The sequence below is a fragment of the Herbaspirillum huttiense genome (assembly GCF_047300815.1).
Classification (GTDB): domain Bacteria; phylum Pseudomonadota; class Gammaproteobacteria; order Burkholderiales; family Burkholderiaceae_D; genus Herbaspirillum; species Herbaspirillum huttiense_A.
Genome location: NZ_CP178608.1, coordinates 4,949,649 through 5,004,266, shown reverse-complemented (window position 1 = coordinate 5,004,266; position 54,618 = coordinate 4,949,649). Strand labels below are relative to the sequence as shown.

General features: G+C 60.5%; 55 protein-coding genes and 1 tRNA gene (2 of these 56 running past the window's edge). 28 read left to right on the top strand and 28 right to left on the bottom strand.

Annotated features, from left to right (window positions below):
• The 3 genes in view from ACLRDN_RS22950 to ACLRDN_RS22940 are tightly spaced (each overlapping or abutting the next) and all read right to left on the bottom strand, a layout consistent with a single transcriptional unit that may run on beyond the window.
• Positions 1–1,074, bottom strand: the 5' portion of a protein-coding gene (locus ACLRDN_RS22950) for an efflux transporter outer membrane subunit (RefSeq protein WP_413458145.1). It extends 363 nt beyond the left edge of the window; the window shows 1,074 of its 1,437 coding nt (coding positions 1–1,074); it begins with the start codon at positions 1,072–1,074; its stop codon lies beyond the left edge, outside the window.
• Entirely contained in the window at positions 1,071–2,168 is a 1,098-nt protein-coding gene (locus tag ACLRDN_RS22945) for an HlyD family secretion protein (RefSeq protein WP_413458144.1), read from the bottom strand. The genes ACLRDN_RS22950 and ACLRDN_RS22945 overlap by 4 nt, the downstream gene beginning before the upstream one ends.
• Entirely contained in the window at positions 2,165–3,748 is a 1,584-nt protein-coding gene (locus ACLRDN_RS22940; RefSeq protein ID WP_413458143.1) for an MFS transporter, read from the bottom strand. The genes ACLRDN_RS22945 and ACLRDN_RS22940 overlap by 4 nt, the downstream gene beginning before the upstream one ends.
• 261 nt (positions 3,749–4,009) lie before the next feature.
• Here ACLRDN_RS22940 and ACLRDN_RS22935 point away from each other — a divergent pair, with 261 nt between their 5' ends.
• Positions 4,010–4,498 (top strand): DinB family protein, encoded by a 489-nt coding sequence (locus tag ACLRDN_RS22935; RefSeq protein WP_413458142.1) that lies wholly within the window; start codon positions 4,010–4,012, stop codon positions 4,496–4,498.
• Positions 4,499–4,586: 88 nt separating this feature from the next.
• Here the strand turns inward: ACLRDN_RS22935 and ACLRDN_RS22930 are convergent, their stop codons facing one another.
• The 4 genes from ACLRDN_RS22930 to glmS all read right to left on the bottom strand — a co-directional run bounded on the left by ACLRDN_RS22930 (position 4,587) and on the right by glmS (position 10,413).
• On the bottom strand, positions 4,587–5,624 hold the full coding sequence (locus tag ACLRDN_RS22930) for an alpha/beta hydrolase family esterase (RefSeq protein ID WP_413458141.1): 1,038 nt from the start codon (positions 5,622–5,624) through the stop codon (positions 4,587–4,589).
• A 470-nt stretch (positions 5,625–6,094) separates the two neighbouring features.
• On the bottom strand, positions 6,095–6,817 hold the full coding sequence (locus ACLRDN_RS22925; RefSeq protein WP_413458140.1) for a GIY-YIG nuclease family protein: 723 nt from the start codon (positions 6,815–6,817) through the stop codon (positions 6,095–6,097).
• Between the two features lie 230 nt (positions 6,818–7,047).
• On the bottom strand, positions 7,048–8,286 hold the full coding sequence (locus tag ACLRDN_RS22920) for an HNH endonuclease (RefSeq protein WP_413458139.1): 1,239 nt from the start codon (positions 8,284–8,286) through the stop codon (positions 7,048–7,050).
• Positions 8,287–8,595: 309 nt separating this feature from the next.
• A complete protein-coding gene (gene glmS / locus ACLRDN_RS22915; protein WP_413458138.1) occupies positions 8,596–10,413 on the bottom strand; it encodes a glutamine--fructose-6-phosphate transaminase (isomerizing) in 1,818 nt (605 codons plus the stop codon).
• Between the two features lie 211 nt (positions 10,414–10,624).
• On the opposite strand from glmS, the gene ACLRDN_RS22910 reads away from it, so the two are divergent.
• The gene (locus tag ACLRDN_RS22910) at positions 10,625–11,116 is read left to right on the top strand and encodes an Lrp/AsnC family transcriptional regulator (protein ID WP_413458137.1); all 492 of its coding nucleotides are present in this window, start codon (positions 10,625–10,627) and stop codon (positions 11,114–11,116) included.
• 144 nt (positions 11,117–11,260) lie between these two features.
• On the opposite strand, the gene glmU is transcribed toward ACLRDN_RS22910, so the two are convergent.
• Entirely contained in the window at positions 11,261–12,619 is a 1,359-nt protein-coding gene (gene glmU / locus ACLRDN_RS22905; protein WP_413458136.1) for a bifunctional UDP-N-acetylglucosamine diphosphorylase/glucosamine-1-phosphate N-acetyltransferase GlmU, read from the bottom strand.
• A 103-nt stretch (positions 12,620–12,722) separates the two neighbouring features.
• Positions 12,723–13,457: a glycosyltransferase family 25 protein gene (locus ACLRDN_RS22900; RefSeq protein WP_413458135.1), complete on the bottom strand. Its 735-nt coding sequence runs from the start codon at positions 13,455–13,457 to the stop codon at positions 12,723–12,725.
• A 346-nt stretch (positions 13,458–13,803) separates the two neighbouring features.
• Between ACLRDN_RS22900 and ACLRDN_RS22895 the strand changes: the two genes are divergently transcribed.
• Positions 13,804–14,607 carry a phytanoyl-CoA dioxygenase family protein gene (locus tag ACLRDN_RS22895; RefSeq protein WP_413458134.1) on the top strand — a complete coding sequence of 268 codons (804 nt, stop codon included), beginning with the start codon at positions 13,804–13,806 and terminating at the stop codon, positions 14,605–14,607.
• A 122-nt stretch (positions 14,608–14,729) separates the two neighbouring features.
• On the opposite strand, the gene ACLRDN_RS22890 is transcribed toward ACLRDN_RS22895, so the two are convergent.
• A complete protein-coding gene (locus ACLRDN_RS22890; protein WP_413458133.1) occupies positions 14,730–16,415 on the bottom strand; it encodes a methyltransferase domain-containing protein in 1,686 nt (561 codons plus the stop codon).
• Between the two features lie 390 nt (positions 16,416–16,805).
• Here ACLRDN_RS22890 and ACLRDN_RS22885 point away from each other — a divergent pair, with 390 nt between their 5' ends.
• The 5 genes from ACLRDN_RS22885 (at position 16,806) to ACLRDN_RS22865 (ending at position 20,486) form a co-directional block, all read left to right on the top strand.
• On the top strand, positions 16,806–17,516 hold the full coding sequence (locus ACLRDN_RS22885; protein ID WP_413458132.1) for a WbqC family protein: 711 nt from the start codon (positions 16,806–16,808) through the stop codon (positions 17,514–17,516).
• Entirely contained in the window at positions 17,513–18,154 is a 642-nt protein-coding gene (locus ACLRDN_RS22880) for a class I SAM-dependent methyltransferase (RefSeq protein ID WP_413458131.1), read from the top strand. The genes ACLRDN_RS22885 and ACLRDN_RS22880 overlap by 4 nt, the downstream gene beginning before the upstream one ends.
• Positions 18,154–18,813: an acetyltransferase gene (locus ACLRDN_RS22875; RefSeq protein WP_413458130.1), complete on the top strand. Its 660-nt coding sequence runs from the start codon at positions 18,154–18,156 to the stop codon at positions 18,811–18,813. Before ACLRDN_RS22880 ends, ACLRDN_RS22875 begins: the two co-directional genes overlap by 1 nt.
• 62 nt (positions 18,814–18,875) lie before the next feature.
• Positions 18,876–19,769: a hypothetical protein gene (locus ACLRDN_RS22870; protein ID WP_413458129.1), complete on the top strand. Its 894-nt coding sequence runs from the start codon at positions 18,876–18,878 to the stop codon at positions 19,767–19,769.
• Positions 19,770–19,781: 12 nt separating this feature from the next.
• Positions 19,782–20,486 (top strand): phytanoyl-CoA dioxygenase family protein, encoded by a 705-nt coding sequence (locus ACLRDN_RS22865; RefSeq protein WP_413458128.1) that lies wholly within the window; start codon positions 19,782–19,784, stop codon positions 20,484–20,486.
• Here the strand turns inward: ACLRDN_RS22865 and ACLRDN_RS22860 are convergent.
• The 5 genes from ACLRDN_RS22860 to ttcA form a co-directional block, all read right to left on the bottom strand.
• Entirely contained in the window at positions 20,474–21,610 is a 1,137-nt protein-coding gene (locus ACLRDN_RS22860) for a DegT/DnrJ/EryC1/StrS family aminotransferase (protein ID WP_413458127.1), read from the bottom strand. The genes ACLRDN_RS22865 and ACLRDN_RS22860 overlap by 13 nt on opposite strands.
• A 91-nt stretch (positions 21,611–21,701) precedes the next feature.
• A complete protein-coding gene (locus ACLRDN_RS22855; protein ID WP_413458126.1) occupies positions 21,702–22,544 on the bottom strand; it encodes a hypothetical protein in 843 nt (280 codons plus the stop codon).
• 30 nt (positions 22,545–22,574) lie between these two features.
• Positions 22,575–23,516, bottom strand: a complete 942-nt coding sequence (locus tag ACLRDN_RS22850) for a hypothetical protein (RefSeq protein WP_413458125.1) — start codon at positions 23,514–23,516, stop codon at positions 22,575–22,577.
• An 84-nt stretch (positions 23,517–23,600) separates the two neighbouring features.
• Positions 23,601–24,674 (bottom strand): CDP-glucose 4,6-dehydratase, encoded by a 1,074-nt coding sequence (rfbG, locus tag ACLRDN_RS22845; RefSeq protein WP_413458124.1) that lies wholly within the window; start codon positions 24,672–24,674, stop codon positions 23,601–23,603.
• Positions 24,675–25,115: 441 nt separating this feature from the next.
• Positions 25,116–26,078, bottom strand: a complete 963-nt coding sequence (ttcA, locus tag ACLRDN_RS22840; protein ID WP_413458123.1) for a tRNA 2-thiocytidine(32) synthetase TtcA — start codon at positions 26,076–26,078, stop codon at positions 25,116–25,118.
• Positions 26,079–26,511: 433 nt separating this feature from the next.
• Here ttcA and ACLRDN_RS22835 point away from each other — a divergent pair, with 433 nt between their 5' ends.
• On the top strand, positions 26,512–27,702 hold the full coding sequence (locus ACLRDN_RS22835; RefSeq protein WP_413458122.1) for an aromatic amino acid transaminase: 1,191 nt from the start codon (positions 26,512–26,514) through the stop codon (positions 27,700–27,702).
• Complete coding sequence (locus ACLRDN_RS22830; protein WP_008333023.1) at positions 27,695–28,327, top strand: YitT family protein; 633 nt, start codon at positions 27,695–27,697, stop codon at positions 28,325–28,327. The genes ACLRDN_RS22835 and ACLRDN_RS22830 overlap by 8 nt, the downstream gene beginning before the upstream one ends.
• Positions 28,328–28,408: 81 nt before the next feature.
• Here the strand turns inward: ACLRDN_RS22830 and ACLRDN_RS22825 are convergent, their stop codons facing one another.
• From ACLRDN_RS22825 to ACLRDN_RS22815, 3 genes are all read right to left on the bottom strand, one after another.
• Positions 28,409–28,663, bottom strand: a complete 255-nt coding sequence (locus tag ACLRDN_RS22825; protein WP_413458121.1) for a helix-turn-helix domain-containing protein — start codon at positions 28,661–28,663, stop codon at positions 28,409–28,411.
• A 163-nt stretch (positions 28,664–28,826) separates the two neighbouring features.
• Positions 28,827–29,216 (bottom strand): dihydroneopterin aldolase, encoded by a 390-nt coding sequence (locus ACLRDN_RS22820; RefSeq protein WP_008333021.1) that lies wholly within the window; start codon positions 29,214–29,216, stop codon positions 28,827–28,829.
• Positions 29,217–29,234: 18 nt separating this feature from the next.
• Positions 29,235–30,002, bottom strand: a complete 768-nt coding sequence (locus tag ACLRDN_RS22815; RefSeq protein ID WP_413458120.1) for an SDR family oxidoreductase — start codon at positions 30,000–30,002, stop codon at positions 29,235–29,237.
• Between the two features lie 35 nt (positions 30,003–30,037).
• On the opposite strand from ACLRDN_RS22815, the gene ACLRDN_RS22810 reads away from it, so the two are divergent.
• From ACLRDN_RS22810 to ACLRDN_RS22790, 5 genes are all read left to right on the top strand, one after another.
• Positions 30,038–31,198: a class I SAM-dependent methyltransferase gene (locus ACLRDN_RS22810; RefSeq protein WP_413458119.1), complete on the top strand. Its 1,161-nt coding sequence runs from the start codon at positions 30,038–30,040 to the stop codon at positions 31,196–31,198.
• A gap of 10 nt (positions 31,199–31,208) precedes the next feature.
• Positions 31,209–31,403 carry a DUF2905 domain-containing protein gene (locus ACLRDN_RS22805; protein ID WP_034332265.1) on the top strand — a complete coding sequence of 65 codons (195 nt, stop codon included), beginning with the start codon at positions 31,209–31,211 and terminating at the stop codon, positions 31,401–31,403.
• A gap of 21 nt (positions 31,404–31,424) precedes the next feature.
• Positions 31,425–32,081 carry a response regulator gene (locus tag ACLRDN_RS22800; protein WP_088755163.1) on the top strand — a complete coding sequence of 219 codons (657 nt, stop codon included), beginning with the start codon at positions 31,425–31,427 and terminating at the stop codon, positions 32,079–32,081.
• Positions 32,078–33,412 (top strand): ATP-binding protein, encoded by a 1,335-nt coding sequence (locus ACLRDN_RS22795; protein ID WP_413458118.1) that lies wholly within the window; start codon positions 32,078–32,080, stop codon positions 33,410–33,412. Before ACLRDN_RS22800 ends, ACLRDN_RS22795 begins: the two co-directional genes overlap by 4 nt.
• A gap of 158 nt (positions 33,413–33,570) precedes the next feature.
• Complete coding sequence (locus tag ACLRDN_RS22790; protein WP_413458117.1) at positions 33,571–35,055, top strand: DegQ family serine endoprotease; 1,485 nt, start codon at positions 33,571–33,573, stop codon at positions 35,053–35,055.
• A gap of 180 nt (positions 35,056–35,235) precedes the next feature.
• On the opposite strand, the gene kefC is transcribed toward ACLRDN_RS22790, so the two are convergent.
• A complete protein-coding gene (gene kefC / locus ACLRDN_RS22785; RefSeq protein ID WP_413458116.1) occupies positions 35,236–37,074 on the bottom strand; it encodes a glutathione-regulated potassium-efflux system protein KefC in 1,839 nt (612 codons plus the stop codon).
• A 72-nt stretch (positions 37,075–37,146) separates the two neighbouring features.
• Positions 37,147–37,668 carry an NAD(P)H-dependent oxidoreductase gene (locus tag ACLRDN_RS22780; RefSeq protein WP_413458115.1) on the bottom strand — a complete coding sequence of 174 codons (522 nt, stop codon included), beginning with the start codon at positions 37,666–37,668 and terminating at the stop codon, positions 37,147–37,149.
• Between the two features lie 294 nt (positions 37,669–37,962).
• On the opposite strand from ACLRDN_RS22780, the gene ACLRDN_RS22775 reads away from it, so the two are divergent.
• The 5 genes from ACLRDN_RS22775 (at position 37,963) to ACLRDN_RS22755 (ending at position 41,491) form a co-directional block, all read left to right on the top strand.
• Positions 37,963–39,129 carry a gamma-glutamyl-gamma-aminobutyrate hydrolase family protein gene (locus tag ACLRDN_RS22775; RefSeq protein WP_413458114.1) on the top strand — a complete coding sequence of 389 codons (1,167 nt, stop codon included), beginning with the start codon at positions 37,963–37,965 and terminating at the stop codon, positions 39,127–39,129.
• 227 nt (positions 39,130–39,356) lie between these two features.
• A complete protein-coding gene (locus tag ACLRDN_RS22770) occupies positions 39,357–39,665 on the top strand; it encodes a DUF883 family protein (RefSeq protein ID WP_039783473.1) in 309 nt (102 codons plus the stop codon).
• Positions 39,666–39,676: 11 nt separating this feature from the next.
• Complete coding sequence (locus ACLRDN_RS22765; RefSeq protein ID WP_413458113.1) at positions 39,677–40,087, top strand: phage holin family protein; 411 nt, start codon at positions 39,677–39,679, stop codon at positions 40,085–40,087.
• A gap of 55 nt (positions 40,088–40,142) precedes the next feature.
• A complete protein-coding gene (locus tag ACLRDN_RS22760) occupies positions 40,143–40,583 on the top strand; it encodes a hypothetical protein (RefSeq protein ID WP_413458112.1) in 441 nt (146 codons plus the stop codon).
• Between the two features lie 176 nt (positions 40,584–40,759).
• Entirely contained in the window at positions 40,760–41,491 is a 732-nt protein-coding gene (locus ACLRDN_RS22755; protein ID WP_413458111.1) for an OmpA family protein, read from the top strand.
• 177 nt (positions 41,492–41,668) lie between these two features.
• Here ACLRDN_RS22755 and ACLRDN_RS22750 read toward each other — a convergent pair whose 3' ends face one another.
• A complete protein-coding gene (locus tag ACLRDN_RS22750; protein ID WP_154134475.1) occupies positions 41,669–42,229 on the bottom strand; it encodes a c-type cytochrome in 561 nt (186 codons plus the stop codon).
• Between the two features lie 243 nt (positions 42,230–42,472).
• On the opposite strand from ACLRDN_RS22750, the gene ACLRDN_RS22745 reads away from it, so the two are divergent.
• A tRNA-Arg gene (locus tag ACLRDN_RS22745) sits at positions 42,473–42,548 on the top strand.
• Positions 42,549–42,924: 376 nt separating this feature from the next.
• Here the strand turns inward: ACLRDN_RS22745 and rfbD are convergent.
• The 6 genes from rfbD to ACLRDN_RS22715 all read right to left on the bottom strand — a co-directional run bounded on the left by rfbD (position 42,925) and on the right by ACLRDN_RS22715 (position 48,551).
• Positions 42,925–43,875 (bottom strand): dTDP-4-dehydrorhamnose reductase, encoded by a 951-nt coding sequence (gene rfbD / locus ACLRDN_RS22740; protein WP_413458110.1) that lies wholly within the window; start codon positions 43,873–43,875, stop codon positions 42,925–42,927.
• Positions 43,872–44,450, bottom strand: coding sequence for a dTDP-4-dehydrorhamnose 3,5-epimerase (rfbC, locus tag ACLRDN_RS22735; RefSeq protein WP_413458109.1), 579 nt, complete (start codon positions 44,448–44,450; stop codon positions 43,872–43,874). The genes rfbD and rfbC overlap by 4 nt, the downstream gene beginning before the upstream one ends.
• A 44-nt stretch (positions 44,451–44,494) precedes the next feature.
• A complete protein-coding gene (gene rfbA / locus ACLRDN_RS22730) occupies positions 44,495–45,397 on the bottom strand; it encodes a glucose-1-phosphate thymidylyltransferase RfbA (protein WP_413458108.1) in 903 nt (300 codons plus the stop codon).
• Positions 45,394–46,473, bottom strand: a complete 1,080-nt coding sequence (gene rfbB, locus ACLRDN_RS22725) for a dTDP-glucose 4,6-dehydratase (protein ID WP_413458107.1) — start codon at positions 46,471–46,473, stop codon at positions 45,394–45,396. Before rfbB ends, rfbA begins: the two co-directional genes overlap by 4 nt.
• An 18-nt stretch (positions 46,474–46,491) precedes the next feature.
• Complete coding sequence (galE, locus tag ACLRDN_RS22720; RefSeq protein ID WP_413458106.1) at positions 46,492–47,502, bottom strand: UDP-glucose 4-epimerase GalE; 1,011 nt, start codon at positions 47,500–47,502, stop codon at positions 46,492–46,494.
• Positions 47,503–47,765: 263 nt separating this feature from the next.
• Positions 47,766–48,551 carry an alpha/beta fold hydrolase gene (locus ACLRDN_RS22715; protein ID WP_413458105.1) on the bottom strand — a complete coding sequence of 262 codons (786 nt, stop codon included), beginning with the start codon at positions 48,549–48,551 and terminating at the stop codon, positions 47,766–47,768.
• 213 nt (positions 48,552–48,764) lie between these two features.
• Here ACLRDN_RS22715 and ACLRDN_RS22710 point away from each other — a divergent pair, with 213 nt between their 5' ends.
• A complete protein-coding gene (locus ACLRDN_RS22710) occupies positions 48,765–50,273 on the top strand; it encodes an HD domain-containing phosphohydrolase (RefSeq protein ID WP_413458104.1) in 1,509 nt (502 codons plus the stop codon).
• Between the two features lie 258 nt (positions 50,274–50,531).
• Here the strand turns inward: ACLRDN_RS22710 and ACLRDN_RS22705 are convergent, their stop codons facing one another.
• Positions 50,532–50,879 carry a hypothetical protein gene (locus ACLRDN_RS22705; RefSeq protein ID WP_413458103.1) on the bottom strand — a complete coding sequence of 116 codons (348 nt, stop codon included), beginning with the start codon at positions 50,877–50,879 and terminating at the stop codon, positions 50,532–50,534.
• On the opposite strand from ACLRDN_RS22705, the gene ACLRDN_RS22700 reads away from it, so the two are divergent.
• The 6 genes from ACLRDN_RS22700 to atpA form a co-directional block, all read left to right on the top strand.
• Positions 50,866–51,210, top strand: coding sequence for an ATP synthase subunit I (locus ACLRDN_RS22700; protein ID WP_088755147.1), 345 nt, complete (start codon positions 50,866–50,868; stop codon positions 51,208–51,210). The two genes, ACLRDN_RS22705 and ACLRDN_RS22700, sit on opposite strands and share 14 nt — an antisense overlap.
• Entirely contained in the window at positions 51,207–52,028 is an 822-nt protein-coding gene (atpB, locus tag ACLRDN_RS22695) for a F0F1 ATP synthase subunit A (RefSeq protein WP_121040748.1), read from the top strand. The genes ACLRDN_RS22700 and atpB overlap by 4 nt, the downstream gene beginning before the upstream one ends.
• Before the next feature lie 76 nt (positions 52,029–52,104).
• Positions 52,105–52,350 carry a F0F1 ATP synthase subunit C gene (gene atpE, locus ACLRDN_RS22690; RefSeq protein ID WP_006461334.1) on the top strand — a complete coding sequence of 82 codons (246 nt, stop codon included), beginning with the start codon at positions 52,105–52,107 and terminating at the stop codon, positions 52,348–52,350.
• Between the two features lie 74 nt (positions 52,351–52,424).
• Positions 52,425–52,895, top strand: a complete 471-nt coding sequence (locus ACLRDN_RS22685) for a F0F1 ATP synthase subunit B (protein WP_075255747.1) — start codon at positions 52,425–52,427, stop codon at positions 52,893–52,895.
• A gap of 1 nt (position 52,896) precedes the next feature.
• On the top strand, positions 52,897–53,430 hold the full coding sequence (locus tag ACLRDN_RS22680; RefSeq protein WP_088755145.1) for a F0F1 ATP synthase subunit delta: 534 nt from the start codon (positions 52,897–52,899) through the stop codon (positions 53,428–53,430).
• 45 nt (positions 53,431–53,475) lie between these two features.
• A protein-coding gene (gene atpA / locus ACLRDN_RS22675) for a F0F1 ATP synthase subunit alpha (RefSeq protein ID WP_017449813.1) crosses the window boundary here: on the top strand, positions 53,476–54,618 show its 5' portion. The gene runs 399 nt beyond the window's last position; the window shows 1,143 of its 1,542 coding nt (coding positions 1–1,143); it begins with the start codon at positions 53,476–53,478; its stop codon lies off the right edge, out of view.

The following is a 54,618-nucleotide window of genomic DNA, read 5'->3' as shown; positions in this document are numbered from 1 at the left end:
TGCGGCGGTGGCGTCGGCTTGTGCGCGCAGGCGCCCGCCATCCAGCAGCGGCGCCAGGATGCTGCCACCGGCGGAGAAGATCGACAGCGGGTCCGGCAGCAGGTTGGAGCCCACCACGCCGCCGCTGAGGCCGATGCGCAGCGAAGGCATCAGCGCTGCGCGGTCGGCGTCCAGCGTGCGGTCGGCGGCGACCAGTTGCTGTTCGGCCTCGAAGATGTCTGGCCGCTGGCGCAGCAAGGCGGCCGGTTGATCGGGCCGGAACGCAGGCAGCGCCAGCGCCTGCAGGCCGGCACCGGGTGCCACTAGCAGTGCGGGCTGGCCGGCCAGCAGGGCCAGGGCATGTTCATTGCGGCTGATGCTCATGCGGGTGGAGGCGATGAGCTGCTCGGTGGCCGCATATTCGGACTGCGACTGCTCCACCTCGAGCCGGCTGGCGTAGCCCTGCTGGGCGCGTCGCCGTGCCAGTTGCAGGGACTGGGCGCGCATCTCCAGGGTCTGGTCCAGGACTTCCAGGCGGGCCTGCTGTGCGCGCAAGCCGATGTAGGTGCTGGTGGTGGTGGCGATGAGCGCCAGCCGCAAGGTGCTGCGTGCAGCATCGGTGGCCAGCAGGGAGGCGCGGGCGGCGGCATCCAGGTCGACCAGGCGGCCGAAGAGGTCCAGTTCGTAGGACAGCGACAGTTCGGCTTGCCACGCATCCTGGACGCGTGCACGTCCGAAGGCATCGACATCGCCCTGATGCGCGCCCATGCCCGAGGCCGACAACGAAGGCATGCGCTGTGCCGTAGCCAGGCGGCTGGAAGCACGCGCCTGCTGCACGCGTGCAGCGGCCATGGCGAGATCGCTGTTGCCGGCCAGGACCTGCTCCACCAGCTGGTTCAGGACCGGATCCCCGAAGGCTTCCCACCAGCGCGAGAGACTGATGCCCTGGGCGGTGGCCAGCGGCTCGCGCCATTGTGCCGGCAGCGTCACGGCCGCCTGTTCCGGCTGCCCGGGACGCGGGCCGGCACAAGCCGCCAGCACGACGGCCAGCGTCACCAGCGAAATGATTTGCGCGGAGCGGGCAGGGGTGTTCATCGCTTCTGCTCCGCCATGCGGCCGGGATCGACCGTGGCTTCGACCGACATGCCGGGGCGCAGCAGGGCGGCCGAGGCCGCGTCATCGAAGACGATTTTCACGCCGATGCGCTGGGGAATCTTGACGAAGTTGCCGGTGGTGGTATCGGGTTTGATGGCCGCGAATTCCGAGCCTGCTGCGGGCGCCAGCAGCTGCACGCGACCGGACAGGCGCTGACCCCGCAGCGCATCGATGCGCACTTCGGCATATTGCCCCGGGCGTATCGCGGCGGTCTGGGCTTCCTTGAAGTGCGCCACCACCCAGCGTTCGGCCGGCACCAGTTGCAGCAGCTGTGTGCCGTTGGTGACGTACTGGCCCAGGCGCACGCCGACTTCGCTGAGCTGTCCATCCTCGGCAGCGCGGATCACGGTGTTGTCCAGGTCGATCTGCGCCAGCCGCAGTTGCGCATGCGCCGCCTCCACATTGGCCACGAGCGCATCGCGTCCGACCTCGACGGTACGCAGGTCTTGGCGGGCCATGTCCAGGGCGGCACTGGACTGGCGCACCTGGGCCTCGGCCTGGGCATGGGCGGCCAGGTTCTGGTCGCGTTCACGCAGGGCCACCGAACCATCGGAGACCAGCTCATCGACCCGCGCCAGGTCCATACGGGCGCGCTGCAATTGCGCCTGCGCGTTGGCCAGGGCGGCGTCCTGCGCGGTGATGGCAGCCGCGCGGGCACGTTTTGCCTGGGTGGCGTTTTCCAGCTGGGCGATCTGCGCGGCCACGGCGGCCTTGGCCTGTTCCACCCGTGCGGCATAGATGCGGCTGTCGATGCGCACCAGCACCTGGCCGCGCTGCACCTGCTGGTAATCCTTGACGGCGACCTCCACCACATAGCCGCTGACCTGGGGCGCGATCACGGCGGTGCGGCCGCGCACGTAGGCGTTGTCGGTGTGCTGGAGCGGACCGTCGAAGGGCGGCAGATGCCAGCCGTGCAGGATCAGCAGGACGGCAGCGGCCAGCACCACCAGGGCCAGCACCACGCGCAGGCGCGACACCTTGGGCGGCAGGCCTGCGGGGACGGAGGAAGAATTCGCGGGGAGGGGGGTGTTCATGCAGCGTACTCCAGCCGCTGGCGTGCTGCACGCCGACGGCTCCAGGTTTCACAAGCCAGGTAGGCGGCCACGGCCAGGGCGGCCAGCGCCACCAGGCGAAAGACATCGTTGTAGGCCAGCGTGTTGGCTTCGGTCATGAGCGATTGCATCAGTGCGCTGCTGCCTTGCGCCAGCCGTGCGGCGGTCTGCGGATCGGAAGCCAGCAGGCGTTCGGACATCACCTGCGCATGGACCTTGGCCATGATGGTCTGGACGCTGCCGAGCAGGGCGGAACCGGCCAGCCCGCCGATGTTCTGGCTGACGCTGAAGAGGACGATGAAACTGACCAGGTGATCGCCGCCGCGCGCGCTCATCCGCAAAAATCCGAACACCAGCGTGGGACCGACGAAGAGCGTGGTCCCGAAGGCCACCAGCGACTGGCTGAGCATGAGTTGCGGCGGACGGGTCAGGCTGTTGCTGCCGCTGTCGAGCCAGGCGGCCAGGGCGATGCAGAGCGCTGCCACCGCCACTTGCCAGGGCAGGTTGCGTTCTGAGAGCGTGAGTGCGGCCACGATGATGCCGAGGAACATGGCGGCGGTGACGGCGAGGAAGAGTCCATGCAGTTGATCGTTGTTGAGGCCGCCGGCACTGAGCAGGCCAACGGCGCCATAGGTCTGCTCGGCCAGTGCGATGCGGACCAGGAAGGCCACCATGGCGAAGCGTACGATGTCGCCCGTGAGCATCCAGCGCAGTTGCAAGAGCGGGCGTGCGCGTTGGCGCTCGATCATCCAGGCCGCGCCTGCCAGCACCAGTGCGCTGGCCAGTGCCAGGCCCAGCCAGGGGGTATCGGTCCACCACAGGATGCGGCCCAGGCCGAGTACCGCGGAGAGCAGCAGCCCGGCTGGCACCAGCAGCGAGATCGTTACCAGGTCCAAGCCCTCGAAGGCCTGGCTGCGCTCGCTGGGCGGAAGCGGCACCAGGGTCATGGCACCCAGCAACACCAGGGCGATGCACAGTTCGGTCAGCAGCAGTCCTTGCCATTGCGACTCGGCAAGGAAATCCAGCGACATCAGGCGCGCCAGCGGCGGCCCGAATTGCGGCAGGCTCACGCCGACCACCAAGGCCAGCGGCCGGGCCTTGAGCGAGAAGACCTGCAGCAGGTGGTAGATGGTGGTGGTCGTCAGGGCGGCGGCGGCCAGGCCGCAGGCGGCGCGCACCACGATGGCGGCGGCCAGCCCTGGTACGCACAGGTGCAGCAGGGCGGCCAGGGCGTAGGTGGCCAGCAGGGTGAGGGTGACCTGGGGGAAGCCGAATTGCGCGCGCGCCTTGACGAGGATCAGGTTGGCGCAGGCGTTGAAGCCGACGTAGACCGCCGGCAGCAGGCTGGCTTCGGCGGTGTAGAGACCCTGGCCGCCGGCCAGGCTGGCGATGTTGACGTTGACCATGCCATTGCCGAAGGTGGCCCCGATGCCGGCCAGGACGGCGATGGCGGCATAGGCCGCGCGGCGTGCGGGGGCATGCGTGGCGATGTAAGGCGAGCCCGGGAAGGCGGGCGCTTCCGGGGCGGCGGGCGCGGGGCGGTCTGGTAGTCGGTCAACCATGGCAGGGCGGCGCGGCAGAGAGGGGCTAATGGGAACGACGTGTTGCCGCGACTTCGCGAGCGCCTCAGTGCGTGGGCGTGCGGTCGCGGCTTTTTATGGCTGCCATGGTACTGAGCGGTGCTGCTGTTGAGAAACAAAGAATATTTGGGGGCGCTACAAAATTTATTTGTAGGTGTCCCGCGCAGGGACGGCCGGATTGGGGGCGCTGAGCAGGGTATCCGTCGTTTGAGGTATCGTTCAGGGCTTTGGAGGAGATGCCAAATGGACTTGACTAACATCCTGAAATACAAGCACTGGTCGGACCGCCGCATTCTTGATGCGGTCGCTGAACTCACCCAGGAGGAACAACAGCGCGCGTTCGATTTCGCGCGGCAACAGTTGAACCACATGGTCCGGGTGGAGGAATTGTTCCAGGCACGATTGCGCGGGGTGGCCGATCCGCATGATTCCACCAATACCGAGCACCTGCCGGAACTGGCGGAGCTGGATGCCAGGCTGATGGCAGCGAACCAGTGGTTGCAGACCTATGCCGGCAGCCTCACTGACGGTCACCTGAAGGAAAATATTTCCTTTACGTTCGTGGATGGGAAACGCGGAAGGCTCAGTCGCGAGGAAATCCTCTTCCACCTCATCAATCACGGCACTTACCATCGCGGGGCGATTGGCCATGCGCTTGACCTGGCCGTGGGGACGCGTCCTGCCGATACTTACAACGTGTTCATTCATGCTGCTGAACCGGAGAGACGCTAGCCATCAGCAAGGTGCAGCCGGTTTGTGACGCAGGGCTGATCTGCTTTGCGATCCTCGCTTATTGGTAACGTGGGTGACCAAGGTGTTTTTACTTCGTTGCCGCTTCCAGGCGATGCCGGGCGAAAAAATCCACAACCAGCCGGCTGGCATCCGGCCCCGCTGCATTGTAGGAGAGGGTAGTGTCCCCTCCGCTCCAGGCGTGCCCCAGTCCCTCGATCAACACGGATCGGATGATGAGCTTGCGTCCACGAAGATAGTCGCGGGTTGCAACTATCCTGCGCCGAGGGTGTTTTTTGGAGGTGCGCCCGTAGGGCGTTTCCCGGGGAGGCTGCTCGGTCAAGCTCTGCGTGTGATTGAGTAAAAGAAATTGTTCCACCAGCTGGCGCTGATTGATGGGCCGCACGATCTTGTCGTCCGTCCCGCCGATGAGGATCGCAGGTAATGCGCCGGTTCGGGGAAAGCGTGTGAGCGCCCGTTTGGCGGCGGCTGAAGCGCGCAGCGATCCGTGCTGCATCACCGAGTACGCCCCGGCGGCATTGCTGCAGACACCGGAAACCGGCGCGGCATGCAGCGCGACAGCGGCGATGAGTTCGGGATGCGTCAATGCCAGGAGATGTGCCATCGCCGCACCGGCCGAGATTCCGCAGACGTAGACGCGTTGCGGGTCGATGGGATGTGTTTTCAGGATCTCAAAGATCAGGGAGGCCACCGCTGCGACGTCACCTTCGCCCTTCTGGGCGTCCTGTGCGTACCATCGCCAGCACCGGTGAGGATGGGCGCGCAGGGATTGCTCCGGATACAGGACGGCAAAGCCGTGCTTTGCTGCGTGCGCATTCATCCTGGTTCCTTGTGCAAAGTCGGCAGCGTTCTGTTGGCAGCCGTGGAGCATCACGATCAAGGGCAGCCCTGAAGGAGCGGGCTTGGGCAGGCAGAGGCGATACTGCAGCGAATGGGTGGTGGCGGGGACGTGATGGAATCCGGCAGTGATCGTGACTTCGGATAAGGATGCGCTGGCTGCACGAGTAGCGGTCTTGGGCTTGCGTGTGGATGAGGTTTTGCTGCGGGGGGAAGCGGGCGAAAGAAAATCGAGAAATTGTTTGCGCTGTACTTTCCTGGCTTTTTTCATGGCCGATAGTCACAGGCGGCTCAGTTTTTTCATCGGGGTGACGCCAGGTGGGTGATGGGCTTTGTTCGACCGTGGCAACTGCACGCTGGTTCTTGCGCGAAAGCCGGAAAGGGCGCAGCGCGCAATGTCGAAACAACAGTCAGATGAGATTGCGATTTGCGCCGTTCACGAGCACTACAGGCTGGCTGCCGTTCATGATTGCTCCTTTTACAGAGACCTTCAATCTCCGCCGGGTTGCGATTGCTTGCGCTAGTTAATCTTTGTCAGGCTGTGCTCATTCGGATCAAACTTTTTAAGCCTTGCCCAACTCTATGCAGGTTTAATCAACATGGAGTATGGCTGCTTTGCAAAGCGCCGATGCAGTCAAAATTGGTGGGTCAATAGGCACTATCAAACAGTTTTTCCTCGACGCAATTGCGCTGCGCTATGAGGCTTCCAAGAACCGAAGCGGCCTTAGGCCAGAAGACTCGCTAGCTGGAAATTCTGAATTGAAGTGCTGGGGAATAATCACGCTGGCGAATCAAATCAATGTCGTCGGAGCTTAGTTCGAACCATTCGCCATTTATTCGTTTATCCTTGAACATCAGGTGGTAAGCCGATTCAGCTTCGATATGGTCGTCAAACCAAACACACAGTGGAATACTATAGGCGATGGGTAGCTTTACTCCAAATGCTCGCATCCGATTCGGAACATTTCGTGTGCGTCCGACTTTGAAGCCGTAGGCGGATTCCAAGACATACACGAAGCCACCACGAGGAGTATTTGTAGGGTTTCCCACTACCTCGATTGGATTTAGCCGTTCAGGTGCAATTCGTCCATTCCTTACGGAGGTTCGTACGGCCGTTTTGAACCCCTTGGGAAGCGATTCTCGCGCGACCATATCCGGGAAATGCCGGGCGAACATTTCGTGCAGGCCATATCCTGGGATTTTCTTTGGAGCGAACGCAAAACCTCCCGGCGCCTTCCAGTAATTGCGACCGCTAGGCGTATCTACCCATATTTCAAGAAATGCCGGCTGCCAAGAGACGACCACCGATTTCGCGGAGGTCTCGCGGATGATGCCAAGCTGTCTGATGAGGCCGGTTTGCGTTCCCTCGTCATAGTCCGCTAAAAGCAATCCATGGCCTGCGCGCGGCGGTGCCGTTTGATTCGCCAGATTTTCTGGCAATAGGAAATACTCTGGTGGAGTCATGTCCATTTCGGACAAGGTGTGTGTGACTTTCCAATACTTAGCAGGTGTCTGAATTGTCATTTAAAGGAGTGGCTCAGAGGACGAGCTATACGTAAATAGGTTTGCCTTGGACTTCCAGGAAAAGCTCTCTATTGTGGACTTGCAAACTCTGTATATCAGAATTAAGCCACAGTGGTCGCCCCCGGCCTCATAGTGATGTTTGCGGTTTCGCAAGGATGCAACGCGGCGTATCACTTTGGAAATTCTTGAAATCTCTCCCCAAGTGCATCACGATTTGGCATCTCCGATGGGCTATTCGGATGCACGATTTCTTTACCATCAAGTGCCTTATATTCAGATGCAATCAACGCTGGCGCCAGCCTTACTTTCAGCTGGCTGTCGATGAATAGCAGCTTTAGGTCGAATAATGTATGGATATCAGCGCGAAGCAATAAACCGTTCGTAACGCTGTAGTTGACCTCTGCTGAGTGTGGGCGAATATGAGCTGCCTCGAGAAGTCCCTCAACTCTGCATCGTGTGACTGCACATTGTTTTCGATAAGCAGCGAGAAGTTTGTCCCGGAACTCGGTCTGGCCGCGTCTGCGCTTGATGGTGCCGAGGACATCTTCCTTCCAAGTATCGTCGCCATCCTCGCTTCCGGGGAGGTTATCTAGGGCATCCGTCGGTTTGATGCCGCGAACAAGGGCGTATTTTCCCGTGTCGTCGTTGTATCGATGGACATACCAGGGAATTGGGTCCAACGCGCGGAATTGAACATGAGAGCTCCCTTCACCTTCCAATTCGCGGTCATGCCTGTTGCCCCTTGCAATGATTACAGAAACCGGCATCCGTCTGTAGTACGAGTCTTTCACGGCGACGTCAAATTCGTCTGCGCGAACGGCTTGTATCAACCCACGGATTTTTTGCGAGTCACTGGTCTGCGAGTTTTTGGCATCGGAACGCAAAAAAGCGGCCAACTCGATCATGCTGTCCGATGTGACGATGTCGTTGCCCTCGACATTGAGGTCGTCGTGCCACAGACAAAGCACATATCCCTCGCGCACGGAGCCAAAGGACCAGTTGTAGCAGTAGCGACCGTTCGCTTTTATGGCACCGGCGGCCTCACCGTTTTCCTTCCAGTGCCATTTCTCAGTAGATACGCCAACCTCGTTCAACAAGTCGTAGATAGTTTCTTTTGTGTTAGGAGCTAGGCTTGCCAGGGTGGCATGCGCAGTGGCGTCTTCTTTTCTAAAAGAAACTTCCTGCCGTTCAAAGCTAACGGAAACTTGGCGCCACCCTGCGGCTTGCCAGAGATGGGCCCAATTGTGTGTGCCTACAGTCTCGTTCGACCACCATGCTTGTTGCTTGTAGGCGCTAGCTGGAAGCGTATCTCCAATAATTCCTTCTATCTCAACGAAGGACATCGTTACCGACTGGGCAGAAAGCCTCGCCAGATGGCGCGCTAGCGCACTATATTTTTTATCTGCCATGCATCCCCCACGATTGCATTTGATTGTTTTTGGAGGCCATCAGTCCTTTTGAATACCGGCATCAGTGATTTGACATAGGCGATTCAGCTGCAGACGGCAGAATGATAGCAGCCGACATTGTTATCTAAAATTAAGTCAATTGCACAGTGAGCGTTACGCTCGTACTTTGCATAGGAGCCAGACGTCGAGAACTTCGACGTCACTACATCGTGTCCGCACTGGAAAATCAGGTGCGAAAAAAAGGCTTTCCTTTAAAAAACGAAAGCCTTTCATTTCTGGCCAACATGAGTTAGCGCTTACCTTATTCCCTCACTCCACCGTCACCGACTTAGCCAAATTCCGCGGCTTATCCACATCCGTCCCCCGCGCCAGTGCCGTGTGATACGACAGCAACTGCAACGGCACCACATGCAGGATCGGCGACAGCACGCCATAGTGTTCCGGCATGCGAATCACATGCAGCCCTTCGGTCGAAGTGATACGCGAATCGCCATCCGCAAACACATAAAGCTGCCCTCCACGCGCACGCACTTCCTGCATGTTGGACTTCAGTTTTTCCACCAGCGCATCATTGGGCGCAATGGTCACCACCGGCATCTGGTCCGTCACCAGCGCCAGCGGACCATGCTTAAGTTCACCGGCGGCATAAGCCTCAGCGTGGATGTAGGTGATCTCCTTGAGCTTGAGCGCACCTTCCAAAGCAATCGGATAATGCAGCCCACGCCCCAGGAAGAGCGCATTCTCACGACGCGCAAAGGCCTCAGCCCAGGCCACGATGGAGGGCTCCAGCGCCAGCACGCTCTGCAGCGCAGCCGGCAGGTGGCGCATCGCCTTCAAGTGTTCGGCTTCCTGTTCTTCGGTCAGCAGCCCGCGCGTCTGCGCCAGCGCCAGCGTCAGCAGGAACAGCGCCGCCAGCTGCGTCGTGAAGGCCTTGGTCGAGGCCACGCCCACTTCTATACCGGCACGCGTGATGTAGGACAGTTCGCATTCGCGCACCATCGCACTGGTGGCCACGTTGCAGATGGTCAGCGTGTGCTGCATGCCCAAACCACGCGCATGCTTCAACGCAGCCAGCGTGTCAGCCGTCTCGCCACTCTGCGAAATGGTCACCACCAACGACTTCGGATTGGGCACGCTGTCGCGATAACGGTATTCGCTGGCGATCTCGACATTGACCGGGATCTTCGCAATCGACTCCAGCCAGTACTTCGCGGTCAAGCCCGCGTAGTAGCTGGTGCCGCAGGCCAGGATCAGGATCGAATCCACTTCCTTGAAGACCTTGTAGGCCTTGTCGCCAAACAGCTCCGGCATGATCCCGACCACACCCTCCAGCGTGTCGGCAATGGCGCGCGGCTGCTCGAAAATTTCCTTTTGCATGTAATGCTGGTACGGGCCCAGTTCCACCGCGCTGGTGTAAGCCTGCACGGTGCGCACTTCGCGCTCGGCCGGGCGGCCAGCCGCGTCGACGATCCACACCTTCTGCAATTGCAGGTCCACCACGTCGCCTTCTTCCAGATAGATGATCTGGTCGGTGGTACCGGCCAGCGCCATCGCATCAGAGGCCACGAAGTTCTGTCCTTCGCCCACGCCCACGATCAGCGGCGAACCCTGGCGCGCTGCCACCACGCGATGCGGTTCGTCGGCGCAGAAGACGGCGATGGCGTAGGCGCCGGTCAGGCGGCGCACGGCCTGCTGCACGGTGTGGAAGAGATCGCCGTCATACATGTGGTCGACCAGGTGGGCGATCACTTCGGTATCGGTCTGGCTCTCGAAGACGTAACCGGCTGCCTGCAATTCGGCGCGCAGTTCGTCATGGTTCTCGATGATGCCGTTGTGGACCAGCGCGATGCGCTCACGCGAGAAGTGCGGGTGCGCATTGTGGGTGGCCGGGGCGCCGTGGGTGGCCCAGCGGGTGTGCGCGATGCCGGTGAAGCCCGACAAACCGCTCTGCGCCACCTGCTGCAGCAGCTCGGCTACGCGCGAGGTGCTGCGCGAACGCTGCAGCTTGCCATCCACATGCAGCGCCACGCCGCAGGAGTCATAGCCACGGTATTCGAGGCGCTTCAGGCCTTCGAGCAGGATGGGAGTGACGTTTTGTTGCGCTACCGCGCCGACGATGCCGCACATGGAATACCTCGCTGGAAAAGATGTGCATGCATCTTAGGCGAGGCGTTATGAAATTAGATTTCTAAAATGTCAGCTATATGAACTAATATTGCTTCATTGGTGAGTGGTGAAATAATATTAAATTATTGGATTAGATTTGGATTTATATGTCATTCAATCTCGCTCACCCTCACGCAATCTCCGGCAATTTCACAAGCTGACGCAGGCACCCATGAAAACCCCCCTCGACCTGGACGACCTCGACCGCCGCATCCTGCAGGCCCTGCAGGCCGATGCCAGCCAGACCAACCAGGAGCTGGCCGCGCAGGTGCATGCCTCGCCGCCGACCTGCCTGCGCCGGGTCAAGCGGCTGGTCGATGCTGGCGTGATCGCACGCCAGGTGGCCTTGCTGGATCCGGCCCAACTGGCCTCCACGCTCACGGCACTGGTCGAGATCACGCTGGACCGCCAGGGCGAGGAAGAGCAGCAAGCCTTCGAGGCCCTGGTGGCGGGGGAGGCGGCGGTGCAGCAGTGCTATCGGGTCTCGCCGGGGCCGGATTTCGTGCTGGTGGTGCTGGTGCGCGACATGCCCGCCTATCACGCCCTGGCGCACCGGCTCTTCGCCTCCCAGCGCAATGTGCGCAATGTGCGCAGCTATTTCTCCATCCACCGCAGCAAGTTCGAGACGGCCATCCCGCTCGGCGCGGCGGCCGAGGCCCCATGAAAAACGGCCGAAACCTTCAGGTTTCGGCCGTGTCGGCTTGTGGATAAGTCAGGAAGTCGTGTTTCAGGGGGCTTTTTCTTTCATATCGCCCTGAAACCACCCCCTCCCGGTTGATTTACCCACAGGCCCAACCATCCGCAGCGCTCACTTCTTGATCTTGACCGGCCGCTGCCATCCCGACAGCGACAGCTGCTTGGCGCGCGACAAGGTCAGCTGGTCGGCCGGGGCATCCTTGGTCAGGGTAGTGCCGGCACCGATGGTGGCACCCTTGCCCACGCGCACCGGGGCGACTAGTTGCGTGTCGCTGCCGATGAAGGCGCCGTCCTCGATGATGGTGCGGAATTTGTTGGCGCCATCGTAGTTGCAGGTGATCACGCCGGCGCCGACGTTGACGCCGCTGCCCACATCCGCATCGCCCACATAGGCCAGGTGATTGGCCTTGCTGCCCACGCCCACGATGCTGTTCTTGACCTCGACGAAGTTGCCGATGTGCACATCCCGCGCCAGTTCGGTACCCGGACGCAGGCGCGCATAAGGCCCGATCTGGGCGCCGTCGCCCACCACCGCATCCTCGATGTGGGTGAAGGGCTTGATGGCCACGCCCGCCCCGATGCGCGCATTGCGGATCACGCAATGGGCGCCGATGCTGCTGCCTTCGCCAATGCTGACCTGGCCTTCGAAGACGCAATTGACGTCGATGCTCACATCGCGCCCGCATTCCAGAGCGCCCCGTACATCGATGCGCGCCGGGTCGGCCAGGGTCACGCCGTTCTCCAGCAGGCGATGAGCGATGTTGCGCTGGTGCACGCGTTCCAGCTCGGCCAGTTGCACCTTGCTGTTCACGCCCAGGGTTTCGGCCACGTCATCGGGCTGGGCCGAGACGACTTCAACGCCATCGGCCACGGCGGCGGCGATCACGTCGGTCAGGTAGTACTCGCCCTGGGCATTGTTGTTGGAGAGCTTCGCAAGCCACTGGCGCAGACGCGCCGTGGGCGCGACGATGATGCCGGTGTTGACTTCGCGAATGCTGCGCTCGGCCTCGCTGGCATCCTTCTGCTCGACGATGCGCGTGATCTTGCCGCCCTCGCGCACGATGCGGCCGTAGCCGGTGGGGTTGTCCAGGGTCACGGTGAGTACGCCCAGCTTGTCCTGGCCGGCCGCATCCAGCAGGCGCTGCAGCGAGGCGGCGGTGGTCAGCGGCACATCGCCATACAGCACCAGCGTGGGCGCGCCATCAACGAGATGCGGTGCGGCTTGCATGACGGCGTGGCCGGTGCCCAGCTGCGGTTCTTGCAGCGCAAAGGACAGGCCCTGGTTGGCGAAGGCCTTGGGTACGGCATCGCCGCCATGGCCGTAGATCACGCACAGTTGCGTGGGCGCCAGCTGGCGCGCGGTATCGATGACATGGCCCAGCAGCGGCTTGCCGGCGAGCGGGTGCAGGACCTTGGGCAGCGAGGATTGCATGCGTTTGCCCATGCCGGCGGCGAGGATGACGATGTTCATGACAAAGAGTTGGAAAATTACTTTAAGGTTAAGAGGCGATCCTGGATCGACGGTTGCCTCCGCGTAGAAGATGGGGTTCCAGAGGGGGGGGAAGGCAGAATGGTCAGAGGTTGCGTTCAGCCTGGATACTGGAGATCTCGTGCTCGTTCTTGGTGATGGCCAACGGCGGGAACGCTACGTAAGACTGGCACTGCGAATAGACGCGGTTCATGGCGATATCGATGCCGTTGTTGAGCATGTTTCTGTTGAGCACGGGGAAGTACAGCATGAAATTGCTCAATGGGAAACACTCCTCTACAAAGCGGGCAGCCCCCTTCGGACTGATAGTGTAGGCGGGTGTGCCAAAGCATTTGTCCAGTGGCAGCAGTACAGGAGTTTGCGTCGACTGCTGGAATTCCAGTGTCTTTTGGCGGAGCTGGTTCTGGTCGAACACCATGACGGCATGGGAAATCCCCGGCATGGCATTGGTCGACAAAATGGAATCGAAATTCCAGGCCCATACCAGGATGTCCCAATCCGCTGGCGCGTTGGCAATGATCTGTTGCTGTTGTTGATGGAAATCATGCCGAAAGATGGCATCATCCTCGGCCACGGTCACCGGCTGTTGCGTATCGATGGCCTCGAACCAGGCGGCCAAGTGAGACAGCGCGCAACCCAGCGCGCCTTTGGAATACTTAAGGTCGGGGGCAAAAAGATTACGGTTGCCAAGCACGTCCGCAGCAATCTGGGTGCCTCTGACCGCGTTGATGATTTCGTAGTCGAGGTGCTGATTTTGCTTGGCAAAGCTTGCTCTTCTGGCGTGAGCGTCGTCCAAGCTGATTACACGAACCGGTGTCATGGCAAGACCTTTGTTGATGTTCTACGACGTACGACTAAACCCGCAGGTATGGTCAGCTTTCACGGGATTCAATGCAAACCGCAGCCATATTTTGTGGAGCAATCACCGATGTACGAGAGAAAGCAGGGCCTGGCATTGCTACCGCCTCAAAACGTGCGTTCCTAAGAAGAATTCGACCTAAATGCACTACGCATAAGCTTGCCGTTGTTAATTTCGCGGGCGCTTGATTTTCAAACGCTGAAGTTATTGTAAGAAGAAGGTATATGAGGTTAACTAGTCCATATCCACTTTCGCGAAAATAACTAGAAGTGGCTCGCTATCTTAATTCAAAGGAGGGTGATCAATCATGAGCGCAGTAGGTGACTTGAAAAGGGATGGCTATATCATCCTCAAAAATTATATTCCTCAAAGCGATTTGAACACCTGCATACAACGCCTTGAATCCCTATATGCCGACCATTGGAGCAGTGCGGACGTCGTCGCAAAGGCCGCTCCGATCGGCATTCAAAACCTGATAAAAAACGATCGGGTCATCAATAACGTTTTTCTCTATGACGATATTTTCCTCCGATTGGCCAGTACAGGGGTTCACCGGGATATTATCGGCGCACTGTTCAACGATATCCACTACCGGTGTATTCCGGAAAACGAGCACAATTATATTCTGAGTCAGTTCAATGCACGTGATGGGCAGTCGGCCTTGCCGTTTCATGTTGACGTGAGGTTGCAGATCGGCAATGAGAAGACTTGGTCTCTCCAATGTCTGCTTTCTGTCGATAAACTGGATGCGGAGAATGGAGCGCTCCGGGTGAGGCCTGGCAGCCATCTGGATGATGGCATGCCCGACTCGAAGCGGGATTACGACGATAGCGTGACGTTGGAAACGGACCCCGGCGATCTGATCATTTTTTATTCCAATTTGCATCATGCGACCTGCCCGAATCGCTCGGCCCGGCGTGGCTGGACGCTCCTTCTTACCTACAGAGCCTGGTGGTGCAAGCAGCAATTCGATATCTGGGGAATGATGAAAAACAAGGCTCACCATCTCACCAAGCAGCAACAGCTTCTGCTCGGAGGCTGTTCTGTTCCAAGCACGGATCCCTATTCCAGTCTCTCTCTAAGGACAGGGTATGAGGCTTTGGAGAAGTGATCGGCGGCCCTAGATAGCCAGGAAAAAAAGCTTCGCCGCCTGGAATGAAGAATCAGGCGCCGAGCTATTTTGCCTGACCACGATCACAGCAGGCGGGGCCATAGCTCTGGCGCCGTCCTATGTCAGCCTATTGCAGGAGCCATACCTTTTCGGAACAGGAAGAAAGGCTCTTCTCCATTCACTCCGGCTATTTCGGGATCAACGTCAGGCAAGACGGTGTTGTGCGGATAGAGCGCTCCAATCAAGCCAGTTTGATGGAACAGTTTCTCGATGTCCATGCCAAACAAGCGGACATGGTCGTCTTGGCCGAAGAAGTGGGTGGCGAATTCGACTGACGGGGACTTGGTGAGCTCGAACGTATGCTTGAGCAGCCTTGCATACGGCGTTTGCGCCACCAGATGGCCGCCCGGTGCCAGGCAACGGTGAAACTCGGCAACAGCAAGCTCGGGAGATGCGACGTGCTCCAGCACGTGATTGCAGATGATCAGATCGAAACGATCGTCAGGGAAGTCGAGCTGCTCGACATTGATCTTGTGGTGATGTGGGTATTTGGGGAACAGATCTCCACACACATAATCGGCCGGCTGCATTTGGCGTATCAGCGGCTCCAGTCGCGCTTCGGGCGCGATGTGCAAGATCCGCAATGTGCGGGGCGCTTGCAGCAAACCGGTCCGCGTCAGGTAATGCCAGAGATGGCGGTCCCGGTCGTTGCAATGACAGACCGGACAGAGATGTTTGTCCAGACGAGAACCGATACTTTCGACGCGTTGCAGGAAACTGAGATCGATATTCTGCGTTTCAGGATGGGCTAGCCACGCTGTGACGCGCTGATTACAAATCGGGCAAGATGATTCCGGGCGACGGGTAGCTTTTCGTGCTGCCATTTCTGAAGTGGCGTAAGCGAGATCGGCACTGAATCGCGGAGAATGAAGCAAGCCGCCCTGAGGAGGTGCTGTCAGTTCTCCGAGATTGCTCATCAGACGCCCCAACTCCGGCAGGTTGGCTACTCCCTGACCGTAAAGCCGGGCCAAACTGGCCTGCGCCAGACCTAACCGCTCATCGGAAAGGTTGTTGGCATCCGCTTCCCCGCGTACGAAAACTTCCCATTCGAAGAATCCGGCGCTCATGATTGAACTACCTGCATCGGAATTCTGAGCTTGGTGTTTGCGGAAGGCGCTGAGATAGCCGCCCACTGCCAGTATTGGCCCCATGCTTGCCAAATGCAGATACATGGATACGTCATGCAGGAAGTGAAGCTCGATTCCCCTGTAATTGAGCACTTGACTGAACGAGGTCAGGTGATTGCGGACCACCATGATATTGGAGGGTTCGCCCACGAAGTTGTGCTGTTGGGCGACCATGTTGTTGACCAGCGATGCGCGATCTACACGGACGATCTGGCCATCCGCGACAATCTTGGACGGGACCGAGGTGACGTTGTTTTTCTCGTCAATGAAGACGCGTTCGTGGAAAGCCATCAGGCAGTCCGGGTTGGCCTCCAAGGCGGCGACCAGGCATTCAACGGAACGGGGAAGCAGCGCATCGTCGTCGTATAGCCATTTGACGTATTTTCCTTGCGCCAACTCCCATAGCCGGTGCGAGTTCTTTATGCCATTCTGAAAACCCGTATGAAAGTACTTGATTCTGGGATCCTGGAGTTCTTCTACTGTTTTTCTCAGAATGCCATCTGCAGTATCGTCACCGACCAGAATTTCGATATCCGTAAATGTCTGCTGGCACGCGCTGTTTAAGCTGATGGCCAAGTACTGCGGCTTGAATGCCGGAATCAAAATACTGACGACTGCCATAAATAGCTACCTCTGTCAAATTGTGTTGGTTTATAGCCCGCTCTCAATTTACCCGTGGTTCCGTGAACAGCGGAACGTGGAAACACGTGTCAATTCCAACAGCATATCAGTGTGTTCGCGCTTCAAAGGGACGAACAACAGGATGTTTGGCAGCCTGTATCCTTGACCTCCAGAATGGGGGGCAGGATGGAAAATGGTACAGATTTTGGTCCTTACTCAAGAGATACGGTCTTTCTCGGGAGCGACATAATGTCGCCACAGTCAAGAGCAGCTGAAATACACCAATGGATGTTGAATTATTGAGGAACATCTCTGACGGGCGTGAGGTGTTTCAAGTCACTGGCTGAGCTCGGATTGAGTTTGCCAACCTGCAGTTATTTCTGGAATTCGATGAGTCACCGGCATAAGCTAGCGATCATGCAGCCGTACTTTCTCCCATACATCGGCTATTTCCAGCTGATGGAGAAAGTGGATGCTTTCGTGGTTTTTGATGATGTTAGTTTTATTAACAAAGGCTGGATCAATCGCAATCGGATATGCATCAATGGGGCGGCCCACCTGTTCACCATTCCCCTGCTCAACGCGAGCCAGAATCGGCGCATATGCGACATCGCAATAAGCCCAGACATGTCGTGGCGCAAGAAACTGCTCAAGACGTTTCATCAGGCCTACTTAAAAGCCCCACAGTTTGAACGCGTTTTTCCGCTGGTGGAGGAGATATTGTTGTTTCCCTCCGATCAATTGTCCGCCTTCTTGCTCAACAGTATCGAGCAGATACACAAGCGGCTGGAGCTACGGACTGAATTGATCCCTTCTTCCCGCTGCTATGGCAATGCCGAGATCAAGGGGCAAGAACGCATTATCGACATATGTCGTCAGGAAGACGCGCATGTGTACATCAATCCGCCGGGAGGTAAAGAACTTTATGATGAGAATGCGTTTGCCGCAGCAGAATTGGAATTGAAGTTTCTTACGCCGGTATTGGACCCCTATCCCCAGGGTGGCAGTCCATTTTTAGCCGGACTCTCAATAATCGACGTGCTGATGAATAATGACCCGTCAGCAATTTCGCGGCATCTTTCCCATGGGGCTGTCTCGTGAACGACCAGAATAACTACCAGCTGCTCATTGAGCATTACGAACATTGCCTGGCGCAGTTTGGCGATACCCTGAAAGGCGTGGATTGGCCGAACGAAGCCGATGCCGCGAAACGCTATCAGGTCATGTTGGATGTGATGCGGCCGAAATCGGCAGGCGCGTCCACGTTACTTGATTTCGGTTGCGGTGCATCACATCTTTATCACTATATTTTGAACAATAAGGTCACTGCGGTGGAATATACGGGGCTGGATGCATCAGAAGCCTTTGTCGACCTTTCGAGGAAAAAATTTCCGCAGAACCGGTATTTGCTACTGGATGTATTGGCAAGTCCTGATCTTCTTCCAGAGTTTGATTACATCGTGATGAACGGTGTATTTACCGAGCGCAGAGAGCTTACGTTCGATCAGATGTTCTCGTATTTGCAGAAAATGCTGAAGATCATCTTCAACAAGGCTAAGGTAGGTATCGCCTTTAACGTGATGTCCAAACAAGTCGACTGGGAGCGAGATGATCTGTTTCATATGCCCATGGATATGCTCGGCAATTTCTTGGTGAAGCAACTTTCCAGGCACTACGTAATACGCAATGACTACGGCTTGTATGAATACACGGTATATGTCTATAAGGAGCCCCGCTAATGGCCAACGTTATCATCTTCGGTATTCAAGACTATGCCGAGCTTGCGCATTTCTATCTGGCGCATGATTCTGAACACGTGGTAGCCGCCTTCTGTGTTGACAAAGATTATGTTCCCGATGACCGGCAGTTCAGAGGACTGCCGGTCGTCGCCTTCGAGGAGGTGGAACAGTCATTCCCGCCGGATAAGTTCCATTTCTTCGCTCCTATGTCGCCCAAGGACATGAACCGTGCCCGCGAGCGTGTCTTCCTGAAGATCAAAGCCAAGGGCTACCGCCTGATTAGCTATGTGAGTTCCAAAGCAACGGTGTTCAATAACAAGATTGGGGAGAACTGTTTTATCCTGGAAGACAATACGCTTCAGCCTTTTACGGACATTGCCGATAATGTGGTTCTTTGGAGTGGCAATCACATCGGTCACCACGGAAGCATCGGTGCGCACGTCACGGTCACATCGCATGTCGTCATGTCGGGTCACTGCAAGATCGGCGCCTATAGTTTTCTCGGTGTAAACGCGACGCTGCGAGACAATATTGTCATTGGCGAAGGAACCTTTGTCGCCATGGCGTCGGCGATCATGAAAAATACTGAAGAGTGGTCTGTTTACAAGGGGAATCCGGCTACCAAGCTATCGATGTCAAGCGTCGATCTTAAACTCTGAGGTTCCTTGTGAAAACCATACGATGGTCCAAGCGGGGTCTGATCTATGTCCCGGACCGGCGATTGAAGTGGGCGCATTCGCATGCTCAGATTCCTACCGCAGCAGGAGTCAAAGATGGCCGGATACGAATTTTGTTCAGTAGCCGCGATGCGCAAAATCGAAGTTTCATTGCCCGGCTGGATCTCAACGCGGAGGCGTTAAGCGAAGTTCTGAACGTGCAAGAAGAGCCGCTGCTGCCTTTGGGGAGTTTGGGCGCTTTCGATGATTGCGGGATGATGCCTTCTTCTGTGGTGGAACATAACGGTCTTCATTATCTCTACTACATCGGGTGGAACGTGCGTAATACCGTTCCGTACCACAATTCCGTCGGACTTGCGATCAGCGAAGATGGGGGCGAGACCTACCGACGCCTCTATGAAGGGCCCATCATGGACCGTACTGCGTCAGAGCCTTATTTTTGCGCCACTACCTGTGTCCGGATAGAAAACGGAATCTGGCGCAACTGGTACCTGTCTTGCACGGAATGGCGCAAGATCGGCGACACGATGGAGCCGCGCTATCACTTGAAATACGCTGAGTCGAATGATGGAGTTAACTGGCGACGGCATGGACAGATCGCCATCGATTATGCCAATGACATGGAGGGCGGCATAGTTCGCGCGACCGTAAGGAAAGAACGCGAGGGGTATCGGATGTGGTATTGCTACCGAAGTATCGAGCATTACCGGGAAGACCCCGCGCGGAGCTACCGCATCGGCTATGCGGAATCTGCAGATGGCCTGAAATGGCGCCGCCTGGACCACATGGCCGGCATCGATGTCAGCACCTCAGGATGGGACGCATCCATGCTGGCCTATCCGGAGCTGGTTGAGGTGAACGGGAAGAACTACCTTTTTTATAATGGAAATGGTTTCGGAGAAAGCGGCTTCGGCTATGCCGAAGAATGTATTGAATAGAGAAAGATCACTATGATTCAGATTCGGTCGGGCGATTTTGAAAAGCTGGGGTATGTGATCGTCCATGGCGAAGCCTTCGCCCGGCAGATGGAAGTCATTCGAGATGCATTCATCGATGATTTCCAATGCAAGTTCACTGACAATGTTGCGCGTAACCGTCGCATCATCAAACTGCTCGCAGAGCACATTTCGGTTAAGCAGTTCTTTTGCCATCCTGCTTTAAATCATTTGCTCAAGGAGCAAGTCGGGATCGGCGAAATTGTGCAGACGGGGCCTGTGGTGACGCATTACACATCGGCCGATCTGACAGGTAATAATTACGGTCTGCCCTACCATCAGGATTGGCCCAGCATGGGGACCTCCACCCGTGGAGTCATTGTGTGGACCTCGTTAAGGGATATCGATAGCGAAGCACCAGGCTTGCGCCTCATCCCGGGCAGTCAGAAGAATGGTTTATGGCCAGGTACACAAACCGAGTCCGGCTATGTGTTGGATCAGCAAGACATTGACGGTTTCAAGGATGTTGAGGTTGCTGCTGGCGATCTGGTGTTGATGTCGCCTTACCTTGTGCATAAGACCAAGACCGTTGACTTGCCGACGGAGTGGAAGCTTTCTCTCTCGTGCCGCTATGACGACTTTTCCTGTGATCAGTGGAATGGCCGTGATTTCGTTGGCGCCTATGGCGTGTCGGTTGACCGGAGCGCTTACCTTCGCTGAACTTGGGAACTGCTTCCAGGTGCTGCGATTTCGCTGACAATTCGCTCAAGCGAATCCTGATCCAGGTCAGGGTAGATAGGCAGGCACAATACCTTGTCGGCGATTTTTTTTGCCACTGGAATATTGGATGCAGCTCCGCTCGGGATGCCTTGAAACATCTTCAAATCTGAAATCAACGGGTAAAAATACCTGCGGCTGAAAATACCTTTGGATTTCAGATACTCATAAAGCTCGTCTCGGCTTATTGGATATTCTTGCTCAACCAGGATGGGGTAATAGGAGTGGTTGGATGATTCCAGGAGGTTTCCGCCGACAATGGTGATGCCCGGGATTAGCGACAAATGGTGATTGTAATATCGTGCAATGCTTTGGCGCTGCGCGATGGCTGATTCAAGATGTTCCAATTGCAGTAGCCCGACGGCGCAATTTATCTCGCTCATCTTGCCGTTGATGCCCGCTTGCACCACGGTAGTTTCATTGACGAACCCGAAATTCTTTAAGTTATCAATCACGCGCTTCATCTCCGGCGTGTGAGAGACAATGGCCCCGCCTTCAAAGGTATTGAACACTTTGGTCGCATGAAAACTCAGGATCGACAGGTCGCCATAATTTAGAATACCGCGATCACCGTTCCTGACGCCGAAAGCATGGGCCGCATCATAGACCAGCTTTAGATTATGTTTTTGTGCAATCTTCTCCATGGCTTCCACTGCGCAGGGTCTTCCGTAGCAATGGACTGGCAGAATTGCTGAAGTGTGTTCGGTAATCGCCGATTCTATGCGTTCAGGATCCAGGTTAAGCGTGATTGGATCGATGTCCGAGAAGACGGGGCGAATGCCATTCCAGAGTAGAGCGTTGGAAGTCGCAACGAAAGAGTAAGGCGTCGTGATTACTTCGCCACTAACTTCCAGCGCTTGAAGTGCCGTGATGAGAGCGATCGTGCCGTTGTTGAACAAAGAAATATGAGGCACCCCCAAATAATCGCACAGCCGCGCTTCAAGTTCCTGATGAAATGGGCCGCCATTGGTGAGGATTCGCCTATCCCAGATTTTTTCGAGATAAGGAACAAGTTCAGCCAACGGTGGAAGGTGGGGCCGGGTTACAAATATTTCGTCTTTTGGCATGGTGAATGTTCCATTAGCCGTTTTTAACACATGCGCTTTGTTTTATTCACTGCATTCCAGATCGCATGCGCCGGGCTTGTTCGATGCGCTGTCAGAAATAGTCGATGCGCGTAGGATGCGGATAATCCGGCTCGCATGCACTCAGTACTTCCTGTCTTAACGTAAAGAAGTAATGTTGATAAATCGAGTCCGAAGTTGCCATGTAGGCGATCTTCAATGCATTGAGTATGGTCATCTCACGGCGATAGCGCGCGAACTGGGGATGACTCATGGGCATGGTGTTGATGTCGTAAGCGCCGATGCTGAGCTCGGGCGACAAGCCCAGGATCAACGAAGCGATACGCTCCATGATGAAGACTTTCATCTGTACCTGTGCCTTCGAATAATCGGTAACAGCGGTCAGTTCTTCACCCAGCTTGCTTTGTCTCTGCTCTGCAATCAGGAACAGCTGTTCCGTAATGGCAAACCATTTTTGCCAGAAGCGCGGCTTGGCAACGATGTAATTGCAAAAGATGGTGGTGCGGAAATCATTGACCAAGGTCTTGAGGTCAACGTTGATTTCCATCAAGCTGAAAAAGCTGGATGCCACCGAGACCATGCCCGGATGATGGCGATTGCCCTGTTCAAAAACGTTCAGGTAGCAGGCCGATTCCTGGATCATCGGTGAAAAAGTATAGACGTCCTGTCCCGGGTTGTTCTCCATGAAGATATTGACCTGCTCTGCACTGAGCCCTGTTTTGTTGCGAAAGGCCGGCGAAAGAAAGCCGTAGTACTCATCTTCGTTGAGCGTATTACCCAGAAAGAAATTACGGATCGCCCAGTATTCGCGCCAATCCGGACGCGGATTATTCACCACCTCAAGTGCAATGAAACCAGGGTCCAGCATGTTGCGGCTGGCGTCGTCGTAGTGAATCTGAAAAATGTTCTTGTTCATGGTGCTCTTGGCTGTTGCGAGAGGTCGGGATCAGTTGAGCGCATCCAACAGGAGCTTTGCGTTATTGCGCGCGCTGAAGCGTTCCTGCAAGTCGAGGGAAATTGCCTTCAGATCATAGCGGCTATTGTCACGGTCAGCGTCAAGATTGCGCAGGAGATTCACGAGATCGTTGCCATTGGAAAACATCAGCGCCTCCAAATTGTAGTGACGCATGACATCTTCGTAGTTACGCGTCCTGGACGCCAACGGCATCATGCCTCTGACGAGGCTGGTGATCAGCTTGTTGGGCGACTTGGCAAAAGAATTGATGTGGCAGTCAAATGCGAAATGGCTCAGCAAGGTGTAGCCGAACTGCTGCGTCATTGCATAGAAACTTTTTTCATGAAAATGCAGGTGCCGCATGCCCTCAACGATGCTGGTCGAGGTAATGAATGCGAATTGGCTTTTGGGAATGCCACTGCGGGCAAGGGCCTTGTCGAAGATGTACTTGAAGGCCTTGTGGAATGACTCGGGGTACCCAAACCAACAGATTTGGTTGTTGCGTTCCACCGGACGTTCATTGCCAGGCTCGCCCAAGGCGATTGAATCGACGGCTTCGGGAATGACGATGACTTTTTCCCACACCACCGATTCCAGGACTTCCTTGTGCGCCTCGGTAGGCATCACGAACAGATCGGTAATTTCGGCGATGGCGGCGTAGCGGTCCAGATAGTAGATATCCGAACCCAGGCAGATCACCTTGCAGTTTGTGCGTCGCTTGAGAGCCTGTGCTCGCAGTAGAGCGTCGTTGTCGTCATAACTCACCAGCAGGTACTTGGGAGTGCTGACGTCAATGGACGAGCCAGGTGTATAGACCAGTTTCCGGACCGACTGGCCTAACTCGGCCAGGCCATCGGTGATGGGATCAGATTGCACGCGCGCAAGCGCGTTTCCGCTGCCGTAGGATCTGATGAGAAGAAAATCGTTTTGCATATCGGTTGATGTTCAGCACCCATGGGTGTGTGCGGTTGGTGGGGCCGCTGCGGCAATACTTCCATCCGCCTGCTCATGATGTGCTTATGACAGACTCTGATAAAAAGCAATCTGGTTCTCGGACAGGGCACGCAGGTCTTCGTTGTTTAGATAGCCGGCATACCATTGCGCGGTCAGCTCCAGCGCCGTGTAGAGTTCCATCCGCGGGATCCAGTCCAGGCGCTGGCGTGCTTTGGAGATATCCAGTCGTAGCACCGCCTGCTGCTGGTCGTCTGGCTCGGGTTCGAGTCTTACTTCGATGGGTTCCACATCATTCTTCTGCAACGAGTGGTTGAAGGTGGCGCAGATTTGGGCCACGGTTTGCAGGTCGGTATCGGCCGGTCCGAAATTCCAGGCTTCGGCATACGCGCTGCCATGCTCATAGAGCAACTTGCCGATCTGCAGATAGCCCGACAGAGGTTCCAGCACGAATTGCCAAGGGCGCACGGCACGGGGTTGGCGGATGACGACGGGCTCTTCTTTTTCCAGAGCGCGGATGAAGTCGGGCAGCAGGCGCTCCGGCGAGAAGTCGCCACCGCCGATGACGTTGCCGGTCCGTACCGACGCCACACCCACCCGGCAGTTCTGATCATCCGAAAAATAGGAGCGCCGGTAGGCGGCCGTGACCAGTTCGGCCGCACCCTTGCTGCTACTGAAGGGATCGCGTCCGCCCATGGGATCGTCTTCCCGGTAGCCCCATAGCCATTCCCGATTCTCGTAACATTTGTTGCTGGTGGCGATCACTACCGCCCGCACGCTCGGCGTATGTCGCACTGCCTCCAGCAGATGGGCGGTGCCCATCATGTTGGTGGCAAACGTATCGAGCGGGTTGAGAAAGGCCTGGCTGATTTGTGGCTGGCCGGCCAGGTGGAAAACCACATCGGGTTGCACCGCCGCCAGCGTTTCGGCCAGATGGCGCGGATCACGCACGTCGCCGGTGGTGGTTTGCACGCAGTTCTGCAGCCGAGCCAGATGAAACAAACTTGGATTGGTGGGCGCCGGCAATGCATAGCCGCTCACGCGCGCCCCCATCAGGTGCAGCCAGAGCGTCAGCCAGCTCCCCTTGAAGCCGGTATGACCGGTGATGAAAACGCGCTTGTCGCGCCAAAAGTTAGCCATCAGGCAGCCTCATACACGTATGGCAGAGAGTCGTTCGGGTGCAGAGGCGTGATGGCGGCAAGCCAATCAGTCACGCGGATGGCGAAACCACGTAGCCCGGCCGTCATTCTGGTCAGGACCACGTTTCCCTGCGAAACCACGACTGCATGGTTGTGTTTTTTCTTCCCTGGCAATGCAGCCTTGCGGCAAGACATTGCGATGGGACAGATTAGAACATGCGTGTTTTCGCCTTCAAGCGCGGAAGAGGAGGGTTTTTGATGCTCATTCCCCGACTATAGCCGGATGACAACAAATTTTTACTTTTGCACCAACCCGCGGGAATTGGTGATGGGCGCGAAAGCCGCGCCACAAGGGCGTTTTGTACGGATGAGGTGGAACGCACTGTCTCGTTGGACTAAGTTTTTTTGCGGGACGGCATGAGCCGTCCCGTATCGTGCGTTGTCAGACGAGGTTGATCACCGACTGGCCCTGGTCCAGTTTGTCGTCGCGGTCAAAGAGGGTATCGCCCTGTGCTTGCTTGCCGGCCCCGGCGGTGAAATGCGTGAAATCGAACAGGCTGCGGTCCAGCATGTGCGAGGGCGTGATGTTGGCCATGGCCGTGAACATGCTCTTGATCCACAGGGGATTGGTCTTCTCCCACTGATTGAGCATCTCGCGCATGGCCTGGCGCTGCAGGTTGGGCTGCGAGCCGCACAGGTTGCAGGGAATGATGGGGAATTCCATGGCGGCTGCGTACTTCTTGATGTCCGGCTCGCGCACGTAGGCCAGCGGGCGGATCACCACGTTCTCGCCATCGTCGGCGATCAGCTTGGGCGGCATGGTCTTGATCTTGCCGCCGTAGAACATGTTGAGCATGAAGGTATGCAGGATGTCATCGCGGTGATGGCCCAGCGCGATCTTGGTCGCCCCCAGTTCCTTGGCCACGCGATAGAGGATGCCGCGGCGCAGGCGCGAGCACAGCGAACACGTCGTTTTGCCGGGGGCGATCTTTTCCTTGACGATGCTGTAGGTGTCTTCCTCGACGATGCGATAGGGCACGCCGATGCGCTCGAAGTACTCCGGCAGGATGTGCTCGGGGAAGCCGGGCTGCTTCTGGTCCAGGTTCACGGCAATGATCTCGAACTTCACCGGTGCCACCGTCTGCAGGTAGCGCAGCGTGTCCAGCATGGTGTAGCTGTCGGCGCCGCCCGACATGCAGGCCATGATGACGTCGCCGTCGCGGATCATGTCGAAGTCGGCGATGGCGCGGCCGGTCAGGCGGCGGATGTTCTTTTCCAGCAGCTCGAAGCGGCGCGAACCGCGCGCGGTCACTTCAGGCTGGCCGCGTTCTTCCTGCGCCTGTGCGGAGGAAGCATCGAGGTCGGCGAGGTCGGACAGTTGCACTGCAGCGGCAATGTCGTTCATGGGGTATTCCTTCAATCGGTAGGCTGTTGCTGCCGGACGAGCAATGTTGCCGCTCATCCATGTCCGGAGGGGACAGGGGCGGAAGGCTGCGTGCGGGCGGAGGACCGGCATTTTCTCATGCAGCGCCGGATCCTGCCATTTCCGCGTGGCTTGCCGCGTGGCAAGCGTCGCATGGATGCCTCATTACCGGCTCCGGAACCGGGTTTCGGGCCTGATCCCCGGGGCGCAGCCGATCTGACAGGCAGGGGCAACAAGCCGTTTTGCATCGCCTGTGCCGGACCTTGCCAGGGCGCTTTCGCCTCCTGAACTGCAAAAAAACGGGATACGCACAGACGGAACGGGAATTTTTCCGCACGCCGCGCTACCATGGCGGTCTTGCCGGACAAGCTGGACTGTGCCGGCATCGGCGTTTTCCCACATTGACGAGGTCCTCATGTTTTCGCATCTCCCGCCGTATGCCGGCGATCCCATCCTGAGCCTGATGGAACAATTCCAGCGCGACGAGCGCAGCAACAAGGTCAACCTGAGCATCGGCATCTATACCGATGGCCGTAGCGTGGTGCCGGTGCTGCCCTCGGTGCGCACCGCCTCGGCCGCGGTGGCCGAGACCGGCGCGCCCTACGTCTACCTGCCCATGGAAGGCCATGCCGCCTACCGCCAGGCCGTGGCCAAGCTGCTCTTCGGTGCCGACCTGCCGTCGGCCGAGCACCTGGCCATCGTCCAGACCCTGGGTGGTTCGGGCGCACTGAAGGTCGGTGCCGACCTGATCGCGCGCTTCTTCCCGCAGCCCACCATCTGGCTGCCGGACCCGACCTGGGACAACCACGTCGGCATCTTCGAAGGCGCGGGTTTCAAGACCGAGCGTTATCCCTACTACGATGCCCAGACCAAGGGCCTCAATTTCAACGGCATGCTGGACAAGCTGCAAAGCCTGCCCAAGGGCGCCGTGGTGCTGCTGCACCCGTGCTGCCACAACCCGACCGGCGTCGACCCGACCCGCGCGCAGTGGGAGCAGATCATCGCCGTGGTCGAGCAGCGCGGCCTGCTGCCCTTCTTCGACCTGGCTTACCAGGGCTTTGCCGAGAGCCTGGACGACGACATCTGGCCGGTGCGCGAAGCGGTGCGTCGCCAGATTCCCTTCTTCCTGTCGAACTCCTTCTCCAAGATCTTCTCGCTCTACAGCGAGCGCATCGGTGCCTTGTCGGTGTTCTGCCCGCAGGCAGGGCAGGCCGCCAACGTGCTGGGCCAGCTGAAGCTGACCGTGCGCCGCAACTACTCCAGCCCCGCCCGCAATGGCGCGCTGCTGGTGGCGCATGTGCTGGGCGACGACAAGCTGGCCACGCAATGGCGTGCCGAAGTCGAGGAGATGCGCGTGCGCGTGCGCGACATGCGCGTCAAGCTGGCCTCGCAATTGAAGAGCGCGGTGCCGGACCAGGACTTCTCCTTCCTGCTGCGCCAGAACGGCATGTTCGGCTACACCGGCCTGAGCTCGGCCCAGGTGGATCGCCTGCGTGACGAGTTCGGCGTCTATGCCGTGGGCACCGGCCGCATCTGCGTGGCGGGCCTGAACGACAGCAACGTTGCACGCGTGGCCGAGACCATGGCCGAGGTGCTGCGTGGCTGAAGTGGCAAGCAAGGCCGCCGTGTCGGCGGCCGACCTGCGCCACAAGAGTTATGAAGACGTGCTGGCCCTGGTGGCCGGCACGCTCTTCGTCTCGCTCGCGGTGAACATGTACAGCCAGGTGGGCCTGTTGACCGGCAGCACCGCCGGCCTGGCCTTCCTGACGCATTACCTGACGGGCCTGCCGTTTGGCGTGGTGTTCTTCACCATCAACATCCCGTTCTACTACTTCGCGTTTCGCCGGATGGGCTTGCGCTTCACCGGCAAGACCTTCTGTGCGGTGGCGCTGGTGTCGGGCTTCTCGCTGATGCATCCGCATTTCATCGGCTATGCCAAGCTGGACTTGTTTTACAGCGCGGTGCTGGGTGGACTGTTGATGGGTGTGGGTTTCGTGATGCTGTTTCGCCATGGTGCCAGCCTGGGGGGCATCAACGTGGTGACGCTGTTCCTGCAGGACCGCTACGGCCTGCGCGCCGGCAAGCTGCAGATGGGCGTGGATGTGGTGATCGTGCTGTGTTCGCTGTTCGTGGTGACGCCGCGCGTGCTGCTGGCCTCCATCCTCGGGGCGGTGACGGCCAATCTGGTGATTGCCTTGAATCACCGGGCGGGCAGGTATATGGGAATGTAAGAAGGGTAGGCGGGATCGCCTGGCTGGAATGAATGCCGTTCAGTGCAGACTGGACGGCATTTTTTTTAGTTCTGGGTTAGTTCACACTTGCAACAATCCCGGATCAGGCTCCAGATCATTGCGCGAGAGACCGCGCGCTTCCATCACGTGCAGCAGGAAGTCGATTGGATCGGGATCATCCATGGCAAAGTGCGCACGTTCGTAATCGGCGATCAGCAGGGTGAGCACATCGAGCTGGTCGGCTTGTTCCGATTGGGCGGGCGCGTCCCACAGGCGTTCTGCTTCAGCCAGCGCGGCTTGGTAATCCTTGCGGGTGCGTATCAGTTTGAATTGCATGCCGTGCTCCTTCCGAGTGCTTCCACATTGAACAGATCTTGCGTTGCGTTTTACCCGCAAGCATCCGAGCCGGCAATCGTCGCTTTGGGAAAAATGAAGGTCCAAAAAACAAAACCCCGCATCAAGCGGGGTCTGCAGGACACAGCAGTCTGGCCGATGTGGATCAAGCCTTGATCCTGAAAGTCTCCACCCCCACCGAATCACAATCCGGATACACATCCGGCTTCTCGGTGGACACCCGCACCGCGCGCACCTTGGGGTGGGCCAGCATGGCGGTCATGACGTCGTCGCACAGGGTTTCCTGCAGGTGGATGTGGCCACGCGCCATGCGTTCGGCGATGGTGGAGCGGATGAAGTCGTAGTCCACCACTTCGTCCAGGTGGTCGGCCGTCGGCGTGGTCTCGGCCAGCGGGACGTAGAGGTCGACGTTGATCAGGATGCGCTGCTCACCCTTCTTTTCGAACTCGTGCACGCCGATGTTGATGAACACCTCGTAGTTGCGCAGGAACAGGCGGCGGCAATCTTGCAGGGAAGGATGGGAGAGAAAGAGCATGATCAGAAAAAATTAAGGTTATTTCGCCACGAACATGACGTCGCGCGAAAGGGGAAGCAAATGCTGGCCGCCATCGACCAGCAGGGTAGTGCCCGTGACGGCCCGCGCCGAAGCGACGTAGCAGACCGCAGCGGCAATGTCCTCGGGCGTGCTGCCACGGCCCAGGGGGGTGACCGTGTGCGCCTTGTCGAACTGGTCCTCGGTCTGGTCGCCCGAGACCATGGTCAGCCCGGGTGCCACGCCGACCACCCGCACCTTGGGCGCCAGTGCCTGTGCCAGCAGCGTAGTAGCGCTGTGCAGGGCGGCCTTGGAAAGGGTGTAGGACAGGAAGTCAGGATTGGGATTGTACAGTTTCTGGTCCAGCAGGTTGATGACGACGGCTTGCTGCCCCTCCGGCGTGGCCTCGAACAAGGCCTGCGCCAGCAGCACGGGCGCGCCGACGTTGGCGCTCATGTGGCGCAGCAGGCGGTCATTGCCGAAGCTGGCGGCGTCATCGTAATCGAACAGCGAGGCGTTGTTGACCACGCAGGTGATGCGGCCCAGCGGCGCGGCCTGGGGCAGCAGGGAGCGTACCTGGGCCTCGTCGCCCAGTTCGGCCTGTACGGCCAGGGCACGGCGGCCCAGGGCTTCGATCTCGCGCACGAGCGTATCGGCTTGTTCGCGCGAACGGTTGTAGTGGACCGCCACGTCCCAGCCGGCGTGCGCCAGGGCCAGGGCGATGTGGCGGCCGATACGGCGTGCGGCGCCGGTGACCAGCGCAATACCTGCAGAAGAGGGTGATGTCATGTTCCAGGTTTCCAATCGTCGATACAATACGGCCCATGCAACTGCAACTACCCGAACCCGGCGCTGACGCACAGTCCGCCTCGCATTCCCTCCAGCACCTGATCGCCGGCGAGATCGCCGCATCCGGCGGCTGGATCTCCTTCGAACGTTACATGGAGCTGGCCCTGTATGCGCCGCAGGTCGGCTATTACAGCGGGGGTTCTTCCAAACTGGGCAAGGACGGCGATTTTACAACCGCCCCGGAAATCTCGCCGCTGTACGGCGCAACCCTGGCCCACCTGGCCGCCGAAGTGATCGCGGCCAGCCCGCAGGTGGCCAATGTGCTGCTGGAATTCGGTGCCGGTACCGGCAAGCTGGCCCGTGACATCCTCACCGAACTGCAGTCGCGCGAGGCGCTGCCCGAGAAATATTTCATCGTGGAAATCTCGGCCCAGCTGCGCGCCCGCCAGCAGGAAACCCTGGCCGCTTTTGCGCCTCGGGTGGAGTGGCTCGATGCCCTGCCGGAAACATTCTCGGGCGTGGTGGTCGGCAACGAAGTGCTCGATGCCATGCCGGTGCGCCTGGCCATCAAGGCCGAAGAGGGCTGGCAGGAACGCGGCGTCACGGTCGATGCCACGGGCCGGCTGCAGTTTGCGGACCGCACCGTGAGCGACCTGCCGGTGGCGCAGATTCCCGAGGCCGAACCCTTGCCGGCCGGTTACCTGACCGAACTGTCGCCGGTGGCCATCGGCTTCATGCGCACCCTGGGCCGCATGCTGGCCAGCGGCCCCGGTGCCTTGGCGATCCTTCCGGATTACGGATTCCCCGCCGCAGAATACTACCTGCCCGACCGCGACCAGGGCACGCTGATGTGCCACTACCGCCATCACGCCCATACTGACCCTTTCTACTGGCCGGGTTTGCAGGACATCACCGCGCACGTGGATTTCACGGCGATGGCGGTGGCGGCGGTGGAGGAGGGCGCGGAGGTGCTGGCCTACACCAGCCAGGGCGCCTTCCTGCTCAATGCCGGTATCGGCGAGCTGCTGCTGCGCACCTCGCCCGAGGACAGCCTGCGCTACCTGCCGCTGGCCAACGGCATGCAGAAACTGATTTCCCCGGCCGAGATGGGCGAGCTCTTCAAGGTGCTGGCCATCGGCAAGAACGTCGAGTGGCCGGCCCGCATGCTGCGCCACGACCGCACCCATCGCCTGTGAGGAGCCCCGCATGATTCGCTGGATCGTTGTCATCTTCCTCTCGGTCATCGTGTTCTCGACCTTGCTGCCCTGGCTGGAAAAGCTGGGCATCGGCCGCTTGCCGGGAGACTTGCGTTTCCGCTTGTTCGGCCGCATCTTTTCGCTGCCCTTTGCCTCGACCATCCTCATTTCGGTGGTGGTGTTCCTGCTGGCGAAGATCCTCTGAGTCCGATCAGGAGTAGTCAACATGCGCGTATTGCTGGTGGAAGACGATCCCATGGTGGGCGAGGCCGTGCGCAAGGGTTTGCGCCAGGATGGCTTCGCCATCGACTGGGTGCAGGACGGCAAGTCGGCCGACGTGGCCCTGCGCACCGAGGACTACGCCATGCTGCTGCTGGACCTGGGCCTGCCGCAGAAGGATGGCCTGGCCGTGCTGCGCACCCTGCGTGAACGCGGCAGCGCCATTCCCGTGCTCATCACCACGGCACGCGATGCCGTGGCCGATCGCGTGGCCGGGCTCGATGCCGGTGCCGACGATTACCTCATCAAGCCCTTCGACCTGGAAGAACTGTCGGCCCGCATGCGCGCCCTCTCACGCCGCCAGGCCGGACGCGCCGAAAGCCTGGTGCAGGTGCGCGAAGTGGTCTTGAATCCCGCCACGCATGAAGTGACCGTGGGCGGCAAGCCGGTCAATTTGTCGGCGCGCGAATTCGCGTTGCTGCACGCCTTCATGGATCGCCCGGGCGTGGTGCTCTCGCGCGCCCAGCTGGAAGAAAAACTCTACGGCTGGGATGACAGCATCGAGAGCAATGCCGTCGAAGTGCACATCCACGCACTGCGCAAGAAGGTCGGCAGCGACTTCATCAAGAACGTGCGCGGCGTGGGCTACCTGGTGCCGGCATGAAATCGATCCGCAACAAGCTGCTGCTGTGGCTGGGACTGGGGCTGTTCTCCATCATCGTGCTGGCCGGCGTGGCGCTGTACTTCCAGGCGCGCGGCGAGGCCAACCAGATCTTCGATTACCAGATGCGCCAGATCGCGGCCTCGCTGCCGCGCCAGGCCTTCTCGCCCATCTCGCCGGGGCAGCAGTTCCCCGAGCTGGAGGACGAGATCATGATGCAGATCTGGGACAGCCGTGGCTCGGTCATCTATCACTCCCATGCACGCGGGGCCATGCCGCGCCAGGCTGAGCTGGGTTTTGCCAACGTGCGCGGGCCCAATGGCATGTGGCGCGTCTACAGCGCCCAGATCGGCAGTACTGTGGTGCAGGTGGCGCAGCCCCAGAGCGCGCGTGACGAGATCGCCGCGCAGATGGCGGTCAAGACGGTGGTGCCCTTGCTGTTGCTCTTCCCGCTCATCGGTGTGCTGTCGTGGGTGGCGGTCAGCCGGGGGCTGGCTCCGGTGCGCAAGGCCGCCGCCGAAGTGGCGGCGCGCGACATGAATTCGCTGCAACCGCTTGCCGATGTGGGCATGCCACAGGAAATCCAGCCGCTCACGCATGCCTTGAATGACCTGCTGGCACGGCTCAAACAGGCCACGGAAACGCAGCGCGCCTTCGTTGCCGATGCGGCGCATGAATTGCGCACGCCGCTGACGGCCTTGCGCCTGCAGGCGCAGCTGGCCGAGCGCGCCACTGATGAACAGGAGCGGCGCGCTGCCTTCGCCGACCTCAAGAACGGCCTGGAGCGCGCCACCCACCTGGTGCACCAGCTGCTCACGCTGGCGCGCCAGGAGCCCGATGCCATGGGCTTGGCTGAAGTCGACCTGCGTACGCTGCTGGGCAGTGTCGTGGGCGACTTGTCTTCGGTGGCCGAGCATGGCGGCATCGATCTCGGGCTGTCGGACCAGGGCGATGACGGCCGTCCGCTGCGCGTGCAGGGCAATGCCGATGCCTTGCGCATCCTCTTCAACAACCTGGTGGACAACGCCCTGCGCTATACCCCGGCGGGTGGCGTGGTCGATGTCGGTTTCGAATTCCCCGCTGCGGGCAGGTGTGCGGTGGTGATCCAGGACAGTGGCCCCGGCATCGCCGAGAGCGAATTGCCGCGCGTTTTCGATCGCTTCTACCGGGCCCAGCGTGCGCAGGAACAGGGCAGCTCACGCGGTGCCTTCGGCAGCGGCCTGGGGCTGGCCATCGTGCGCCAGATCGCCGACCTGCACCGGGTGCCGGTGGAATTGCGCAATACCGGGCGCGGCTTGCAGGCGCGTGTGGTCTTCACGCTGTTGCCGGCCTGAATCGCTTGCCGGATGGCGTTTTCGGAGCATTAAGCGCAGGTTAATGCTCAATTTTCCAGCCTTAAGTTTGTCTTAATTTTCACTGCTTAATCTTCACTCCAACGGTTGTGGCCCAACGGCCCCGACCCTCGATATCCCGTTCGATCAAGGAGAAGAAGATGAGCCGTCGCATCGTTTTTGTTCGTAACACGTTGGCTGTGATGATTGCCGCGGTGGTGGGCGGCAGCTACGTCTATTTTCGTGGTGCCGACCTGCCGTCGGCGCACGCGGCCGCGCTCAACGCCCCGCTGGTGGCGTCCAATACCGCGCCCGCTGCCCCGGCCGGACCGGTGGTCGCGGCGGCGACCGATTTCTCGGGCATCGTCCAGCGTTACGGCCCGGCCGTGGTCAACATCAGCGTCACCGGCAAGGCCCGCAAGGTCGCCGATGATGACGACAACGGCCTCGATCCGAACGATCCCTTCTCCGAATTCTTCAAGCGCTTCGGCCCGCAACTGCAGATGCCGCAGCAGCCGCGCATCATGCACGGCCTCGGTTCCGGTTTCATCATCTCGCCCGATGGCCTGATCCTGACCAATGCCCACGTGGTCGATGGCGCCCAGGAAGTGGTGGTCAAGCTGACCGACCGCCGCGAGTTCAAGGCCAAGGTGCTGGGCATCGACAAGCAGAGTGACATCGCCGTCATACGCATCGATGCCAAGAACCTGCCCACGGTGCAGATCGGCGATCCTTCCCGCGTGAAGGTCGGCCAGCCGGTGCTGGCCATCGGCTCGCCCTATGGCTTCGACAACACGGCCACTGCCGGCATCATCAGCGCCAAGTCGCGCAGCCTGCCCGATGACAACTACGTGCCCTTCATCCAGACCGACGTGGCTGTCAACCCGGGCAACTCCGGTGGCCCGCTGTTCGACCTGAATGGCCAGGTGATCGGCATCAACTCGCAGATCTACAGCCAGACCGGCGGCTTCCAGGGCCTGTCGTTCTCCATCCCCATCGACGTGGCGATGAAGGTCGAGCAGCAACTGGTCACGCACGGCAAGGTGACGCGGGGCCGACTGGGCGTGTCGGTGCAGGACCTGAACCAGGCCTTGTCCCAATCCTTTGGCTTGAAGAAGGCTGAGGGCGCGCTGGTCAGTTCGGTGGAAAAGGGCAGCCCGGCGGACAAGGCCGGCCTGCAGGCGGGTGACGTGATCCTGAGCTTCGATGGCCACGCGATCGATCATTCGGTCGACCTGCCCACGCTGGTGGCCGATACCGCGCCGGGCACCAGCAAGCCCATCCAGGTCATGCGCGGCGGCAAGGTCGTCACCATGAACGTGACCGTGGGCGAGATGAAGCAGGCCAAGAATGAGGCCAAGCCCGGCAAGTCCGATGACCAGGGCCGTCTGGGGCTGGCGGTGCGTCCGCTGGACAAGGATGAGCAAGCCCAGCTCGGTGGCCAGAAAGGCTTGCTGGTGGAAGACGCCAGCGGTCCGGCCGCCGTGGCCGGCATCCAGAGCGGCGACGTGATCCTGGCGCTTAACGGCACGCCTGTCTCCAGTGTGGCGCAGCTGCGCAAGCTGGCCAGCGAGGCCGGCAAGAATGTCGCCTTGCTGGTGGAACGGGGTGATGAAAAGATCTTCGTGCCGCTGGCCCTGAATTGAACTAAATGTCTTAAATGTTATAAACGATTTAAATGATTTGCGGTATTGACGTCTTCAAGTCTTGAGGTTTTGCAGTGAGTAGTACCGGTGAGCAGTAAGCAGTGAGTAGCAAGTGGTAAGCAGTGAGTAGTAAGCAGTGAGGGATTTGGCCGGATGTGCGCAAGCGTGTCCGGCCTTTTTTTATTCTTCCACTGCCGGTTTGGCGGGGGCAGGTTGCTCGCGCCACTGGTCGTGCGAGTGATCGTGCTGCATGGCTTCCCGGTCCCCGGCGAACATGGCCTGCAATTCTTCGCGGGCCTGCACCGCCATGGAGACCATCTGCGCCTGGTCCTTGTAGTGCGGGTAGAGCGCTGCCAGGGTTTTGAGATTGTGAGAGCGGAATTTCATGGCCGCTTCACGCGCGCGATAGGCACCGAAATCCAGCTGCTGCAGCACTTGGCGGCCCATGTGCAGGGCGCTTTCGAAGGTCTCGCGTTCCAGCACCGTGACGCCGCGATCCATCAGGTCGTAGTAGTGCGTGACGTTGCGCGCACGGGCGGCGATCTGCAGGTGCGGGAATTCTTCGCGTACCTTTTCCACCATGTCCAGCGCGGCCTGCGCATCGTCGATGGCGATCACCAGGACCTTGGCCTTGTCGGCACCGGCGGTGCGCAGCAGGTCGATGCGGGTGGCGTCGCCATAGAACACCTTGAAGCCGAACTTGCGCAGGAAATCGATCTGGTCCGGATCGTGATCCAGCACCGTGGCGCCAATGTCATTGGCCGCCAGCAGACGGCCCACGATCTGGCCGAAGCGGCCGAAGCCGGCGATGATGACTTCGTTGTCCTGCGGCCCGATCTTGTCTTCCGGGCGGCGCTTGCCGCCTTCCAGCCAGCGCACCAGCAGGCGGTCATGCACCAGCAAGAGCAGGGGCGTGATCAGCATCGACAGCGCCACCACCACCACCAGCATGGACGAGATCTCGGGCGTCAAGACCTTGGCGGTGACGGCGGCACCGAAGACGATGAAGGCGAATTCCCCACCCTGCGAGAGCAGGAAGGCGAAGAACAATTGCTGCCCGCGCGGAATGCCGAAGCAGCGCCCGAGGAACCACATCACGCCGGTCTTGATGGCCAGGAAACCCGCCACCATGCCGAGGATGCGCCAGGGCTGGGCGAGGAAAACGCCGAAGTCCACCGACATGCCCACGGCAATGAAGAACAGCCCCAGCAGCAGGCCCTTGAAGGGTTCCAGGTCGCTTTCCAGCGCATGGCGGTATTCGGAATCGGCCAGCAGCACGCCCGCCAGGAAAGTGCCCAGCGCCATCGACATGCCCACCGATTGCATCAGCAGGCAGGTGGCGATGACCAGCAGCAGGGCGAAGGCGGTGAAGATCTCGCGCATGTCGGTCTTGGCGATGATGCGCAGGATGGGGCGCATCAGAACCCGTCCGCCGAAGATCAAGAGCGCGATCACCAGCGCCACCTGGCCGGCATGCAGCCATCCCTGCCCGCTGCCCTGGCTGGCCGCCACCCCCAGCAGGGGGACAGCGGCCATCATGGGGATGGCGGCGATGTCCTGGAACAGCAGGATGGAAAAGCCCGCCGCACCGGCCGGTGTGGCCGTGAGCTTGCGCTCGCCCAGCGTGGCCAGGGCGATGGCGGTGGAGGAGAGCGACATGCCCAGCGCACCGATGAGCCCGATGCGCCACGGTACGCCCGCTGCCAGCGCCGCAGCCAAGAGCGCCAGTGAAACCGCCGCCACCTGCACGCTGCCCCAGCCGAAGATGGAGCGGCGCAGCGCCCACAAACGTTTGGGATCGAGTTCGAGACCGATCAGGAACAGCAGCAGCACCACCCCGAATTCGGAGAATTCGAGGATGTGCTTGACCTCGGTGATGAGGCCCAGTCCCCACGGGCCGATGACGATGCCGGCCAGCAGGTAGCCCAGCACGGCACCCAGCCCCAGGCGCTTGGCGATAGGCACGGCGGCCACGGCCGCCAGCAGGTAGACGAGGGCGATCAGCAATTGTTCATCCATGGCGGGGTCCGGTCAGTTGAAAGGGGAAGACGCAGTCATGCGCGAGGATTGGTGAGAAATCGGTGGCCTGGCTCATGCCTGCAAGCCCTCCAGATAGCGTTCCACATGGCGCTGGAACTCGACCGGCGGCACGTGATGGGCGCCATGCAGGATCAGCGGTTCTACCCACTGCATGCCGCACAGGCGCGCGGTCTGCTGGTAGGGCGGCAGGAAATCGGCAAAGGGATGGCCGTGGCGGCCGCTGCTCTGGTAGGACGCCGTCTCCCCGCCGGTGGACGCCACCAGCCAGAAACGCTTGCCTTCCAGCGCATGGCCATCGTGGCCGAAGGCCCAGCCGCGCGCCAGCACGCGGTCCAGCCATTCCTTCTGCAGGGCCGGCATGCTGTACCAGTGGATGGGATGCTGCATCACCACCAGCTCGGCCTGGCTCAGCAGTTGCTGTTCGTGTTCGACGTCGATGTGGAAGTCGGGATAGTGCTCGTAGAGATCGTGCACGGTCACGCCGGGCAGGCGGGCGGCGGCCTCCAGCATCAGGCGGTTGGTGCGCGAGAGCTCGGCAGCGGGATGGGCGTACAGGATCAGGACCTTGGACATGTGTCGGCGCGGGCAATGTGGGTGGTGGGCAGGGTGGACGATGGCCTCCGGTGCAAATGGCCGGAACATGCATGGCCTTGGTGCTGTCTGCCCTTGCAAGGGAGAGGAGTGTGCCACGAAAGGGCGCTGGCCGGCTTGTATGAAACTGCTTGCAGGCGGCCCTGCCCGCAGGTGTCCAAAGCCGGGCAATGCGAATATACTCAGCCACTCCCCGGGCCCGTCGCGCCATTGACGGCTTGCATGCCGCCGCTGGTACTCGCCGCAGTTCATTTCATCTGATTACTTATTGCAGCCATGTCCGACATCCAAGATTCCGAAGCCAACCTGCCGCCAGACCGCTCCCCGGGCGCGGTCCCGGCCAAGCCCGTATCGGCCGATGCCTCCGGCACGCCGGCCGCCTCACAGAATCCCGCACAGCCCGCCGCACCTGCTACCACGGTGGTAGCAGCACCGGCGGCCTCTCCGGCAGTGCCGGCCGGTCAACCCGTGACGCCGCCGGCCCAGCCGGGCGCGCAGCCCGCCACCGAGGCCGCCCACGGCCAGACGGCGGACCAGGCGCAGCAGCGCATCTACACTTCGCTGCCGCCGCCTCCGCATCACGCCGGCGACGCACCCTGGGCGCAGACCTGGCGCTTCCTGACGGCGCGCCTGCGCCAGCTGTCGGACAAGGCCGGCCGCCGCGTCATGCAGCGGACGCTCAAGATCGGCGTGTCGGCCCGCATCTTCCATCCCGAAAGCGGCGCCAAGGGCTTGCGCAGCAAGACCCTGCAGTATCTGGAAGAGTCGATCGCGCAATGGGTGATGTCGCGTGACGTGCTGGTCTTCATGATCCCGACCGTCAATACCAATGGCTTGGTCCACCCGAGCAATATCCGCCTGCGCGACTATGCCAAGCATCTGGATGGCCTGGTGCTGCAGGGCGGGGCCGACGTCTCGCCGCAGAGCTATGCGCAAGCGGCGACCCGCCCCGAATGGAGCGGCGACCGCGTGCGCGACATGTACGAGCTGGAGCTGCTGCATGAATTCATCGAGGCCGGCAAGCCCGTGCTGGGCATCTGCCGTGGCTGCCAGCTGATCAACGTGGCCTTCGGCGGCACGCTCTACCAGGACATCGCCACCGATGTGCCGACCGCCATCCCGCACGTCAACGAGCAGTACGACAGCAATTATCACGCGCTGCATTTCCCGCAGGGTTCGTCGCTGGCCGGCATGGTCAAGACCGAGAACGCCATCGTCAATTCCATCCACCACCAGGCCGTGCACAACCTCGGGCGCGACCTGTCGGTGGAGGCCGTCTCGGGGCCGGACCAGATCGTGGAAGCCATCCGCTACCGCAAGGCGCCCTTCGTGATGGGCTTGCAGTGGCATCCGGAATTCCATCGCGCGGGCGGCCCGGAGCTGCTCGATTGCACGCCGATCCTGGACAGTTTCCTGCGGGCAGCGCGCGAGACGCGTTTCTGAGCCCGCGCGATTGGCCGGAACCTAAGCCCGCCAGCGTCATCGAACCCTCTTTGCGCTGGCGCAAGCCGATTGCACCGCCTTTGCAGCATGGCTGCAATGCGCTACCCGCCTCACCGCGGACTCTGTAGAATCAAAATGTCGTCGCAGTGCAGCACCGCTCGGGTGCTGTGTTCAGGGAGCGGCGACTTGCTAGCTTTTTCCATCACCGGCAAAAAAGGAGAATTTACATGCCCCAATCCCCCGCACTGAAGACCGTTCGCAACGATATGAAGACTCTGGTCAAGGACGCCCAGGCATTGTTCGCCGAAGCCGCCGCCGCTACCGGCGAAAAGGCTGACGAGCTGCGCGCACGCGGCCTGACCCTGCTGGAAGCCGCTGCCGAAGCCGCCCAGACCGCGCAAGCCGCCGCCATCGAGAAGGGCAAGGAAGTCGCCGCCAAGACCGACGACTACGTCCACGAGAATCCGTGGCGCGCCGTGGCCATCTCGGCAGGCCTAGGCCTGCTGGTCGGCCTGGTCATCGGCCGCAGCAAGTAAGCGCTGCGCCAATGGCGACTTCCCACAAGGACGGCCCGTCCGCACCCGCCGCCCCTGCCGCCAATCCCGGCTTGACGGCGGGTTTGCTGGGCCTGGCCAAGAACCTGCTGGGCCTCATCATCAGCCGCATCGAGCTGGCCTCGCTGGAAATGTCGGAGATCGGGGCCAACCTGGTCCGTTTCGCCGTCATTTTCGTACTGGCGGCAGTGGCGCTATGGTTCGCCATCGCCTTCTGGTCGGTGCTGGTGGTCATGCTGGCCTGGGATACCTGGGGCTGGAAGATCCTGGCCCTGCTGGGTGTGGTGTTCAGCGTGGCCACCGTGGGCCTGGTGCTTTACGCCAGGTCGGTGCTGATGCAGGGCAAGCTGTCGCTGCCGCAGACCATGTCGGAGCTGCGCAAGGACCGCGATGCGCTGCTGTGATGAAGCTTCTTTCACGCAGACTCTGCATCATTTTTCCTAGTTCAGTGAGGACTGCATGAACGATCAGGACCAGGGCATGACCCATGAGGAACGCAAGCGCAAGATACTGGCGCAAGGTGCGCTGTACCGGCTGGGCGTGATGGAAGCGCGTGAAGTGGTGCGCGAGAATCTCAGCGCCGAGTCGCTGGCCAAGGGCGCCTTGAGCCGGGTCGGCCATTTTGCCGCTTCACTCTTCGGTGGCGGCAGGACGGTGCAGTCGATCAAATCACTCAGCGCAGGCGGGCTGGGCAACCTGAATCTGCAGACGGTGACGCCGCTGCTGATGACCGGTGCCTCGCTGCTGTCGCGTCGCTGGCTACGCAAGCCGCTGATGATGGGCGGCGTGATTGCGGCCGTGGGCGGGCTGGCGTATTACTTCAGCCAGCGCGGCGGCAGCCGGGACCCTTCGGACGCCGCCGAGACGGCGGCGCTGCAAGGGCCGCCCGAGCCGGATTGAGCCATTCGGGTTGATTGTTGATGTGACGGTGGAGGCATCCGGTTTTCCGGATGCCTTTGTCATTCATGGGCTGCGTTTTGGCAAGCGCGGCAGGAACATATCGGCCCCGGTGCGCTCTGAAGAACACCGGCCCATGGCCTGGACAACAAGACAGACAAGGCAAGAAAGGACATGACATGAAGAAAATTTCAATTGCAGCGATCGCCGGCGTGCTGGCGCTCTCCGGCTGTGCCGACATGAGCCAGACCCAGCGCGGCACGGCAACCGGCGCCGGTATCGGTGCCGGCCTGGGCGGCATCATCGGTGCTGCCACCGGCGGTGGCGGCGGCGGCCGTGCGCTGGGTGGTGCGGCCATCGGCGGCGCCATTGGTGCCGTGGCCGGCAACATCTGGTCCAACCGCATGGAAAACCAGAAGCGCGCCATGGAGCAGGCCACCCAAGGCACGGGCGTGCAGGTCACGCAGACTGCCGACAACCGCCTGAAGCTGGAAATCCCCAGCGACATCTCCTTTGATACCGGCCGTGCCGACATCAAGCCGGAGATGCGCCCGGTGCTGGACCGTTTCGCCACCACCCTGGTGGAGAACCCGGCCACGACCGTGACCATCGTCGGCCACACCGACAACACCGGCAGCGATGCCATCAACGACCCGCTGTCGCAGCAGCGCGCCGCCCGCACCCGCGATTACCTGACCACGCGCGGCGTGGCCGCCAATCGCTTCAACATCTCGGGTCGTGGTTCGCATGAACCGCTGGTCCCCAACAACAGCGATGCCAACCGCGCCAAGAACCGCCGCGTGGAAATCTTCGTGGCCGAGCAGCAGGCTGCGGCACCGGTACAGCAGCCGGCGCCGGCTGGCTACGCACCGGGCTACTACCCGCCGCCGCCTCCTCCCCAGCGCTATTGAGGCGACATGAAGGATTCTGCGATGCGCCCGGCAGTCGTGGCGCATCCGCAGGGTCCGCAGCGAGGGCCACGACTTGTTGACTCTTTGGCACGTGAATGAAAACGAAAAATCCCCGGATCTCGGTCCGGGGATTTTTTTTGGGGCAGGGCCAGCGAGCGGATCGCTGGTCGTTGCAGATTACTTGGCGGGTGCGTCGGCAGCCGGTGCGGCACCTTCGGCGGCAGCCGGGGCCTTCACTTCGGGTTCCTTGAACTTGGCGCCGGACTGGTTGGCCATGTAGACCACGGTGCGCTGGATCTCGACATCATCCAGGTCGGGGTTGCCGCCCTTGGCGGGCATGGCGCGCAGGCCGTTGATGGCGTGCGAGACCAGGGTGTCATAGCCTGCGGCGATACGGGCCTGCCAGGAAGCGGCGTCACCGACCTTGGGGGCACCGGCCACGCCGGCGCCATGGCAGGCGGCGCAGGTGGTCTTGTAGACTTCTTCACCGGAGAGCAGTTGCTTGGGGCCGGCGGCATCACGGAAGGTGAAGCCATCGTCGGAAACGGGTTTGATGCGTGCCGCGATCATCTCGGGCGTCTGGCTGTCGGAGCCGGCGCCGGTTTTCTGGCCATTGGTGACGTACTGCACCAGCAGCACGATGCACACGATGGGCACCATGAAACCTGCGACGACGGCTGCGATCAATTGCTTGGGAGTCTTGATTGCCGACTCGTGTTCATGCTGAGCTGAGCTCATGGGCGTCCCTCCGTAATGTTTCCTCGAAATTGGGGCGGAAAACGTCGGTTCCCTTTGTATTGCCTTATCGCCTGGCATTGCGTGGAACTGGGATCAGGCAGGGCTTTCATTGCGCTCTCTCGCCGAACTCTTGATTATAGTCACAATGCTTTCCGTTTGACACGGAAAAACCGCCAGCGCCATGGACGTCCTGCCGGAAAGACGGTATCCTTCAGGCCTTTCCGGGGTTCGCCCCGATTCAGCGCGGCTGTAGCTCAGTGGATAGAGTATTGGCCTCCGAAGCCAAGGGTCGTGGGTTCGATCCCCGCCAGCCGCGCCACTTTCCCTTCTTCCTCATTTTGCTGCTGACAACGCAAACTCCGGTTTGCCGTCGAGCAGTAAGAAGCATCCAAAGCAAGTTTCCACACGCAAGGCAGAAGGCCAACGGCAGCCGCCGTGCGCCCCTTCTCTGCCAACCCGCTACCGCGCCAGATACAAAATTATTAAAACAGCAACGTATTCTGCCGGGAAACAGTATGCCGACGTTGCGTGACAGATACTTTGCGCGATATCAATCCGGGGCAATAAGGCTCATTTTATCCGTGCAATGCCCTTCGCCGCCCGGTGGCGCCGCCATCGCGTCGGAGATGGCACGCACGGCGACCAGACCAAGTACGTACCCAGTCAATGAAGAGCATGGGCGGCACCCGGCCTCTTCAGTCGGGAAGCAGGCGGCCCTGGTCCAGCTGGTAGTGGCGGATGACCTGCTCCAGGCAGGCTAGGGCGTCCTCATCCCACTCGGGCAAGGTGATGCCGAAACGCTGCTCCAGCTTGCTGCAGTCTAGCCGCGAATTGAGCGGACGTTCAGGCGGCGTCGGGTAGGAAGAACTGGGTACCGGCGTGATCTGATCCAGCCCCTTGAGTTTCAGGGGCAGGCCGCGTGCGGCCAGTTCGCGTGCGATCAGCGTGGCATAGCCGTGCCAGGATGTGGCGCCGCGTGCGGTGAGGTGATAGGTCCCGCTGGTGGCAGCCACCTTCTCGCGTCCGCCGTCGGGCCCGGCCAGCATGCGGCAGCAGACCGCTGCAATGGTAGAGGCCCAGGTCGGCGCGCCGAACTGGTCGCCGACGATGGTATAGCTTTCCTTTTGCTGGGCCAGGCGGATGGCGGTCTTCATGAAATTGTTGCCCGCCACGTTGTAGACCCAGCTGGTGCGCATGATCCAATGGGCTGCGCCACTGGCGGCGATGGCCAGTTCGCCCTCGCGCTTGGTCGCCCCGTAGACGTTCAGCGGATGGGTCGCCATGTCTTCCGTGTAGGCCCCCGGGTGCTGGCCATCGAACACGTAATCAGTGGAGAAGTGGATCAATGCCGCACCCAGCCGTGCCGCCTCCTGGGCCAGCACTGCCGGCGCTTCGGCGTTGATGCGGCGTGCCAGGTCGGGTTCGGACTCGGCCTTGACCACGGCGGTGTAGGCGGCCGGATGAATGATCAGATCGGGTTTGGCATCGCGCACTGCCGAGCGCAAGGCCTCCGGATTGGCAATATCGAGTTGCCCGCGCGCAGGGGCCATGACCTCGAGCCCGGCCGGCATGGCGCGCAGCCGCCGCAGGAATTCGCCCCCGACCTGGCCGCTGGCGCCGGTGAGCAGGATACGCATGGGTTTCATGGGACGGCTTTCATGGAGGGAAGATCATGCTGCTCGAAGACCTCGGCAGCGGCCAAAGGTGTGCCGCGCTGGTCTTTTTCCGAAAGAATGGGGGCGCCTTGCAATTGCCAGTCGATGCCCAGCGCCGGGTCATTCCAGAGGATGCTGCGCTCATGCTCCGCTGCCCAGTAGTCGGTGGTCTTGTAGAGGAATTCAGTGCCATCTTCCAGCACCGAGAACCCATGCGCGAAACCGGGCGGAACCCATAACTGCAGCCTGTTAGTTTCACTGAGCAACAAACTGGACCACTGGCCGAAGGTCGGTGATCCGCGCCGGATATCGAGAACCACATCCAGCACCGCGCCGCGCACTACCCGTACCAGCTTGCCTTGCGGTTGCCGTATCTGGTAGTGCAGGCCACGCAGCACTCCGCGCGCTGAGCGTGAGTGATTGTCCTGAACGAATTGCGCCGCGATGCCGGTGTGCTCCTGGAAAGCGCGCTGATTGAAACTTTCGTAGAAAAAGCCGCGGCTGTCGCCGAATAAGCGGGGCGTGATCACCAATACGCCGGGCAGGGGAGTGTGTTCAATCTGCATGAGTCGGGATGCAATAGGCCGGGCGGTTCATGACGTCATCCAGTTCAGTAGCTCAGATCAGTGAGCAACTGCAAGAGATATTGTCCATAGGCATTTTTCTTCAGCGGGGCGGCCAGGCGTTCCAGCTGGGCCGCGTCGATATAGCCGCGCCGATAGGCGATTTCTTCCGGGCAGGCGATTTTAAGTCCTTGCCGTTTTTCGATGGTGGCGATGAACTGCCCGGCATCGAGCAGGGACTCGTGCGTTCCCGTGTCCAGCCATGCGATGCCGCGCCCCATCAGTTCCACCTGCAGCTGGTCGCGCTCGAGGTAAGCGCGGTTGACATCGGTGATCTCCAGTTCCCCCCGTGCCGAAGGCTTGATCCCGGCGGCGATGTCGATGACCTGGTTGTCGTAGAAGTACAGACCGGTCACGGCGTAGTTGGAGGCGGGTTTGAGCGGCTTCTCTTCAATGCCGATCACGCGGCGCTGGCGATCGAACTCGACCACGCCATAGCGCTCGGGGTCTTGCACGTGATAGGCGAAGATGGTGGCGCCATCGACGCGTGCATTGGCCGCGCGCATGGGCGGTTCGAGGTCGCGCCCGTAGAAGATGTTGTCGCCCAGGATCAATGCCGAGGGCGCGTTGCCGATGAACTCGCGCCCGATCAGGAAGGCTTGCGCCAGGCCATCCGGCGAGGGTTGTACGGCGTAGCCGATATTGAGCCCCCATTGATGGCCGTCGCCCAGCAATTCTGCAAAGCGCGGCGTGTCCTGCGGCGTGGAGATCAGCAGGATATCGCGGATGCCCGCCAGCATCAGGCTCGATAGCGGGTAATACACCATCGGCTTGTCATAGACCGGCATGAGCTGCTTGGATACCACCGTGGTAGCGGGATATAGCCGTGTGCCGGAACCGCCGGCCAGGATGATCCCCTTGCGCGCTTGCGCGGACGCCGCCTCTGTCATGACATTGCTCCCGGTGGATGGTCACCATATTGTTGCTGCAGCCAGTTGAGATAGGCGCCCGAGCGGACCTGTGCGACCCAGTCGCCATGGGCCAGATACCACTGCACCGTTTTGCGGATGCCACTCTGGAAGGTCTCGGCGGGCTTCCAGCCGAGTTCGCGTTCCAGTTTGCGCGCATCGATGGCATAGCGCCGGTCGTGCCCTGGTCGATCCTTGACGAAGGTGATCAGGTCACGATAGCTGCCTTGCGTGCGCGGTTGCAGCTCATCGAGCGTATCGCACAGGGTATGCACCACGTGCAGGTTGGCCTGTTCATTCCATCCGCCGATATTGTAGGTTTGCCCGGCCTGGCCGCGTGCGAGCACAGTGCGAATGGCCGCGCAGTGGTCGCTGACGTAGAGCCAGTCGCGGATCTGCTGGCCATCGCCGTAGATGGGCAGCGGCTTGCCGGACAAGGCATTGGAGATCACCAGCGGGATGAGCTTCTCCGGGAAATGGTACGGACCGTAGTTGTTGGAACAGTTGGTGGTCAGCGTGGGCAGGCCATAGGTATGGTGGTACGCCCGCACCAGGTGATCGGAGGCCGCCTTGGAGGCCGAGTACGGACTGTTGGGCGCATAGGGCGTCGTTTCGGAGAACGGTGGATCCTCGGGTTCCAGGCTGCCATAGACTTCGTCGGTCGAGACATGCAGGAAGCGGAAGTCGGCCTGATCCTGCTGCGGCAGTGCCTGCCAATAACGTAGCGATTTGTTGAGCAGGTTGAACGTGCCGTTGACGTTGGTACGGATGAATTCGTCTGGACTGTGGATGGAGCGGTCCACGTGGCTTTCGGCCGCGAAGTGCAGGATCGCACGCGGACGGTAACGGGACAGTAGCGCACTCATCCCCGGCTCGTCGCAGATGTCGGCCTGCACGAAGGCATAGCGCGGATCGTCGGCCACTGAACTCAGGTTGTAGGGATTGCCTGCATAGGTCAGCTTGTCGATGTTGAGCACCGGCTCGGCGTTGGGGTCGCCCAGCCAGTCGAGGATGAAGTTGCTGCCGATGAAGCCGGCACCGCCGGTGACAAAGATCATGAAGGAGCCTCGTTCAGATCACGACTTGAAGCCGTTGGGATTGCCCTGCTGCCAGCGCCACGAATCGGCACACATGGCGTCCAGCCCCAGCTTGGCTTCCCAGCCCAGCTTGCGTCGTGCTTCGGCCGGATCGGCATAGCAGGAGGCGATGTCGCCCGCACGGCGTGCGGCGATGGTGTAGGGGATGGGCTTGCCGGAAGCTTTTTCGTAGGCCTTCACCACGTCCAGCACGCTGTAGCCATTGCCGGTGCCGAGATTGACCGCGAAGCATTGCGGTTCGGTCAGTGCCTGCAAGGCCGCCAGGTGGCCGGTGGCCAGGTCGACCACGTGGATGAAATCGCGCACGCCGGTGCCGTCCGGGGTCGCATAATCGCCGCCCCAGATGCTCAGTTTCTCGCGGCGGCCCACGGCCACCTGGGCCACATAGGGCATCAGGTTGTTGGGGATGCCGCCCGGGTCTTCGCCGATCAGGCCGCTCTCATGCGCACCCACCGGGTTGAAGTAGCGCAGCAGGGCGATCTTCCAGTCGGGATGCGCGCGGTGGTAGTCGCGCAGCATGTCCTCGATGACGATCTTGCTGCGGCCATAGGGATTACTGGCCGACAGCGGATGGGATTCGGTCAGCGGCAGGTATTGCGGGTCGCCGTACACCGTGGCCGAGGACGAAAAGACGATGGTCTTCACGCCGGTGGCCTCCATGGCCTCCAGCAGGCGCACCGTGCCGACCACGTTGTTGTCGTAGTACATCAGCGGCTGCTCCACCGACTCGCCCACTGCCTTGAGGCCGGCAAAATGGATCACCGCCTCGCACTTGAATTCGCGCAGCACGCTTTCCAGCTGCTCCCGGTTGCGGATGTCGCCCTTGACCAGCGAGAGCGGGCGGCCGGCAATCTGCTGCACCCGCGCGACCGACTCCGGGCTGCTGTTGCAGAAATTGTCGAAGACGATGACTTCATGACCGGCCTTGAGCAGTTCCACGCAGGTATGCGAACCAATGTAGCCGGCACCGCCGGTGACAAGAATATTCATGTGAACTTCGCTTGTTAAGTTGGCAACGTGATGATTATGTCAGAGTCTGCGCGATCCCTCATTGTTGTTCGGTCTGGTGGCGCGCTCCGGAGCAACCGAGATTAGATCATGCGAAGGGGGGCTTGCAAGCATGAAACAGCCGGGATTTTTCTTCATTTGCCCTGTTTGCGCCAAGGCACGGTCGCCAGCGAATAAAGCCGCCGCCCGCAACATGCGGGCGGCGGCTTTTTCCTGGAGCGCGGGCGGCGGAAAGCCCGGCGGGATTACTTGGTGGCGGCGACCGCTTCCAGGATCACCTTGGCCACGTCGGCCGGACGCGACTGCTGCGGCACGTGGCTGGCGGCCAGCTCGGTGGTCTTGGCGTTGATCTGCTTGGCGAAGCTGCGTTCCAGCGCGGGCTGGATCATGCGGTCCTGGCTGCTGACGATGTACCAGCTCGGACGGGTCTTCCAGGCCGCGGTCTCGACCTTGTCGCCGAAGGCCTTCAGGGCGATCGGGCCTTGGGTCGCCGCCATCACGGCAGCCTGCTTGGCCGGCACGTCCTGGGCGAAGTCAGCGGCCAGCGCGGCCGGCGGCAGGCTGGCGAAACCGGCCTTGTCCACCGACAGCTTGGCGATGCCCGGGGGCACCGGCAGGTCCTTGCCGAGGTCGCCCGTTGCCTGGCCGGCGTCCGGTGCGAAGGCGGCTACGTAGACCAGGCTGGCGACCTTTTCATGGTTGCCGGCTTCGGTGATCACGGTGCCACCCCAGGAGTGACCCACCAGCACGACCTTGCCCGGCTGGTTGTCGATGGCGCGCTTGGCAGCAGCCACGTCGTCGGCCAGCGAGGTCAGCGGATTCTGCACGGCGGTGACCTTGATGCCCTTGGCCTGCAGCAGCGGAATGACCTTGGCCCAGTCCGAACCATCAGCGAAGGCCCCGTGGACGATCACGACCGAGGGCTTGTCGGCCATGTCGGCGGCCATGGCGGTGCTGCCGGTGAAGGCGGCGGCGATGGCCAGCATGCCGAGGCCGGTCTTGAGGCTGAAGCGGGTGGAAGAGCTTTTCATGGTGTTCTCCTGTTCAAATAAGAAGGTGTGTCGGGGTGGTGTGTTGCAGTGAGGCCAGTATAGGAACGCCCTTGCGGCGCCGGTATCGGTCAATTGACCGACCCAGGGGGGGCGTGGCAGTGAGTCGCAGCGATTGTGGCCGGTCATCGCCGGACTGCCCATTAACCGAAGAGTTGATTGCAGGAGGCTTGTGCTTGCCGCTACAGTGTCGGGATGCCTCCCGACGCCAATCCGATTTCCCCTTCTTCCTTACCTTGCCCGGCCTTGCAGGCCGGCCTCGCCATCCCCGACGCGCCGCCGATGATCGCCGCCGGCACCGCGGTGCAGGTGCTGGCCCTGGTGGGCGATCTCAGCATGGGCCAGCCTCCCGACCAGTCGCGGCGCACGGCGGCACTGGCCGCCCGGGTGGCGCAGCTGGAGGGCGCCCCGCCGGAGTTGGTGGAGCAGGCCCGGCTGGTGTCCTGGCTGCGCTGGTCGGGCTGTACCGCCAATGCGGCCGGCTTTGCCGGGCTGCTGGGGGACGACGTGGGCGGGCGCGAAGCCATGCTGCGCGATGGCTTGCCGGCAGACCATCCGCTGAACTTCACGACCATTGCGCCGCTGGCGCGCATCCATTGCGAAGTGGCGGGGGAGGTGGCCAGCCTGCTGGGTTTGCCGGCCGGCGTGGAGGCCGGCTTGCGCCATGTCTGGGAACATCATGACGGCAGCGGTGCGCCCCAGCAGCTGCGCGGAGCGGCCGTACCGCTTGCGGTCCTCTATACGAGCCTGGCGGGCGACCTGGAGATCTATGCGCGCACCCATGGGGTGGAGGCTGCCCTGAAGGTGGTGCGCCGCTTCGGCGGCATCAAATACCCGGCCGACCTGGCCGAACGCGTGGCCCGCCATGCGCCGGCCTGGCTGGCGGCGCTGGACGACGATGCCGCTGCGGATGGGTCCTTGGCGGACTTGCCCGCGCATGCGGTGCCCCTGCGCATCGTGGCCGAACTGATCGAACTGAAGCTGCCCTGGCTGACCGGCTATTCGCGCCGCGTCAGCGAACTGGCCGCGCAGGCGGCCGCGCTGGCCGGCTTGCCCCCGGAGCAGCAGCAGCGGCTGGTTCGCGCCGCCCTGATCCACGGCATCGGCCGCGCCGCCGTGCCCAATACCATCTGGGAGCGCCCGGGCCGCCCCAGTCCGGCCGACTGGGAGCGCATCCGCCTGGCGCCTTACTGGACCTCGCGCGCCGGCGCGCTGGTACCGGCCCTGCGCGAAGACACCGGCCTGGCTTCGCAACTCTATGAGCGGATCGACGGCAGCGGCTACTTCCGTGGGCTCGATGGCGACACGCTGGCCTTGCCCGCCCGCCTGCTGGCCGTAGCGGCGGCACACGCTGCCCTGTGCGCCCCGCGTCCGTGGCGGGCAGCCTGCACACCGGCGGCCGTGGCCGGGATGCTGGAGGGGGAAGTGCAGGGCGGCCGGCTGGATGCCGATGCCGTGCGCTGGGTCCTGGCCGCCGCTGCGGGGGACACGCCCCCCCAGTCTTCCCGCAAGGGCCTGTTATCCGAGCGCGAGTGCGAGGTGCTGCGCCGCATCAGCCTGGGCGAAAGCAACAAGGAAGCCGCCCGCGCGATGAAGATCAGCCCCTCGACCGTGCGTACCCACGTCGAGAGCATCTTCCGCAAATTGCAGTGCTCCACGCGGGCTGCGGCCACGCTCAAGGGGCTGCACCTGGGTCTGATCTGATGCCGTATTTTTACGGCATCAACGGTCCGACCACTGCACCGGTCCGGTGAGCGGGCTCACTTTTTTGCAGGCGTGCGCTGTGCTGCAACATGGCGCCCTGAAAGCGAGCCCGGTCGTCTGACCTCCCTCAATTTCCTGACAAAATGTCAGCGCCTTGCGTAAACGTTTGCGAGCGCCCCGGAAATTTCCGTAAATCATTGAATTTGCGGGATATTTCTCTGGCGTCGACGGGCGTTTTTGATTAAATTGAGCGCTGTTTCAAAAACCGGCGCATTTTTCCGGCTTTTGTGCACGCATTTCCGCAAATTCACTGCGAGATGCATAAATCTGAACAAAGGGATAAGAAGGGGAGATCCCTCGGGCGCAAAAAGCGGGCAGCGGGCAAAAGACGTGCAACAGGGTTTTTGTGCTGCGCTGCAAAAAATCGAAGTGGCTGCTTATTTGCCACAACTCGCCGCGAAGTGCCCCAGATAAGCCCTTGATCTGGCTGCAAAAGGTTTGACTTACCGGAAAACGAACCTTTATAATCGCCGGGCTTTTAAGCTGCCGTCTGCTCGTAAAGGGTGCGGCGCATGCACGATATTGGATACATATGCTGCGCATCATTCTCTTGCAGCTCCTCACCACGGTCATCGCTGCCCTGGTGGCGGGGATGCTGGGCGGACTTCCGGCGCTTTGGTCCGCATTGTTGGGAGGCGTCTGCTGTGTCGTTCCCAATGCCCTGTTTGCACTGCGACTCCATGTCAGTGCGCAGAAACCCGGTGGTACCAACCCGATGACGTTTTTCTTCGGGGAATTTATCAAGATTGCTACGACTTTTGCGCTCATGGGCGCGATCGTTTGGTTGTACCACGGTGTTCACTGGCTCGCATTTGTGCTGAGCTTCATCGTGGTGCTTAAGAGTTATTTCATTTTACTGTTTAGACACCGACCATGACCGTAGAAGCCGCAGAGCACGCGCCGACAGCCTCTGAATATATCGTCCACCACCTCGGACACCTCTCCACGCAGCACCAGACCAAGATCGTCGATTTCTCCATCCTGAACGTGGACACCATCTTCTGGTCCGTGTTCTGTGGCGTCATCGCCTGCTTCTTCATGTTCCTGGCTGCCCGCAAGGCGACCTCGGGCGTGCCGGGCCGCTTCCAGGCCTTCGTCGAGATGGTTGTGGAAATGGTCGAAGACCAGTCCAAGGCCATCGTCCACGGCGACCGTACCTTCATCGCCCCGGTGGCGCTGACCGTGTTTGTCTGGGTGGCCCTGATGAACTCGCTGGACTTCCTGCCGGTGGACCTGGCCTCCGGCATCCTGGGCCTGTTCGGCCTGGGTGAAATGCATCACCGCATCGTACCGACCGCCGACCTCAACGGCACCCTGGGCATCGCCCTGGGCGTGCTGGCCCTGATGCTGTACTACAGCGTCAAGATCAAGGGCGCAGGTGGTTTCGTGCATGAACTGTTTGCAGCACCCTTCGGCATCTGGCTGGCTCCGTTCAACCTGCTGCTGAACATCATCGAATTCGCCGCCAAGACCGTGTCCCTGGGCATGCGACTGTTCGGCAACATGTATGCAGGCGAACTGTTGTTCCTGCTGATCGCATTGCTGGGATCGACCGCGACCGCATTCGGCTTCATCGGCCATGTGATCGCCGGTTCTATCTGGGCAATTTTCCACATCCTGATCGTGTTGCTCCAAGCATTCATCTTCATGATGTTGACACTGGTTTACCTGGGCCAGGCGCACGAAGCGCACTAACACAAGGCTTGCAGTACCTGTTTTTCAGTTTGTTTTTTGGTTTTGTATTTAATTTAACTTTTCTTAAGGAATTGTCATGACTGATGTCTCTTTCGTTGCTCTGGCTTGCGGTTTGATCATTGGCCTGGGTGCTATCGGCGCTTGTATCGGTATCGCGATCATGGGCGGTAAGTACCTCGAAGCATCCGCACGTCAGCCTGAACTGATGAACACCCTGCAAACCAAGATGTTCCTGCTGGCTGGCCTGATCGACGCGGCCTTCCTGATCGGCGTTGGTATCGCCATGCTGTTCGCATTCGCAAATCCGTTCATCGCCAAGTAATTCGCGCTTCATAGCCGATTCTCATCTGCCGGACGATTGGTTCCGGCACTCGTTATTCTGAGAAGGAAATTACCGTGAACTTAAATGCAACATTGATTGCACAGTTCGTGGTCTTCTTCATCCTCGCCGGCTTCACGATGAAATTCGTGTGGCCGCCGTTGATTAAGGCGCTCGACGAACGCGCCAAGAAGATTGCGGACGGGCTGGCAGCCGCTGACCGCGGTAAGGCCGATCTGGCCGCCGCTGAAAAGCGTATCCAGGGCGAACTGGCATCGGCTCGTGATGAAGGCCAGAAGCGCATCGGCGAAGCCGAAAAGCGCGCTCAGCTGATCATTGAAGAAGCCAAGAAGACGGCCGCTGAAGAAGCTGCCCGCATCATCGCCAACGCAAAGGCGGACGCTCAACAGCAAGTGAACCAGGCGCGTGAAGAACTGCGCGGCCAGGTCGCAACGCTCGCCGTCAAGGGCGCGGAACAGATCCTCAAGCGCGAAGTGAATGCGGCTGCTCACGCCGACTTGCTGAATCAACTGAAGACAGAGCTGTAATATGGCCGAACTCGCAACGATCGCTCGTCCTTACGCCGAAGCCTTGTTCCGTGTGGCCAAGGCAGGCAGCCTGGCAGCCTGGTCCGATCTCGTCGACGAGATGGCCCAGGTGGCGGCGCATCCCGAGGTGCAGGCCCTGGCGCAGAACCCTTCCGTATCGCATGACAAGCTGGCAGAAGTGTTTGCCGCTGCCCTGAAGACCCCGCTGTCGGTCGAGGCGACCAATTTCGTCAAGACCCTGGTCGACAACGGCCGCCTGGTCCTGCTGCCGCAGATCGCCGAACAATTCCACGTGCTCAAGAACACGGCGGAAGGTTCGGCCGATGCCAACATCGTGAGCGCCTTTGAGCTCAGCGATGCCCAGGTCAAGGATGTGGTCTCGGCACTGGAGAAGAAGTTCGGCCGCAAGCTGAATCCCTCCGTGACGGTCGACAGCAGCTTGATTGGCGGTGTGCGCGTCGTGGTCGGCGACGAAGTGTTCGATACCTCCGTGCGCGCGAAGCTGCAGCAGCTGCAAGCTGCTCTGGCCGCGTAAATGCCTCTGGCTGGCTAAGCGAAAGAACAATTTTTAGGAGTTAGTATGCAACTCAACGCATCTGAAATCAGCGAGCTGATCAAGAGCCGGATCCAAGGCCTTGGCGATACCGCTGAGATTCGCAATCAGGGCACGGTCATTTCCGTGTCCGACGGTATCTGCCGTATCCATGGTCTGTCCGACGTGATGCAAGGTGAGATGCTGGAATTCCCGGGCAACACCTTCGGCCTGGCGCTGAACCTGGAGCGTGACTCGGTGGGCGCCGTTATCCTGGGCGAATACGAACACATCTCCGAAGGCGACCTGGTCAAGTGCACCGGCCGCATCCTGGAAGTGCCGATCGGTCCTGAACTGAAGGGCCGTGTGGTCAACGCACTGGGCCAGCCGATCGACGGCAAGGGTCCGATCAACGCCAAGCTGACCGCCCCGATCGAAAAGATCGCCCCGGGCGTGATCGCGCGTCAGTCCGTGTCGCAGCCGATGCAGACCGGCCTGAAGTCGATCGACTCCATGGTGCCCGTCGGCCGTGGCCAGCGCGAGCTGATCATCGGTGACCGCCAGACCGGCAAGACCGCTGTTGCGATCGACGCCATCATCAATCAAAAGGGTCAGAACATGACCTGCATCTACGTTGCGATCGGCCAGAAGGCTTCGTCGGTCAAGAACGTGGTGCGCGCACTGGAAGCCCACGGCGCGATGGAATACACCATCGTCGTGGCAGCAACCGCCTCCGAATCGGCAGCGATGCAATACGTGTCGGCCTACTCGGGTTGCGCCATGGGCGAATACTTCCGCGATCGCGGCCAAGACGCCCTGATCGTGTATGACGATCTGTCCAAGCAAGCCGTGGCTTACCGTCAGGTCTCGCTGCTGCTGCGCCGTCCGCCGGGCCGTGAAGCCTATCCTGGCGACGTGTTCTACCTGCACAGCCGCCTCTTGGAACGTGCTGCCCGCGTGAACGCCGACTACGTCGAGAAGTTCACCAACGGCGAAGTCAAGGGCCAGACCGGTTCCCTGACCGCACTGCCGATCATCGAAACCCAGGCTGGTGACGTTTCCGCCTTCGTTCCGACCAACGTGATCTCGATCACCGACGGCCAGATCTTCCTGGAAACTTCGCTGTTCAACGCCGGTATCCGTCCTGCGATCAACGCCGGTATCTCGGTGTCGCGCGTCGGTGGCGCTGCC

What these genes read in the sequence shown, in the direction of transcription:
- ACLRDN_RS22945 (WP_413458144.1), bottom strand. Translation starts at nt 2,168, where the DNA reads ATGAACACCCCCCTCCCCGCGAATTCTTCCTCCGTCCCCGCAGGCCTG.
- ACLRDN_RS22940 (WP_413458143.1), bottom strand. Translation starts at nt 3,748, where the DNA reads ATGGTTGACCGACTACCAGACCGCCCCGCGCCCGCCGCCCCGGAAGCG.
- ACLRDN_RS22935 (WP_413458142.1), top strand. Translation starts at nt 4,010, where the DNA reads ATGGACTTGACTAACATCCTGAAATACAAGCACTGGTCGGACCGCCGC.
- ACLRDN_RS22930 (WP_413458141.1), bottom strand. Translation starts at nt 5,624, where the DNA reads ATGAAAAAAGCCAGGAAAGTACAGCGCAAACAATTTCTCGATTTTCTT.
- ACLRDN_RS22925 (WP_413458140.1), bottom strand. Translation starts at nt 6,817, where the DNA reads ATGACTCCACCAGAGTATTTCCTATTGCCAGAAAATCTGGCGAATCAA.
- ACLRDN_RS22920 (WP_413458139.1), bottom strand. Translation starts at nt 8,286, where the DNA reads ATGGCAGATAAAAAATATAGTGCGCTAGCGCGCCATCTGGCGAGGCTT.
- glmS (WP_413458138.1), bottom strand. Translation starts at nt 10,413, where the DNA reads ATGTGCGGCATCGTCGGCGCGGTAGCGCAACAAAACGTCACTCCCATC.
- ACLRDN_RS22910 (WP_413458137.1), top strand. Translation starts at nt 10,625, where the DNA reads ATGAAAACCCCCCTCGACCTGGACGACCTCGACCGCCGCATCCTGCAG.
- glmU (WP_413458136.1), bottom strand. Translation starts at nt 12,619, where the DNA reads ATGAACATCGTCATCCTCGCCGCCGGCATGGGCAAACGCATGCAATCC.
- ACLRDN_RS22900 (WP_413458135.1), bottom strand. Translation starts at nt 13,457, where the DNA reads ATGACACCGGTTCGTGTAATCAGCTTGGACGACGCTCACGCCAGAAGA.
- ACLRDN_RS22895 (WP_413458134.1), top strand. Translation starts at nt 13,804, where the DNA reads ATGAGCGCAGTAGGTGACTTGAAAAGGGATGGCTATATCATCCTCAAA.
- ACLRDN_RS22890 (WP_413458133.1), bottom strand. Translation starts at nt 16,415, where the DNA reads ATGGCAGTCGTCAGTATTTTGATTCCGGCATTCAAGCCGCAGTACTTG.
- ACLRDN_RS22885 (WP_413458132.1), top strand. Translation starts at nt 16,806, where the DNA reads ATGAGTCACCGGCATAAGCTAGCGATCATGCAGCCGTACTTTCTCCCA.
- ACLRDN_RS22875 (WP_413458130.1), top strand. Translation starts at nt 18,154, where the DNA reads ATGGCCAACGTTATCATCTTCGGTATTCAAGACTATGCCGAGCTTGCG.
- ACLRDN_RS22865 (WP_413458128.1), top strand. Translation starts at nt 19,782, where the DNA reads ATGATTCAGATTCGGTCGGGCGATTTTGAAAAGCTGGGGTATGTGATC.
- ACLRDN_RS22860 (WP_413458127.1), bottom strand. Translation starts at nt 21,610, where the DNA reads ATGCCAAAAGACGAAATATTTGTAACCCGGCCCCACCTTCCACCGTTG.
- ACLRDN_RS22855 (WP_413458126.1), bottom strand. Translation starts at nt 22,544, where the DNA reads ATGAACAAGAACATTTTTCAGATTCACTACGACGACGCCAGCCGCAAC.
- ACLRDN_RS22850 (WP_413458125.1), bottom strand. Translation starts at nt 23,516, where the DNA reads ATGCAAAACGATTTTCTTCTCATCAGATCCTACGGCAGCGGAAACGCG.
- rfbG (WP_413458124.1), bottom strand. Translation starts at nt 24,674, where the DNA reads ATGGCTAACTTTTGGCGCGACAAGCGCGTTTTCATCACCGGTCATACC.
- ttcA (WP_413458123.1), bottom strand. Translation starts at nt 26,078, where the DNA reads ATGAACGACATTGCCGCTGCAGTGCAACTGTCCGACCTCGCCGACCTC.
- ACLRDN_RS22835 (WP_413458122.1), top strand. Translation starts at nt 26,512, where the DNA reads ATGTTTTCGCATCTCCCGCCGTATGCCGGCGATCCCATCCTGAGCCTG.
- ACLRDN_RS22825 (WP_413458121.1), bottom strand. Translation starts at nt 28,663, where the DNA reads ATGCAATTCAAACTGATACGCACCCGCAAGGATTACCAAGCCGCGCTG.
- ACLRDN_RS22820 (WP_008333021.1), bottom strand. Translation starts at nt 29,216, where the DNA reads ATGCTCTTTCTCTCCCATCCTTCCCTGCAAGATTGCCGCCGCCTGTTC.
- ACLRDN_RS22815 (WP_413458120.1), bottom strand. Translation starts at nt 30,002, where the DNA reads ATGACATCACCCTCTTCTGCAGGTATTGCGCTGGTCACCGGCGCCGCA.
- ACLRDN_RS22810 (WP_413458119.1), top strand. Translation starts at nt 30,038, where the DNA reads ATGCAACTGCAACTACCCGAACCCGGCGCTGACGCACAGTCCGCCTCG.
- ACLRDN_RS22805 (WP_034332265.1), top strand. Translation starts at nt 31,209, where the DNA reads ATGATTCGCTGGATCGTTGTCATCTTCCTCTCGGTCATCGTGTTCTCG.
- ACLRDN_RS22800 (WP_088755163.1), top strand. Translation starts at nt 31,425, where the DNA reads ATGCGCGTATTGCTGGTGGAAGACGATCCCATGGTGGGCGAGGCCGTG.
- ACLRDN_RS22795 (WP_413458118.1), top strand. Translation starts at nt 32,078, where the DNA reads ATGAAATCGATCCGCAACAAGCTGCTGCTGTGGCTGGGACTGGGGCTG.
- ACLRDN_RS22790 (WP_413458117.1), top strand. Translation starts at nt 33,571, where the DNA reads ATGAGCCGTCGCATCGTTTTTGTTCGTAACACGTTGGCTGTGATGATT.
- kefC (WP_413458116.1), bottom strand. Translation starts at nt 37,074, where the DNA reads ATGGATGAACAATTGCTGATCGCCCTCGTCTACCTGCTGGCGGCCGTG.
- ACLRDN_RS22780 (WP_413458115.1), bottom strand. Translation starts at nt 37,668, where the DNA reads ATGTCCAAGGTCCTGATCCTGTACGCCCATCCCGCTGCCGAGCTCTCG.
- ACLRDN_RS22775 (WP_413458114.1), top strand. Translation starts at nt 37,963, where the DNA reads ATGTCCGACATCCAAGATTCCGAAGCCAACCTGCCGCCAGACCGCTCC.
- ACLRDN_RS22770 (WP_039783473.1), top strand. Translation starts at nt 39,357, where the DNA reads ATGCCCCAATCCCCCGCACTGAAGACCGTTCGCAACGATATGAAGACT.
- ACLRDN_RS22765 (WP_413458113.1), top strand. Translation starts at nt 39,677, where the DNA reads ATGGCGACTTCCCACAAGGACGGCCCGTCCGCACCCGCCGCCCCTGCC.
- ACLRDN_RS22760 (WP_413458112.1), top strand. Translation starts at nt 40,143, where the DNA reads ATGAACGATCAGGACCAGGGCATGACCCATGAGGAACGCAAGCGCAAG.
- ACLRDN_RS22755 (WP_413458111.1), top strand. Translation starts at nt 40,760, where the DNA reads ATGAAGAAAATTTCAATTGCAGCGATCGCCGGCGTGCTGGCGCTCTCC.
- ACLRDN_RS22750 (WP_154134475.1), bottom strand. Translation starts at nt 42,229, where the DNA reads ATGAGCTCAGCTCAGCATGAACACGAGTCGGCAATCAAGACTCCCAAG.
- rfbD (WP_413458110.1), bottom strand. Translation starts at nt 43,875, where the DNA reads ATGAAACCCATGCGTATCCTGCTCACCGGCGCCAGCGGCCAGGTCGGG.
- rfbC (WP_413458109.1), bottom strand. Translation starts at nt 44,450, where the DNA reads ATGCAGATTGAACACACTCCCCTGCCCGGCGTATTGGTGATCACGCCC.
- rfbA (WP_413458108.1), bottom strand. Translation starts at nt 45,397, where the DNA reads ATGACAGAGGCGGCGTCCGCGCAAGCGCGCAAGGGGATCATCCTGGCC.
- rfbB (WP_413458107.1), bottom strand. Translation starts at nt 46,473, where the DNA reads ATGATCTTTGTCACCGGCGGTGCCGGCTTCATCGGCAGCAACTTCATC.
- galE (WP_413458106.1), bottom strand. Translation starts at nt 47,502, where the DNA reads ATGAATATTCTTGTCACCGGCGGTGCCGGCTACATTGGTTCGCATACC.
- ACLRDN_RS22715 (WP_413458105.1), bottom strand. Translation starts at nt 48,551, where the DNA reads ATGAAAAGCTCTTCCACCCGCTTCAGCCTCAAGACCGGCCTCGGCATG.
- ACLRDN_RS22710 (WP_413458104.1), top strand. Translation starts at nt 48,765, where the DNA reads ATGCCTCCCGACGCCAATCCGATTTCCCCTTCTTCCTTACCTTGCCCG.
- ACLRDN_RS22700 (WP_088755147.1), top strand. Translation starts at nt 50,866, where the DNA reads ATGCTGCGCATCATTCTCTTGCAGCTCCTCACCACGGTCATCGCTGCC.
- ACLRDN_RS22705 (WP_413458103.1), bottom strand. Translation starts at nt 50,879, where the DNA reads ATGATGCGCAGCATATGTATCCAATATCGTGCATGCGCCGCACCCTTT.
- atpB (WP_121040748.1), top strand. Translation starts at nt 51,207, where the DNA reads ATGACCGTAGAAGCCGCAGAGCACGCGCCGACAGCCTCTGAATATATC.
- atpE (WP_006461334.1), top strand. Translation starts at nt 52,105, where the DNA reads ATGACTGATGTCTCTTTCGTTGCTCTGGCTTGCGGTTTGATCATTGGC.
- ACLRDN_RS22680 (WP_088755145.1), top strand. Translation starts at nt 52,897, where the DNA reads ATGGCCGAACTCGCAACGATCGCTCGTCCTTACGCCGAAGCCTTGTTC.